Source organism: Enterococcus hulanensis, from assembly GCF_005405485.1.
GTDB lineage: Bacteria > Bacillota > Bacilli > Lactobacillales > Enterococcaceae > Enterococcus_A > Enterococcus_A hulanensis.
The window spans coordinates 1-57,671 of record NZ_BJED01000008.1 but is presented as its reverse complement, the minus strand read 5'-3'; the positions used below and the strand labels follow the sequence as shown (position 1 = coordinate 57,671).

51 protein-coding genes and 1 tRNA gene (1 of these 52 running past the window's edge) are annotated in these 57,671 nt (G+C 38.5%); 40 read left to right on the top strand and 12 right to left on the bottom strand.

Annotated features, from left to right (window positions below; genetic code table 11):
* The 7 genes from topA to FFR60_RS10195 form a co-directional block, all read left to right on the top strand.
* Positions 1-525, top strand: the end of a protein-coding gene (gene topA / locus FFR60_RS10225; protein ID WP_137664076.1) for a type I DNA topoisomerase. Its footprint begins 1,554 nt before the window's first position; 525 of the gene's 2,079 nt are visible here — the last part of the coding sequence; its start codon lies off the left edge, out of view; it ends in the stop codon at positions 523-525.
* A gap of 20 nt (positions 526-545) precedes the next feature.
* On the top strand, positions 546-1,844 hold the full coding sequence (trmFO, locus tag FFR60_RS10220) for an FADH(2)-oxidizing methylenetetrahydrofolate--tRNA-(uracil(54)-C(5))-methyltransferase TrmFO (RefSeq protein WP_137664075.1): 1,299 nt from the start codon (positions 546-548) through the stop codon (positions 1,842-1,844).
* A 202-nt stretch (positions 1,845-2,046) separates the two neighbouring features.
* Positions 2,047-2,946: a tyrosine recombinase XerC gene (gene xerC / locus FFR60_RS10215; RefSeq protein ID WP_137664074.1), complete on the top strand. Its 900-nt coding sequence runs from the start codon at positions 2,047-2,049 to the stop codon at positions 2,944-2,946.
* A gap of 31 nt (positions 2,947-2,977) precedes the next feature.
* Complete coding sequence (gene hslV, locus FFR60_RS10210; protein WP_088932391.1) at positions 2,978-3,523, top strand: ATP-dependent protease subunit HslV; 546 nt, start codon at positions 2,978-2,980, stop codon at positions 3,521-3,523.
* A gap of 73 nt (positions 3,524-3,596) precedes the next feature.
* Positions 3,597-4,988: an ATP-dependent protease ATPase subunit HslU gene (hslU, locus tag FFR60_RS10205; protein ID WP_137664073.1), complete on the top strand. Its 1,392-nt coding sequence runs from the start codon at positions 3,597-3,599 to the stop codon at positions 4,986-4,988.
* Positions 4,989-5,005: 17 nt separating this feature from the next.
* Positions 5,006-5,794: a GTP-sensing pleiotropic transcriptional regulator CodY gene (gene codY, locus FFR60_RS10200; protein ID WP_088932393.1), complete on the top strand. Its 789-nt coding sequence runs from the start codon at positions 5,006-5,008 to the stop codon at positions 5,792-5,794.
* A 126-nt stretch (positions 5,795-5,920) separates the two neighbouring features.
* Positions 5,921-6,790, top strand: a complete 870-nt coding sequence (locus FFR60_RS10195) for an aldose 1-epimerase family protein (protein ID WP_088932394.1) — start codon at positions 5,921-5,923, stop codon at positions 6,788-6,790.
* Positions 6,791-6,865: 75 nt separating this feature from the next.
* On the opposite strand, the gene FFR60_RS10190 is transcribed toward FFR60_RS10195, so the two are convergent.
* The gene (locus tag FFR60_RS10190; RefSeq protein WP_137664072.1) at positions 6,866-7,480 is read right to left on the bottom strand and encodes an NUDIX hydrolase N-terminal domain-containing protein; all 615 of its coding nucleotides are present in this window, start codon (positions 7,478-7,480) and stop codon (positions 6,866-6,868) included.
* Positions 7,481-8,110, bottom strand: coding sequence for a glycerol-3-phosphate 1-O-acyltransferase PlsY (gene plsY / locus FFR60_RS10185; protein ID WP_137664071.1), 630 nt, complete (start codon positions 8,108-8,110; stop codon positions 7,481-7,483).
* A 126-nt stretch (positions 8,111-8,236) separates the two neighbouring features.
* Between plsY and FFR60_RS10180 the strand changes: the two genes are divergently transcribed.
* The 8 genes from FFR60_RS10180 (at position 8,237) to FFR60_RS10145 (ending at position 19,862) form a co-directional block, all read left to right on the top strand.
* Entirely contained in the window at positions 8,237-8,659 is a 423-nt protein-coding gene (locus FFR60_RS10180) for a CoA-binding protein (protein ID WP_137664070.1), read from the top strand.
* A 271-nt stretch (positions 8,660-8,930) separates the two neighbouring features.
* Positions 8,931-10,961: a DNA topoisomerase IV subunit B gene (gene parE / locus FFR60_RS10175; RefSeq protein ID WP_137664200.1), complete on the top strand. Its 2,031-nt coding sequence runs from the start codon at positions 8,931-8,933 to the stop codon at positions 10,959-10,961.
* Between the two features lie 14 nt (positions 10,962-10,975).
* A complete protein-coding gene (parC, locus tag FFR60_RS10170; protein WP_137664069.1) occupies positions 10,976-13,426 on the top strand; it encodes a DNA topoisomerase IV subunit A in 2,451 nt (816 codons plus the stop codon).
* A 285-nt stretch (positions 13,427-13,711) separates the two neighbouring features.
* Positions 13,712-16,003 (top strand): formate C-acetyltransferase, encoded by a 2,292-nt coding sequence (gene pflB, locus FFR60_RS10165; protein ID WP_137664068.1) that lies wholly within the window; start codon positions 13,712-13,714, stop codon positions 16,001-16,003.
* A 136-nt stretch (positions 16,004-16,139) separates the two neighbouring features.
* Positions 16,140-16,925 carry a pyruvate formate-lyase-activating protein gene (pflA, locus tag FFR60_RS10160; protein ID WP_137664067.1) on the top strand — a complete coding sequence of 262 codons (786 nt, stop codon included), beginning with the start codon at positions 16,140-16,142 and terminating at the stop codon, positions 16,923-16,925.
* A gap of 175 nt (positions 16,926-17,100) precedes the next feature.
* Positions 17,101-18,030, top strand: coding sequence for a manganese-dependent inorganic pyrophosphatase (locus FFR60_RS10155; RefSeq protein ID WP_137664066.1), 930 nt, complete (start codon positions 17,101-17,103; stop codon positions 18,028-18,030).
* Positions 18,031-18,205: 175 nt separating this feature from the next.
* Positions 18,206-19,006, top strand: a complete 801-nt coding sequence (locus FFR60_RS10150; RefSeq protein WP_137664065.1) for a DUF1803 domain-containing protein — start codon at positions 18,206-18,208, stop codon at positions 19,004-19,006.
* 4 nt (positions 19,007-19,010) lie between these two features.
* Positions 19,011-19,862 (top strand): alpha/beta hydrolase, encoded by an 852-nt coding sequence (locus FFR60_RS10145; RefSeq protein WP_137664064.1) that lies wholly within the window; start codon positions 19,011-19,013, stop codon positions 19,860-19,862.
* 13 nt (positions 19,863-19,875) lie between these two features.
* On the opposite strand, the gene FFR60_RS10140 is transcribed toward FFR60_RS10145, so the two are convergent.
* Positions 19,876-20,430: a DUF2179 domain-containing protein gene (locus FFR60_RS10140; protein ID WP_088932401.1), complete on the bottom strand. Its 555-nt coding sequence runs from the start codon at positions 20,428-20,430 to the stop codon at positions 19,876-19,878.
* Positions 20,431-20,854: 424 nt separating this feature from the next.
* Between FFR60_RS10140 and glgB the strand changes: the two genes are divergently transcribed.
* The 12 genes from glgB (at position 20,855) to FFR60_RS10080 (ending at position 34,782) form a co-directional block, all read left to right on the top strand.
* Positions 20,855-22,756, top strand: coding sequence for a 1,4-alpha-glucan branching protein GlgB (glgB, locus tag FFR60_RS10135; RefSeq protein WP_137664063.1), 1,902 nt, complete (start codon positions 20,855-20,857; stop codon positions 22,754-22,756).
* 38 nt (positions 22,757-22,794) lie between these two features.
* Complete coding sequence (locus tag FFR60_RS10130; RefSeq protein ID WP_088934626.1) at positions 22,795-23,940, top strand: glucose-1-phosphate adenylyltransferase; 1,146 nt, start codon at positions 22,795-22,797, stop codon at positions 23,938-23,940.
* The gene (glgD, locus tag FFR60_RS10125) at positions 23,927-25,075 is read left to right on the top strand and encodes a glucose-1-phosphate adenylyltransferase subunit GlgD (RefSeq protein ID WP_137664062.1); all 1,149 of its coding nucleotides are present in this window, start codon (positions 23,927-23,929) and stop codon (positions 25,073-25,075) included. Before FFR60_RS10130 ends, glgD begins: the two co-directional genes overlap by 14 nt.
* Positions 25,076-25,077: 2 nt before the next feature.
* Complete coding sequence (glgA, locus tag FFR60_RS10120; RefSeq protein WP_137664061.1) at positions 25,078-26,505, top strand: glycogen synthase GlgA; 1,428 nt, start codon at positions 25,078-25,080, stop codon at positions 26,503-26,505.
* Between the two features lie 118 nt (positions 26,506-26,623).
* On the top strand, positions 26,624-29,062 hold the full coding sequence (locus FFR60_RS10115; RefSeq protein ID WP_137664060.1) for a glycogen/starch/alpha-glucan phosphorylase: 2,439 nt from the start codon (positions 26,624-26,626) through the stop codon (positions 29,060-29,062).
* A complete protein-coding gene (locus FFR60_RS10110; RefSeq protein ID WP_137664059.1) occupies positions 29,043-30,875 on the top strand; it encodes a glycoside hydrolase family 13 protein in 1,833 nt (610 codons plus the stop codon). The genes FFR60_RS10115 and FFR60_RS10110 overlap by 20 nt, the downstream gene beginning before the upstream one ends.
* Before the next feature lie 101 nt (positions 30,876-30,976).
* The gene (locus FFR60_RS10105) at positions 30,977-31,582 is read left to right on the top strand and encodes a hypothetical protein (RefSeq protein ID WP_088932407.1); all 606 of its coding nucleotides are present in this window, start codon (positions 30,977-30,979) and stop codon (positions 31,580-31,582) included.
* 60 nt (positions 31,583-31,642) lie between these two features.
* On the top strand, positions 31,643-31,828 hold the full coding sequence (gene ykzS / locus FFR60_RS10100; protein WP_088932408.1) for a protein YkzS: 186 nt from the start codon (positions 31,643-31,645) through the stop codon (positions 31,826-31,828).
* A 46-nt stretch (positions 31,829-31,874) separates the two neighbouring features.
* A tRNA-Leu gene (locus tag FFR60_RS10095) sits at positions 31,875-31,958 on the top strand.
* A 184-nt stretch (positions 31,959-32,142) separates the two neighbouring features.
* Positions 32,143-32,967, top strand: coding sequence for a helix-turn-helix domain-containing protein (locus tag FFR60_RS10090; protein ID WP_137664058.1), 825 nt, complete (start codon positions 32,143-32,145; stop codon positions 32,965-32,967).
* Between the two features lie 78 nt (positions 32,968-33,045).
* Positions 33,046-34,191 (top strand): N-acetylglucosamine-6-phosphate deacetylase, encoded by a 1,146-nt coding sequence (gene nagA / locus FFR60_RS10085; RefSeq protein WP_137664057.1) that lies wholly within the window; start codon positions 33,046-33,048, stop codon positions 34,189-34,191.
* Positions 34,192-34,266: 75 nt separating this feature from the next.
* The gene (locus tag FFR60_RS10080; protein WP_137664056.1) at positions 34,267-34,782 is read left to right on the top strand and encodes a nucleotidyltransferase domain-containing protein; all 516 of its coding nucleotides are present in this window, start codon (positions 34,267-34,269) and stop codon (positions 34,780-34,782) included.
* Between the two features lie 38 nt (positions 34,783-34,820).
* Here FFR60_RS10080 and FFR60_RS10075 read toward each other — a convergent pair whose 3' ends face one another.
* Positions 34,821-35,261, bottom strand: a complete 441-nt coding sequence (locus FFR60_RS10075; RefSeq protein ID WP_137664055.1) for a hypothetical protein — start codon at positions 35,259-35,261, stop codon at positions 34,821-34,823.
* Between the two features lie 162 nt (positions 35,262-35,423).
* Between FFR60_RS10075 and FFR60_RS10070 the strand changes: the two genes are divergently transcribed.
* Both FFR60_RS10070 and FFR60_RS10065 read left to right on the top strand, forming a co-directional pair.
* Positions 35,424-36,125: an ABC transporter ATP-binding protein gene (locus FFR60_RS10070; protein ID WP_137664054.1), complete on the top strand. Its 702-nt coding sequence runs from the start codon at positions 35,424-35,426 to the stop codon at positions 36,123-36,125.
* 12 nt (positions 36,126-36,137) lie between these two features.
* Positions 36,138-38,753, top strand: a complete 2,616-nt coding sequence (locus FFR60_RS10065) for an ABC transporter permease (RefSeq protein ID WP_137664053.1) — start codon at positions 36,138-36,140, stop codon at positions 38,751-38,753.
* 22 nt (positions 38,754-38,775) lie between these two features.
* Here FFR60_RS10065 and FFR60_RS10060 read toward each other — a convergent pair whose 3' ends face one another.
* On the bottom strand, positions 38,776-39,372 hold the full coding sequence (locus tag FFR60_RS10060; protein ID WP_088932415.1) for an FUSC family protein: 597 nt from the start codon (positions 39,370-39,372) through the stop codon (positions 38,776-38,778).
* Between the two features lie 98 nt (positions 39,373-39,470).
* Positions 39,471-40,427 (bottom strand): Gfo/Idh/MocA family protein, encoded by a 957-nt coding sequence (locus FFR60_RS10055; RefSeq protein WP_137664052.1) that lies wholly within the window; start codon positions 40,425-40,427, stop codon positions 39,471-39,473.
* Between the two features lie 202 nt (positions 40,428-40,629).
* Here FFR60_RS10055 and FFR60_RS10050 point away from each other — a divergent pair, with 202 nt between their 5' ends.
* The 5 genes from FFR60_RS10050 (at position 40,630) to FFR60_RS10030 (ending at position 44,174) form a co-directional block, all read left to right on the top strand.
* The gene (locus tag FFR60_RS10050) at positions 40,630-41,163 is read left to right on the top strand and encodes a hypothetical protein (RefSeq protein ID WP_088932417.1); all 534 of its coding nucleotides are present in this window, start codon (positions 40,630-40,632) and stop codon (positions 41,161-41,163) included.
* A 16-nt stretch (positions 41,164-41,179) separates the two neighbouring features.
* Complete coding sequence (locus FFR60_RS10045) at positions 41,180-41,965, top strand: M15 family metallopeptidase (RefSeq protein WP_137664051.1); 786 nt, start codon at positions 41,180-41,182, stop codon at positions 41,963-41,965.
* A 9-nt stretch (positions 41,966-41,974) separates the two neighbouring features.
* A complete protein-coding gene (locus tag FFR60_RS10040; protein WP_137664050.1) occupies positions 41,975-42,589 on the top strand; it encodes a glycoside hydrolase family 73 protein in 615 nt (204 codons plus the stop codon).
* Positions 42,590-42,628: 39 nt separating this feature from the next.
* Positions 42,629-43,315 (top strand): beta/alpha barrel domain-containing protein, encoded by a 687-nt coding sequence (locus FFR60_RS10035; protein WP_088932420.1) that lies wholly within the window; start codon positions 42,629-42,631, stop codon positions 43,313-43,315.
* Positions 43,316-43,505: 190 nt separating this feature from the next.
* Positions 43,506-44,174, top strand: coding sequence for a C39 family peptidase (locus FFR60_RS10030; RefSeq protein ID WP_249354983.1), 669 nt, complete (start codon positions 43,506-43,508; stop codon positions 44,172-44,174).
* Positions 44,175-44,208: 34 nt separating this feature from the next.
* On the opposite strand, the gene FFR60_RS10025 is transcribed toward FFR60_RS10030, so the two are convergent.
* Positions 44,209-44,940, bottom strand: a complete 732-nt coding sequence (locus FFR60_RS10025; protein WP_137664049.1) for an HAD family hydrolase — start codon at positions 44,938-44,940, stop codon at positions 44,209-44,211.
* 216 nt (positions 44,941-45,156) lie between these two features.
* On the opposite strand from FFR60_RS10025, the gene FFR60_RS10020 reads away from it, so the two are divergent.
* A complete protein-coding gene (locus tag FFR60_RS10020; RefSeq protein ID WP_137664048.1) occupies positions 45,157-45,648 on the top strand; it encodes a pyridoxamine 5'-phosphate oxidase family protein in 492 nt (163 codons plus the stop codon).
* A gap of 40 nt (positions 45,649-45,688) precedes the next feature.
* Here FFR60_RS10020 and FFR60_RS10015 read toward each other — a convergent pair whose 3' ends face one another.
* The 3 genes from FFR60_RS10015 to FFR60_RS10005 are packed head-to-tail and all read right to left on the bottom strand — an operon-like array spanning position 45,689 to position 48,054.
* On the bottom strand, positions 45,689-46,330 hold the full coding sequence (locus FFR60_RS10015; RefSeq protein ID WP_171004915.1) for a DUF2238 domain-containing protein: 642 nt from the start codon (positions 46,328-46,330) through the stop codon (positions 45,689-45,691).
* Between the two features lie 10 nt (positions 46,331-46,340).
* Positions 46,341-46,850 (bottom strand): nucleoside 2-deoxyribosyltransferase, encoded by a 510-nt coding sequence (locus FFR60_RS10010; RefSeq protein WP_137664047.1) that lies wholly within the window; start codon positions 46,848-46,850, stop codon positions 46,341-46,343.
* Positions 46,837-48,054: a GNAT family N-acetyltransferase gene (locus FFR60_RS10005; RefSeq protein ID WP_137664046.1), complete on the bottom strand. Its 1,218-nt coding sequence runs from the start codon at positions 48,052-48,054 to the stop codon at positions 46,837-46,839. Before FFR60_RS10005 ends, FFR60_RS10010 begins: the two co-directional genes overlap by 14 nt.
* Positions 48,055-48,294: 240 nt before the next feature.
* On the opposite strand from FFR60_RS10005, the gene lepA reads away from it, so the two are divergent.
* Complete coding sequence (gene lepA / locus FFR60_RS10000; RefSeq protein ID WP_137664045.1) at positions 48,295-50,130, top strand: translation elongation factor 4; 1,836 nt, start codon at positions 48,295-48,297, stop codon at positions 50,128-50,130.
* Between the two features lie 798 nt (positions 50,131-50,928).
* Here lepA and FFR60_RS23185 read toward each other — a convergent pair.
* Positions 50,929-51,252, bottom strand: coding sequence for a branched-chain amino acid transporter permease (locus tag FFR60_RS23185; protein ID WP_137664044.1), 324 nt, complete (start codon positions 51,250-51,252; stop codon positions 50,929-50,931).
* Positions 51,239-51,940: an AzlC family ABC transporter permease gene (locus FFR60_RS09990; RefSeq protein ID WP_137664043.1), complete on the bottom strand. Its 702-nt coding sequence runs from the start codon at positions 51,938-51,940 to the stop codon at positions 51,239-51,241. Before FFR60_RS09990 ends, FFR60_RS23185 begins: the two co-directional genes overlap by 14 nt.
* A gap of 129 nt (positions 51,941-52,069) precedes the next feature.
* On the opposite strand from FFR60_RS09990, the gene FFR60_RS09985 reads away from it, so the two are divergent.
* The 4 genes from FFR60_RS09985 to FFR60_RS09970 all read left to right on the top strand — a co-directional run bounded on the left by FFR60_RS09985 (position 52,070) and on the right by FFR60_RS09970 (position 57,321).
* On the top strand, positions 52,070-52,966 hold the full coding sequence (locus tag FFR60_RS09985; protein ID WP_137664042.1) for a LysR family transcriptional regulator: 897 nt from the start codon (positions 52,070-52,072) through the stop codon (positions 52,964-52,966).
* 175 nt (positions 52,967-53,141) lie between these two features.
* The gene (locus tag FFR60_RS09980) at positions 53,142-54,980 is read left to right on the top strand and encodes a beta-glucoside-specific PTS transporter subunit IIABC (protein WP_137664198.1); all 1,839 of its coding nucleotides are present in this window, start codon (positions 53,142-53,144) and stop codon (positions 54,978-54,980) included.
* Positions 54,980-56,434 (top strand): glycoside hydrolase family 1 protein, encoded by a 1,455-nt coding sequence (locus FFR60_RS09975; protein WP_137664041.1) that lies wholly within the window; start codon positions 54,980-54,982, stop codon positions 56,432-56,434. The genes FFR60_RS09980 and FFR60_RS09975 overlap by 1 nt, the downstream gene beginning before the upstream one ends.
* A gap of 11 nt (positions 56,435-56,445) precedes the next feature.
* Positions 56,446-57,321 carry a PRD domain-containing protein gene (locus tag FFR60_RS09970; RefSeq protein WP_137664040.1) on the top strand — a complete coding sequence of 292 codons (876 nt, stop codon included), beginning with the start codon at positions 56,446-56,448 and terminating at the stop codon, positions 57,319-57,321.
* Positions 57,322-57,671 lie beyond the last annotated feature (350 nt).

The following is a 57,671-nucleotide window of genomic DNA, read 5'->3' as shown; positions in this document are numbered from 1 at the left end:
CCACAAATAGTGGATGTCAACTTTACGGCCGAAATGGAAAATGATCTAGATAAGGTCGAAGAAGGCAAGGAAGAATGGACTAAGGTTGTAGACCGATTCTACAAGCCATTTGCAGTAGAGCTTGAAAAAGCTGAAGAAGGCATTGAAAAAATCCAAATCAAAGATGAACCAGCCGGCTTTGATTGTGATGTTTGCGGTCACCCTATGGTAATCAAATTAGGACGTTATGGTAAATTCTATGCATGTAGTAATTTTCCTGACTGTCGCAACACAAAACCGATTATTAAAGAAATTGGTGTTGAATGCCCAGTTTGTCATAAAGGACAAGTCGTGGAACGGAAATCAAAGAAAAATCGTTTATTCTATGGTTGTTCACGCTATCCAGACTGTGACTTTACTTCTTGGGATAAACCAGTCGGCCGCAGCTGTCCAAAATGTGATGGCTACCTAGTTGAGAAAAAAGTCAAAGGCGGCAAACAGGTTGTCTGTGTTAATGGAGATTACGAAGAAACAGTACAAAAATAATTTTTATAAGTGAGGAATAGATGGTAAAAACAGTTAATGTTATCGGGGCCGGTTTAGCCGGAAGCGAAGCTGCATGGCAGTTAGCAGAGGCAGGTGTTCCTGTAAATTTATATGAAATGCGGCCAATTAAATCTACTCCAGCACATCACACTGGAAATTTTGCAGAGCTCGTTTGCAGTAATTCATTACGCGGAAACGGCCTGACTAATGCAGTCGGTGTATTAAAAGAAGAAATGCGTCGATTAAATTCTGTTGTAATTACTTCGGCAGATGAGACGGCAGTGCCTGCGGGCGGCGCTCTTGCAGTTGATCGTAATAATTTTTCTGAATTAATTACGAAAAAAGTAAAAGAACACCCGCTGGTTACAGTTAACTCCGAAGAAGTCACTAAAATTCCAGAAGGGCTCACAGTTATCGCGACTGGTCCGCTGACTTCGGAAACTCTTGCTGAAGAAATCGCAAAATACAATGGCTCACATGGATTTTACTTTTACGATGCAGCAGCTCCAATTCTAGATGGTTCTACCATTGATCGTGAAAAGGTTTATTTGAAGTCTCGTTACGATAAAGGTGAGGCGGCATATCTGAACTGTCCAATGACGGAAGAAGAATTCATGCGGTTTTACGAAGCATTGATCGATGCAGAAGTTGCGCCGCAAAAAGAATTTGAGAAGGAAAAGTTTTTTGAGGGCTGTATGCCGATCGAAGTTATGGCTAAACGCGGGATTAAAACGATGCTATTTGGCCCAATGAAGCCTGTTGGTTTAGAAGATCCAAAGACTGGTAAACGTCCTTATGCTGTTATTCAGTTACGACAAGATAATGCGGCAGCTTCAATGTACAATATCGTCGGCTTTCAAACACATTTGAAGTGGGGCGAGCAGAAACGTGTCTTCCGATTGATTCCTGGTTTAGAAAATGCGGAGTTCTTACGTTATGGAGTTATGCATCGCAACAGTTTTATGAATTCACCAGAGCTTTTACGACCAACCTACCAAAGTAAAAAGCGCGCTGACTTATTCTTCGCTGGTCAAATGACGGGTGTTGAAGGATATGTAGAAAGTGCTAGTAGCGGGCTGGTAGCCGGTTTGAATGCTGCTAAGTTGGCGAAAGATGAAGAGTTGATTGAGTTCCCTCGTGAAACTGCGATTGGTTCAATGGCATATTATATCACTCATGCAGAAGGCAAACACTTTCAACCGATGAATGCCAATTTTGGCTTATTTCCAAGTTTACCAGAGCGAATTCGTGATAAGAAATTGAGGTATGAAGCGCTAGCTGAGAGAGCGTTGAACGCCCTAGCTGAAATGAACAATTAGAGAAAAATTCCGTTGCTTGAGCAATGGAATTTTTTATTTTGGACAAAATAAATCGGATTCATGTTTGATTTGACAGCAATTATGAAATATCTGTAAAGAATTGTTAGTATATTCGTGAAAAGTCAATAAATTCTGACAATTCAATTGTATTTAAAAAGCTCTTATGCTACATTTGTGATATGTTTGTGAGGTGAGAAAAAGTTTGGAAAATGAAGCAGCAATGCAAGAGTTTATGGGTTATTTAATAACCGAGAGAGGCTATTCAGAAAAAACAAAAGAAGCCTATCAGCGAGACCTAAATGACTTTTGTGACTTTTTACAGAATTCAGGAGAGCCTCTGCTGATGACCGTAAATCATTTGGACGTTCGTGTCTACTTAGCTTTTTTAAACGATCAAAAATATAGTCGTAATACGATCAGTCGAAAGATTGCTAGTTTACGATCTTTTTATCAATATCTTTTGAAACATGAAAAAATCAAGGAAAATCCTTTTTCTTATGTTCACCTCAAGAAAAAGCAAGCAAGGCTGCCACGCTTTTTTTATGAAAAAGAGATCGAGGTACTATTTAATAGTGTTGATGGGGCAGAACCATTGGATCAACGGAATCGCGCATTGTTAGAAGTACTTTATGGGTCAGGCCTTCGTGTCAGTGAATGTGCAAATCTCAGATTGTCTGTTATTGATTTTGATAATAGCGTTATGCTGATACATGGGAAAGGAAATAAAGATCGCTATGTTCCATTAGGTTCTTATGCAGCAGATGCGATCCAAGAACATATTCACGATGGACGTAAAAGATTGATGGAGCATTTCGGGAAAGAGCATGACTATCTATTCGTCAATCATCGTGGGGAGCAGATTACATCAACTGGCATTGAATATGTGCTCAATCAAATCATCAAAAAGAGCAGTTTAACTAGCGATATTCACCCCCACATGCTGCGGCATAGCTTTGCTACACATTTGTTGAATAATGGTGCTGACTTACGTACTGTACAAGAATTATTGGGGCATGCTAATTTATCAACCACCCAAATTTATACACATGTAACAAAGGAAAGCTTACAAAAAAGTTATCGCTCATTTCATCCAAGAGCTTAGAAGTTAAAACTTATACGAAGGAGAGAATAAAATGTCTGAATCACAATTTCATTCAACTACGATCTGCGCGATCGAAAAAGATGGAAAATTAGCTATGGCCGGTGATGGTCAAGTTACAATGGGAGAACAAGTTATCATGAAGGGTACGGCACGGAAAGTTCGTCGGATCTATAATGGAAAAGTTGTTGTGGGTTTTGCCGGAAGTGTAGCAGATGCTTTTACTCTAGAAGAGAAATTTGAAGGCAAGCTAAACGAATATAACGGAAATCTTCAACGAGCAGCTGTAGAGCTGGCACAAGAATGGCGTACACAACAAGCAATGAAAAATTTAGAAGCTTTATTGATCGTTATGAATGAGGACGAGATGCTGTTAGTTTCCGGTAATGGTGAAGTAATTGCACCAGATGATGGTATTTTAGCGATTGGTTCTGGTGGAAATTATGCATTAGCTGCGGCTCGGGCCATGAAAAAGCATAATTCTGAGATGAGTGCCAAGGAAATGGCAGAGAGTGCGTTAAATATCGCCGCAGATATTTGTGTCTTTACAAACCATAACATTATTGTTGAAGAAATGTAGTTTGATAAAACATTTTTTAAATCGACTTATTTGTCTAAGAATGAATCCATCATATTAAGTAAGGAGAATCAAGATGACTGAAGTTAATAAAACACCAAAAGAAATTGTAAGTGAATTAGATCAATACATCATCGGACAAGATGAAGCAAAGCGTTCAGTAGCGATTGCTTTACGTAATCGTTATCGCCGGATGCAGTTAGAAGAATCGATGCAGCAAGAAGTTACACCTAAGAATATTTTAATGATTGGACCAACTGGTGTTGGGAAAACAGAGATTGCTCGCCGTTTGGCACGAATTGTCAAAGCTCCTTTTGTGAAGGTGGAAGCTACGAAATTCACCGAAGTCGGTTATGTTGGTCGCGATGTAGAATCAATGGTTCGCGATTTGGTTGAAAACGCCATTACGATTGTTGAAAAAGAGCAATATTCAAAAGTTTATTCTCAAGCTTTAAAAAGAGCTAACAAGCGGTTGGTTAAAGTATTAGTTCCAGGGATTAAAAAAGAGCAAAAACAAAGCAACAATCCTTATGAACAGATGATGAACATCTTCAATCAAACGCAAACTGAATCTAAGGAAGAAGTTACTGAAGATATCAAAGTGAATCGTCAAACTGTGCTTGAGCAGTTGGAAAAGAGGTTGCTGGATCAAAGAGAAGTTACGATTGAAGTTGCTGAACCGAAAAAGGCGATGCCGATGAATAACGGCTTAGAACAGATGGGGATCGATCTGTCTGACACATTAGGCGCCTTAACACCAGAGAAAAAAGTTCAGCGGACAGTGACTGTTAAGGAAGCGCAAGAACTTTTAGTGAAAGAAGAACAAGCTAAATTAGTAAATGAGGGAGATATTTCTACTGCCGCAATCAAGTTGGCAGAAAGTTCCGGTATCATCTTTATTGATGAAATTGATAAAATCACTTCTAAATCGCAACAAAATTCTGGCGAAGTTTCTCGTGAAGGTGTTCAAAGAGATATTTTACCGATCGTTGAAGGTTCACAAGTAAATACTAAGTATGGTGCGATTCAGACAGATCATATTCTATTTATCGCAAGCGGGGCCTTTAGTCTATCAAAACCAAGCGACCTGATACCTGAATTACAAGGGCGTTTTCCAATCCGTGTTGAGTTGAGTGATTTATCAGCGGAAGATTTTGTCAAGATTTTGACAGAACCAAATAATGCGTTGATCAAGCAATACATCGCTCTTGTTGGTACTGAAAATGTCAAAATCGTCTTTACGCAAGAAGCGATTGAACGAATTGCTCAAATCGCCTTTGATGTAAATCGTGAGACTGATAACATTGGTGCTCGTCGTCTACACACGATTTTAGAAAAATTACTAGAAGATTTGTTGTTTGAAGCGCCTGATATGCAAATGGGTGAAATTAAAATTACAGAGGCATACGTGGATGAGAAATTGGTATCCATCGCTCAAAATAAAGATTTAAGTCGTTACATTCTTTAAAAAATGGAGGGGAAAAAGTGGAAACATTATTAGAGAAAACACGCCAAATAAATAAATTAATGCAGCAGAAAAATGCCTTTGAGCCAGCTGCAGAATTACCTTATAATAATATGGCGCGAATTTTAGGGGACATCCTTGGCTCATTGACCTACATCATTGGGGCGGAAGGAAAATTGTTGGGACTTAACGAAAAGATTGATATTAATACCGATCGTGTTCGTTCATTTTTAGTTGATCGCCAGTTTCCTGATAGCTATGTATCGGAAATGAAGGAAGTATTTAAAACAGAGGCCAATATTCCTGTGGCAAATGAGTTGACGGCATTTCCTACGGAGCGGGCAGAGCTCTATCCTAATGGTTTAACGACAGTTATTCCAATCTTCGGATCTGGGGAGCGCTTAGGTACGATCGTGCTAGCTCGAACAGAAGGCGCGTTTGATGATGATGATCTTGTTTTGGCAGAATATGGTGCTACAGTTATCGGGATGGAAGTTCTATATCAGCAATTTTTGAATGTGGAAGAAAAGATCCGCAGCCAAACAGCTGTGCAAATGGCGATTAGTACACTTTCATACAGTGAATTAAAAGCTGTTAAGGCGATTTTCGATGCTTTAGAAGGCGATGAAGGTCGTTTAACTGCTTCAAATATCGCAGATAAAATTGGCATTACGCGTTCAGTGATTGTTAATGCTTTGCGGAAGCTGGAATCTGCTGGGATTATTGAATCTCGTTCTCTTGGGATGAAGGGAACGTATTTAAAAGTTTTGAATCCATTGTTTAAGGATGAATTAGTACGTCATAAGTAAAGTTGCTAATCCAACTTCTTTAGTTCGATCAACCTCTAAAGTAATCAAAGGGACTTGAATTTGTCTAGTTGGATGATATATGGTATGAATAATTACAATTAAATAGAAGCAAGGAGTGGGGTATTTATGTCAGTGATAATCAGCAATGATTTCTTGCAAGCAACGATCAATGAAAAAGGCGCGGAACTTACAAGTTTACGAGCCAATGAGATCGAATATATTTGGCAGGCGGATCCGAAATACTGGAATCGTCATGCACCGTTTCTATTTCCATTTGTAGGTCGTCTAAAGGATAATCAATATACGTATAAAGGCCAAACTTATCCTATGGGTCAACATGGCTTTGCTCGTGATAAGAATTTTCAAGTTATCGAGCAAACAAAGGATAAGGCGACTTTCCTGTTAGAAAGCGACGAGGAAACAAAAAAGGTTTATCCGTTTGATTTCGCCTTAACTATCAGTTATGAAATCTGGGGTGAAGGTGTACGTATTCGTTTCAATGTAGAAAATACTGGGACGGAAGAAATGATTTTTGCTCTTGGCGGCCATCCTGCATTCAACATTCCATTAACCAATGATTTAAGTTTTGAAGATTACTTTATCGCTTTTTCTCCTCAAAAATCACGAGTGAAAATACCTTTAGAGGGGCCTTATGCAAATTTGGATCAAAAAACGATTGGTCAAACTAATACAAATATCCAATTAAGCCGTGAATTGTTTAAAGAAGACGCCTTAATTTTTGAAACACGTGGTCTAAATGCCTATACCTTAGGAAGTGAAGAGTCTTCACATAGTGTGACCTTAGCTTATAATAATATTCCTTATGTAGGCCTATGGTCTCCATATCCGACTGAAGCACCATTTGTTTGTATCGAGCCTTGGTGGGGCTTTGCGGACACAGTAGACAGCACTGGACGACTAGAGGATAAAGAAGGTATGAATCGTTTAGCTGTAAATGAAAACTTCAAAACAGAATTTTCAATTACTGTTAGCTAAAAAAGTTGATAAAATAAACCGCTCCGAAAATTATAAATTTCAGAGCGGTTTATTTTTCGTGAAAAACTAGCGATTTTAATCGAAGGGCACAGACCATTGATTCATTTTATGAGCTTCAAAGCATAGCTTTATTTGCTCTTTTGTAGTTTTTTCCTCAGCTAACTGAGGCAGAGTGTCTTCATCAAACCAGTCAATTTGGATTGTTTCAATATTCTCGACAAAGTCACCGCTAAGCACCCGACATTCAATAAAGATTTTACAAATATTATATGCATAGCGTGGTGGATTATGTTTGTTGCGGTCTTGAATAGCAATTACCTTCAACGCTTCGACGGTCAATCCTGTCTCTTCTAACGTTTCCTTAACAGCATTTTCTTTAATCGATTGATCGAAATCAACCCAGCCGCCAGGCAAGGACCAAAGTTCATTTTTTTCTTGTACTAACAAAATTTTATTATTTTCAAATATGGCTGCTCGTGTATCTAATTTTGGAGTTGGGTATCCGAAATCTTCAGCAAAGAGTTTTCTTAGTTTCGGAACAGGAATTGGAGATTGGACTGCTAACATCTCTGTAGCGATGGTGCGAATACGTTCGAATCGTTCTTGGTCAAAAGGATCCTTTGTATAAGCTAGTCCTGCTTGTGCCAAAGCTTGAAGTTCGATTGCCCAGTCTAAGAGTTGTTCTTCCATCTAATTCTCCTTCTTATTCAATCCAAAAGAAACCCGATTTTCTGTTCCAGCTTTGATCCGCTGAATATTTTCCTTGTGACGATAAACAATGTAGCAAGTTAAGACAAAACAGATTATCGTCAGCAGCCAGTTGTGTGTCGGTAGAATCGTTGGCCAGATGTAAGGCAGAATGATAGAAGATAGTGTGACAAAAATAGCCGAAGCAATACTTGCTGCACTGACCATACTAGTGATATAAAGAACAATCAGGAAAAAGATCAAAGAATAGAAAAAGAATAAAGGCGCAAATGCCAGCAGCATTCCTGCGCTAGTTGCAACGGCTTTTCCACCTTTAAAACCAGCAAAAACAGGTAATGTATGTCCGATGACTGCGACCAAACCAAACCACAATGGATTAATATCTACATGAAAAATTATAGGCAGAGCGGTTGCCAGAGAGCCTTTCAATAAATCCATAGCAAAAACAACAAATCCTGCTGTTCTTCCTAACACCCGAAATGTATTGGTAGTTCCTGAATTGCCGCTACCAAATTCACGAATGTCTTTCTTAAAAAAAAGTTTTCCAATCCAAATACCAGATGGAATAGAGCCTAGAAGATAAGCTAGGATCAAAAGTATAGCGGTTTTCATATGAATCCTCATTTCTTAGTTAGTAAGGCTATTTTATCAGATTTCAAAAGAGTGAACAAATTCTAATCACATGATATACTGAATATCGTGAATAATTAAAAATTTAAATTGAGCGAGGGAAATCATATGAGTTTTCAAAATCCTAGTCAAGAGAAAATTTTCCAGTATTTAACTGAAGCAAAAGTAATTGCCATCGTTGGTTTAAGTGATAAGCCAGAAAAAACTAGTTATCAAATTGCTGAGTTCTTAAAATCTCATGGGTATAAATTATATGGTGTAAATCCAAAACTAGCTGGTCAAAAAATTAATGAGATTCCAGTTGTCGAGAATTTAGCTGCAGTACCAGAAACAATTGATATCGTGGATATTTTCAGACGAAGTGAATTTTTACCGGCCATAGCAGAAGAGTTTTTAAAGACGGACGCGAAAGTTTTTTGGGCACAGCTTGGTTTAAGCAGCGAAGAAGCGGCTAAAACGTTGCAAAGTCAAGGACGCAACGATATTGTCATGGACCGCTGTGTGAAGATCGAATTGAACAAAAAAGTGTAATCTCTAAGTTGATTTTATTAAAAAAAAAGCTTAAAATGCCTTTTCAGAAACAGGATAGGCTTTTTTTTTGAGCTTTTTTAGCGTATCATACAAATGATGTACTTTAGAAAAGGAATCTAGCTAATTTTCACAACTGACTAATTTAAAAATACTTAAATTGATTCAGATAGGGGAATTGGAGGGTATCCAGTACGAACAAGAAATCTATTTTTTCCATTGGGAAAATAATTATGTTTAAAAGTAGAAGTAAGGAGTTGTAGGTTTGGCTAAGATGAACAACGAATACAATGACGCTTCGATCCAAGTTTTAGAGGGATTAGAGGCGGTTAGAAAACGACCAGGGATGTATATTGGCTCGACTGATAGTCGCGGTTTGCATCATTTGGTTTATGAGATCGTCGACAACGCTGTCGATGAAGCATTATCCGGCTATGGTAGTGAGATTGAAGTAACACTTCATCAGGATAATAGCGTAGAAGTGAGTGATAAAGGTCGTGGTATGCCAGTTGGTATGCATGCATCAGGAATTCCGACTGTAGAAGTAATTTTTACGATTCTTCATGCTGGCGGAAAATTCGGACAAGAGGGCGGCTATAAAACTTCTGGTGGTCTGCACGGTGTTGGTGCCAGTGTTGTAAATGCTTTATCAGAATGGTTGAATGTAACGATCGTTCGAGACGGTGTCGAATATCGTGAAGAGTTTAAGGATGGCGGAAAACCTCAAGGCACGCTGGAAAAAATCGGAAAGACTCGTAAACCAAACGGGACCTCTGTACACTTTTTACCTGATGCTCAAATTTTCTCCACGTTAAACTTCTCTTATGAAACCTTGTCAGAACGTTTACGAGAATCTGCTTTCCTATTACGCGGTGTCAAGATTACTTTGACTGATCTGCGTGGTGAAGAAAAAGTTACGGAAACGTTTCATTTTGAAGAAGGAATCAAAGAATTTGTTGAATACTTAAATGAAGATAAAGATACATTGACACCCGTTGTTTATTTTTCTGGTGAACGTGATGGGATTGAAGTTGAATTTTCTTATCAATACAATGATGGTTATTCAGAGAACCTGCTTTCCTTTGTCAACAATGTACGGACAAAAGATGGCGGTACGCATGAATCAGGAATGAAGACGTCAATGACGAAAGCATTCAATGAATATGCGAGAAAAACAGGTTTGTTAAAAGAAAAAGATAAAAATTTAGAAGGATCAGATTTCCGTGAAGGACTCTCTGCGGTATTATCTGTTCGAATTCCAGAAAACTTGCTGCAGTTTGAAGGACAAACTAAAGAAAAATTAGGAACACCAGCGGCTCGCGGTGCAGTCGATAGCGTTATTGGCGAACAAATGGGCTTTTACTTGCAAGAAAATAGTGAGAACAGCCAAATGCTGGTTCGTAAAGCGGTCAAAGCTCGTGAAGCTCGTGAAGCAGCACGCAAGGCTCGTGAAGAAAGCCGAAACGGCAAGAAACGTAAAAAAGGCGAGTCTTTGCTTTCAGGAAAACTAACTCCAGCACAATCGAAAAATGCAGCTAGAAATGAGCTGTTTTTAGTCGAAGGAGACTCTGCCGGCGGTTCTGCTAAACAAGGACGCGATCGGAAATTCCAAGCAATCCTGCCATTACGAGGAAAAGTAATTAATACCGAGAAAGCTAAGATGCAGGATATTTTAAAGAACGAAGAAATAAATACGATGATCTATACGATTGGTGCAGGTGTCGGACCTGAATTTTCTATTGAAGATTGTAATTACGATAAAGTAATTATCATGACCGATGCGGATACCGATGGTGCCCATATCCAAGTCTTGCTATTAACCTTCTTTTATCGCTATATGAAACCTTTAATTGAAAATGGAAAAATCTATATAGCTTTACCACCATTGTACAAGGTTTCAAAGGGTGCTGGGCGCAAGCAAGTCATTGAATATGCATGGACAGACGATGAGCTGCAGGACGTTACGAAAAAAGTGGGTAAAGGTTATATGCTGCAACGTTATAAAGGTCTTGGTGAAATGAACGCGGAGCAGTTATGGGAAACGACCATGGATCCTGAATACCGCACACTTGTCCGCGTACGGATCGATGATGCTGCGCAAGCTGAACGTCGTGTAACGACGTTAATGGGTGATAAAGTAGAACCTCGCCGTAAATGGATTGAAAATCACGTACAATTTACGTTGGAAGAAGATGGCAGTCTGCTAGATAATAAGGAAGATGTGCCAGTTGTACCAGTAGCGGAGCAACATGAATCAGAAGAAGCGACTGATGAAGTAAAAATAATCAGCTTGTTTGATGAGTAGGAGGTGGTCAAATAATGGAGACTAAACATTCAATTCAAGAATTAACATTAGAAGAAGTAATGGGTGACCGTTTTGGCCGCTATTCAAAATATATTATTCAAGAGCGGGCTTTGCCGGATATTCGTGATGGTTTGAAACCAGTACAGCGTCGGATTTTATTTGCTATGAATAAAGACGGCAATACTTACGATAAAGGCTTTCGAAAATCAGCCAAGTCTGTCGGAAATATCATGGGTAACTATCATCCTCACGGGGACAGCTCAATCTATGAAGCGATGGTCCGAATGAGCCAAGATTGGAAGCTGCGTCAAGTTTTAATCGAGATGCACGGAAACAATGGTTCGATGGATGGTGATCCGCCGGCTGCGATGCGTTATACTGAAGCCCGCTTGTCTCAACTGAGCGGTGAGCTATTGAAAGATATTGAAAAAGATACGGTTGATCTAGTTTGGAACTTTGATGATACAGAAAAAGAACCAACAGTATTGCCAGCAGCGTATCCAAATCTTTTAGTCAATGGTTCAACAGGTATTTCGGCTGGATATGCGACTGAAATCCCTACGCATAACTTATCTGAGGTAATTGATGGTGCGATTTATTTAATCGAACATCCGAATGCTTCATTAGAAAAAATAATGGAATATATTCCAGGACCTGATTTTCCGACTGGCGGTATTTTGCAAGGAAAAGCGGAAATCAAAAAGGCTTACGAAACTGGCCGAGGCAAAGTTATTCTTCGTTCGAAAACATCGATCGAGCCATTAAAAGGCGGTAAACAGCAAATTGTCATTCATGAGATACCTTATGAAGTGAATAAAGCTGTTTTAGTCAAAAAAATGGATGAAATCCGTTTGAATAAAAAGATCGATGGTATCGCGGAGGTTCGAGATGAATCAGACCGGACTGGGTTGCAGGTAGTAGTTGAGCTTAAAAAGGACGCTAATGCAGAAGGTATTCTAAATTACTTGTTTAAAAATACTGACCTGCAGATTAATTACAATTTCAATATGGTAGCAATTGATAATATGACCCCGCGGCAAGTGGGCTTGAAACATATTTTGGAAAGCTACATTGGACATCGTAAGTCTGTGATTACTAAGCGCAGTCAATATGAACTTAACAAAGCAGAAAAGCGCCAGCATATTGTTGAAGGCTTAAAGAAAGCTTTGTCGATTCTTGATGAAGTGATAGCTACGATCCGCGGCAGTAAAGATAAAAAAGATGCTAAAACTAATTTAGTTAAACGTTTTGAATTCAGCGAAGAGCAAGCAGAAGCGATCGTGACTCTGCAATTGTATCGTCTGACCAATACCGATATTACTCAATTAGAAAAAGAAGCAGCAGAATTAGCTGGTGAGATAAAAGAATTACACTTGATCTTAAATAGTGAAAAAGAATTGCATAAAGTTATGAAGCAAGAATTACGCCAAATCAAAAAGAACTACGGAAATGATCGTATGACGCAAATTGAGGATGAAATCAGTGAAATCAAGATCGAGACAGAAGTACTGATTGCTCAAGAAGACGTGATTGTAACCTTAACAAAAGAAGGGTACTTAAAACGCAGCAGCTTACGTTCATACAATGCGTCACGTCCTGATGAACATGGTATGAAAGATGGAGATTCAATTATTTTTATTGATAAGTTGAATACACTGGATCATTTGCTAATCTTGACGAACCATGGAAATATGATCTATCGACCAGTTCATGAAATCACTGAGCTAAAGTGGAAAGATGTCGGCGAGCACATCTCGCAAACGATCACTAATTTATCTATGACCGAAGAAATAATCGCAGCGTTTCCTTATAAAGAAATTGATGCGAATAAACTTTTTGTCTTCATGAGCAAAGAAGGTATGATCAAACAAACTCGAATGACAGAGTTTTCGCCTTGGCGTACCTATCGTAGTCGACCAACCACAGCTATGAAAATGAAAAGTGATACGGATCAAATCGTATCAGTCTTCCTAACCGATGAAGTTCGTGGCATGGATGTGTTCATTGCTTCACATCGATCTTTCGGACTGCGATATCCGTTAGAAGAAGTCCCAGTAGTGGGCTCAAAAGCAGCAGGAGTTAAGGCTATTAACCTTAAAGACGGTGATTTTGTAGTAGCGGGTGCTTTAGTTCCATCTGAAGGTGACTCACCAATTCTGTTACTAAGCCAGCGCGGAGCCGCCAAACGGATGCTTGCACAAGAATTGCCGCAATTAGGTCGAGCAAAACGCGGCTTGATGATTTTCCGTGAACTGAAGAAGAATCCGCATCGTCTGTCTTACATGACGACTGAAACAGAAGGAAAACTTATTTTAACGACTAGCAAAGGAATCGAAAAAGAGCTTGAGATTTCTAATGTTGCAATCAGTGATCGAATTTCAAATGGTACATTCGCGATTGATGAAAAGCAAGAAGGAGAGTTGTACTCAGTAGTTCAGACGCAAGAATTAACTGCTGATGATTAAACTCTGTATTATATAAAATTGTTACAGTTGGGTATCTGTATTAAAACAGATGCCCGTTTTTTTTATCACAAAATATCGAAATTTCTATCTTTTTGATAAAAATTTTGCATCTAATTTATCCTGAAAAACCTTTGAAAACAAAGCTTTGCTAACGATTACAAAATTTTCTTGTTTTCTAATTAATCTTTCACAAGGAAAGGCTTGCATAAAAGAATTTATGTGTTATACTTTGTTCGTAAAGCTGTAGCAATTAAGTTTTTATTATTCTAAGGAGGTCCTTTCGGAATGGGAACTGCAACAAATGAACTAGAAAAAATGAAAAACACTGAGAAGTCTGCATGGGAAGGCTTTAAGGGGCACTTATGGAAGAGTGAAATCAATACACGTGATTTCATCCAAGCTAACTACACGCCTTATGAAGGTGCTGCCGATTTCTTAGCTGAACCAACTGACGCAACAAATTCATTATGGGCAAAATTACAAGAACTTCAAAAACAAGAACGTGAAAACGGCGGCGTATTAGACATGGAGGCAGATATTGTATCTGCAGCTAATGCTTATGGTGCTGGCTATATTGACGAAAATTTGAAAGACAAAGAAACGATCGTCGGTATCCAAACAGATAAGCCGTTAAAACGTGCATTCATGCCTTACGGTGGTATTCGTATGGCAGAAGAATCTCTTGAACGCTATGGCTACACACCAAATCCTAAATTCACTGAAATCTTTAATGATTATCATAAAACGCATAACCAAGCAGTCTTTGATGTATATACACCGGAAATTCGTGCGGCTCGTCGTGCAAAGATCATCACTGGTCTTCCTGATACTTACGGACGTGGACGTATCGTTGGTGATTACCGTCGTGTAGCACTCTATGGTATTGACTACTTGATGCAAGAAAAACTAAAAGACCACGCAAACTGTGGTCACGGACAATTCACTGAAGAAGATCTTCGTCTACGTGAAGAAATCAGCGATCAATATAAAGCATTAAAACGCATTAAAGAAATGGCAGAAGCATACGGGTTCGATATTTCTCGTCCAGCTGAGAATGCTAAAGAAGCGGTTCAATGGACATACTTTGGTTACTTAGCAGCAATCAAAGAACAAAATGGTGCTGCGATGTCAATCGGCCGTGTATCTACATTCTTAGATATCTATATTCAACGTGATATTGAAAGAGGCATTTTGACAGAAGAACAAGCACAGGAATTGATTGACCATTTAGTAATGAAATTACGTATGGTTAAATTTGCTCGTATTCCTTCTTACAATGAATTGTTCTCAGGCGATCCAGTTTGGGCTACTTTATCAATTGCTGGTATGGGTATGGACGGTCGTACATTAGTTACTAAAAATGATTTCCGTTTCTTGCACACACTAGAAAACATGGGTCCATCTCCAGAACCAAACTTGACTGTATTGTACTCTTCTCGTTTACCAGAAGGATTCAAAGACTATGCAGCTAAGATTTCAATTGATACTTCTTCAATTCAATATGAAAATGACGATGTAATGCGTCCAGTATGGCTAGATGACTATGCGATCTGCTGCTGTGTATCTGCTACACAAACGGGTAAAGAAATGCAATTCTTCGGTGCTCGCGCAAACTTGGCGAAAGCATTGTTATATGCGATCAACGGTGGGGTTGATGAAAAATCTAAAGCACAAGTCGGACCTGATTTCCGTCCAATCGAATCAGACGAAGCTCTAGATTTCGATGATGTTATGGCTAAATATGACGACATGTTGGAATGGTTAGCTGGGATGTATGTAAATACTTTGAACGCGATCCACTTTATGCATGATAAATATTACTATGAAGCTGCTGAACTAGCGTTGATGGATACTGACTTGAAGCGTACTTTTGCGACAGGTATCGCAGGATTTTCTCACGTAGTTGATTCATTAGCTGCTATCAAATATGCAAAAGTTTTCCCAATTCGTGACGAAGATGGTATTGTTACTGACTTCAAGATCGATGGAAAATTCCCTAAATATGGTAACGATGACGCTCGTGCTGATGACTTAGCTGTTTGGGTATTAAAAACGTTCATGGAAAAATTAGAACATTACCATACTTACCGTAATTCAGAACCAACAACATCAATTTTGACAATTACTTCAAACGTTGTTTATGGTAAAGCAACTGGTACAATGCCTGATGGACGTAAAGCTGGTGAACCTTTGGCTCCGGGAGCAAACCCATCTTATGGTGCTGAACAAAATGGTTTGTTAGCTTCATTAAATTCATTAACAAAATTACCTTATGAATATGCGTTGGATGGTATTTCAAATACACAAAGTATCAATCCAGATGCATTAGGTCATGATGAAGATGAACGCATTGAAAACTTAACAAACGTTTTAGATGGCTACTTTGATCAAGGAGCACATCATCTAAACGTGAACGTCTTTGGTAAAGAAAAATTAATCGATGCTATGGAACATCCAGAAAAAGAAGAATATGCTAACTTTACAATTCGGGTTTCTGGCTATGCGGTTAAGTTTATCGACTTGACTCGTGAACAACAAGAAGATGTAATCAGTCGTACATTCCATGCTAAAATGTAAGAACTGATTTACAAGCGAATACTAAAATAGGGCGGATGGACGGTAGTCTATTCGCCTTACTTTTTAAAGGTAGTCATTGGTTATTCGTAAAAAAATTTTGCGAGAAATTTTTACATATAGAAGAGGGGGACTGTTTATGTCTGCTGTGACTGAACAACCTATTGTCGGAAATGTCCATTCAATCGAAAGTTTCGGATCTGTTGACGGACCCGGCGTACGATTTATCGTCTTCATGCAAGGCTGTCGGATGCGTTGCCAATTTTGTCATAATCCGGATACTTGGAAAATAAATGATCCTAAAGCAAAGAAAAGAACAGCTGATGATATTTTAAAGGAAGCGTTGAACTATAAGAGTTATTGGGGGAAAAAAGGCGGAATCACTGTTAGCGGCGGTGAACCTTTACTTCAAATCGACTTTTTGATCGATTTATTTAAGAAGGCTAAGGAAATGGGAATCAATACAACATTAGATAGTTGCGGAAAACCATTTACTTTTGAAGAACCATTTTTTTCTAAGTTTGAAGAATTAATGCAATACACTGATTTGATTTTATTTGATATTAAACAGATTGATAACCAAAAGCATAAAGAATTAACCGGTCATGGCAATGATAATATCTTGGAAATGGCGAAATATCTTTCGGATATTAACAAACCCGTTTGGATACGCCATGTGTTAGTACCTTTTAGAAGCGACTATGACGAATTTTTAATTCGATTAGATAAATTTATTAAGAGCTTGAATAATGTCGATAAAGTTGAGATTTTACCTTATCATACAATGGGCAAATACAAGTGGGAAGAAATGGGTCTGAAGTATCCGTTAGAAGGAATTGAACCTCCAACGGATGATCGAGTGGAGAATGCGAAAAAATTATTGCATACCGAAGATTATAAGGGCTATTTGAAACGTGGAAATTAAAAAGAACAGATAGATCGGGCGGAAGGTTCTTCGCCCGATTCTTTGCGTGGTATTTTATATATTTTGGATTTTAGAAAATACAAGAAATTTATAATCGAAAAGAGCAGCAGGTTGTTGCTCTTTTCCTTTTTTTTGATATGATAAAGAAGAACTAATTTAAAGGAGCGAATTAACTATGGCAAAAGTTTTAATTTTTGGGCACCAAAATCCTGATACAGATGCAATCGGAGCGGCGATTGCCTTTGCTAGCTTACAAAAAGAATTAGGTGTTGACGCAGAAGCAGTGGCACTTGGAACACCAAATGAAGAAACACAATTTGCATTGGATCATTTTGGGTTGACAGCTCCACGTGTAGTAGAAAAAATGGCAGCTGAAACGAATGATGTAATGTTAGTTGACCATAATGAATTCCAACAAAGTGCAGCGGATATTGAAGCGTTGAACATTCTGGCAGTGGTTGATCATCATCGAATCGCGAACTTCCAAACAGCAAACCCGCTTTATTATCGTGCAGAGCCAGTTGGTTGTACATCAACGATCGTATTAAAGCTTTATAAAGAAAACAATATTGCTGTTCCTGCGAAAATTGCAGGTATGATGTTATCGGCAATCATTTCTGATACCTTATTATTCAAATCACCGACTTGTACACAGGAAGATATCGATGCTGCTAATGAGTTAGCGAAGATTGCTGGTGTTGAACTAGACAACTATGGTTTGGATCTTTTGAAAGCCGGAACAAATTTAAGTGATAAGTCTGAAGCGGAATTATTGGACTTGGATGCCAAATCATTTCCGATGGCTGACAAAACTGTTCGAATCGCACAAGTCAACACAGTTGATTTAGATGAAGTTTTTGCTCGTCAAGATGCGTTACGTGACGCGATGCTAGCAGAAAACGTTAAGAATGGTTATGACTTATTCTTATTGCTTGTTACAAACGTACTAGATTCTGACTCAGAATTATTAGTCGCTGGTGAACCGAGAGAAAAGATTACGAAAGCATTCAATGTAAATCTTGAAAACGATCGAGCATTTTTACCGGGGGTTGTTTCACGTAAGAAACAAATCGTGCCTCAATTGACAGAAGCATTTGAAAAATAATTCGATTATTAGTGGACTTTTGAAAGTCCACTTTTTTGTGGATTTTTTTAAATAGGACTATAATGCTTTTGGATGCTTGGCTTTTTAAGTAGATTTTTTCCTTCTACAATAACAGAGGCCTGTAAACTATTTTTGTTTTTACGTAAAAAAATTACCAACGAGAGAGGAGCCTGAGATGCAAATCTATACTTATAATAAAAAACTTCAGCAATCTTTACAGCGTACTGAAATCCAAGAATTGTTGAATTACTTTCTAGAATTACAAGAGCCGGTGATCTTGCGTAAGATTCGAAAAAACTTTCCGAATCAAAAGCATCTAGATAAGAATTTAGATTTTTTGATTGATAATATTATTGTGTCCCGTCAAGATCGACGTTACCAGCTTTCTTTAACGATAGTAACAGAATATCCGACGACTAAATTAGTTGAGAAATTTATTCAAACAGCTAATAATAAGTACACAACTGAAGAATTACTAGTTTGGTTAGGGGAAGAACTGCGCCTTGCTGAGTTAAACGATACAATAGCGATTGATTTCATGTTACCGATATCTAATCGATTGGAAAATGCAAACTTTCAATTGGTGACGATTAATCGCGGAGAAAAACTCGCGGAAACTTTGCCAAATTATTTTGAGAATATAGATCAACCAAAGTTATTTCCGAATCTGGCAGCGTTGATCGGCGATGTGAATCCGGAATTTTTCAGCAATCAATTAAGTTTGATTCTTGATCAAGTGATTATTGGGAAGAAACCAAGAAGAGAATCGATCTTTTTGGATAGTCTGTTAACAACGCAGGTGATTACTTCTCAACCTGAATGGCAGTTGAACATACCGTTTTATACTAAGACCATTTCACCATATTTTGTTCAGAAAATGGATAAGAGAACACGCTTCTTTTTTATTCAGCAATTAACGGAAAGATTATTAGGCGAAAGGGAAAGTTTTACTTATTTAATGAAAAAGAAGGCATGAGTGAATGCAACGAATTATTAAGGGAATCATTTTGATTGTAAGTTTTTTATTAGTGTTTGGGGGGATTTATTATGCGAAGGTACGTTACTTTAGTCCCGGCACACTGGTAAAACAAAAAGATGTTCATTATTCAAATGTTCCGACCGTTTTTATTCATGGTTATGAAGGGAATTCTTTTTCTTTTGGTCCGCTCTTGCGGCGATTTGAACGAGAAAATGTTGCGAAGCGTGAAATGACCATTGTGGTTCAAGCAGATGGCAAGTTAAGTGTTGAAGGAGAGTTGAAAAATAGGAACGATAATCCAACTATCATGGTTCTTTTTGCAAAGGACGTGACTGATGAAATTACTCAGAGTAAATGGATCGATAAAGTCATGCGTTACTTGTACAAAAAGAAGGTTAGGCGCGTCAATCTTGTCAGTCATTCTATGGGGGGCGTTTCTTCGTTACGCTACTTATTAGAGTATGCTGGAGAGAAGACGCCGGTTACCGAGCATTTTGTTGCGATTGCGGCACCTTTCAATGATTTAGAGATCGCTGAGGATACTGAAGAGATTTTTGCCTATGAATTAACAGAAAAAGGACCAAGCGGGGAGACCCCGATCTATCAATATTTTGATCAGGCGATGAATCAATTGCCGACGGATCTGCATGTGCTTGATGTAGCTGGGGATTTGAAGGATGGGACAGAAAGCGACGGCTCAGTATCCACACACAGTGCCTTTGCTTTGCGCCTATTATTCCAAAAACATGCGAGAAGTTATCAGGAGCTGACGGTTACAGGAAAAAGCGGGGGGCACTCAGCAATAACTAAAAGCGCTAAGTTGGAAAAACAATTAATCAAATTTATCTGGTAAAAACAGCTTGAAGCTAGGGCTTCAAGCTGTTTTTTTGCCGTTTACGAACTTTTTTCGTCCAAAATCCGCCGGAAATATATTTTGGTTCATAAGAGATAATAAAAGCCCGTTCCTCAACTTCTTTGATCAAGGCATAGAGTGAGCGTTCATTTTTACGCGGTGATAAAATTTCTAAGACCATTCGTCCGCCTTCTAGTCCTTCACCGTAAGATTGCGTGACACCATAGCCGTTCTCCCTAAGAAAGCGCGGCAGGCTTGCTTCCTGATCCGTATTTGTCGGTAAAATGACTGTGACCATGATGTAGCCTAATGCTAACTTATCCTCGATTTTTATTCCAACACTGATACCGATGGCATAACCCAATGCGTAGGTCAGCAGGTTGAGGGGATTATCTAAGCGATCCAGAACGAGTGAAAGTCCGAGTATATAGATAGTAATCTCAACCATACTCATCAAAGGCGCTAATATGCGGTAGCCTTTCATTGTAAGCATAAAACGGAGTGTATTTAATGTGACGTATGCAAAATTGATAAAAAAGATCATCGCCAGCATTTTTATATCAATCATTATTCGACCTCCTAAAGCATGTGATTTTTTACTGTTTAAAGCCCATTGCTGTTCATTTTTCTTTACCACCATTAGCCTAACGATTATTTTGTCAAAAGGCAAACATAAGGAAAGAAGCATAAAAGAAATTCTTTATTATTTGTCAAAAAAACAGATTATGAAAATAATAAATGTTATTTATTGACGAAAAAATGAATTATTTTAAAGAATTGAAAATTTTATCTTCTATTTTAAATCTTATTATAATATAATGTTAGGTAGGGGCATTTAATAATGCAAAGGGAAATATGTAAAACGCTTGAGGCGTTATTTATTAAGCGTTTCTGTTATTATAATAGAACACTCGGTGTTTTTATTATTAAACTTTGCACATTGAAATGTAATATAAGAGCGCTTCGCCGTTCGCTCAAAAAAGGTGGTTCTCATGAAAAATACAAAACAAGAAAAAAAGCAACAAGTGGATGATGCTAAGAGAACATTTTTGTCTGGAGAAAATTTTTATGCACAACATTTACTAGGTGCTCACCAAGAACAAGATGGGTACATTTTTCGAGTATGGGCACCAAACGCACTAGCTGTTTCTTTAGTGGGTGATTTCAATGATTGGCAGGATCTGCCGATGGAAAAAGATGAGTCGAGCGGAATCTGGCAGGTCTATACAGATAAGGCAAATGAGGGAGAGCTCTATAAATTTAAAGTAAAGCAAGCAGATGGTCGAGAGATTTTGAAAATAGATCCTTTTGCCGTTCGTTTTGAAAAAAGACCGGGCGATGCAGCAGAACTATATAACTTTCCTGAGAAGAAATGGAAAGATGGCCTGTGGCGCGGACGGAGTAAACGGACGAATGCATTTAAACGGCCGTTGAATATTTATGAAATGCATGCGAGTTCATGGAAGCATCATGAAGATGGGACACCTTACAGCTTTGCTGATCTGAAGGATGAGTTAGTGCCATATTTAGCTGAAATGAATTATACCCATGTGGAGTTTATGCCGCTCATGGAACATCCATTAGGACGTTCGTGGGGATATCAATTGATTGGCTATTTTGCGATGAGCTCTTATTATGGAACACCAGCAGAATTTCAGGATTTTGTTGAGGCTTGTCACTTAAATAATATTGGCGTGCTGGTTGACTGGGTCCCTGGCCACTATTGTATCAATGATGATACCTTGCCTTATTATGATGGAACGCCGCAATTTGAATATACTGATCCAGATCGGGCTAAAAATAATCGCTGGGGCTCAATTAATTTTGATCTTGGAAAACCACAGGTTCAAAGCTTTTTGATTTCCAGTGCCATGTACTGGATCGAGATGTTCCATATTGACGGTATACGCGTTGACGCCGTTTCAAGCATGATTTATCGGGATTATGACGATGGTCCTTGGACACCAAACCATGAAGGCGGAAATCGTAATTTTGAAGGATATTACTTTTTGCAAAAGCTGAATGCCGTTATCAAATTAGCGCATCCTAATATTTTAATGATCGCTGAAGAAAGTTCTTCTGAGACGCCTGTGACAGGTATGATTGAAAGTGGCTCTTTAGGTTTTGATTTTAAGTGGAATATGGGCTGGATGAATGATGTTTTACGCTTTTATGAGATGGACCCGCTTTACCGGAAGGACAATTTCAACTTAATCACTTTTTCATTTATGTACATGATGCAAGAGAATTTTATTTTACCATTGTCACACGATGAAGTTGTTCATGGCAAGAAGAGTTTGATGCATAAAATGTGGGGAGATCGCTACAAACAATTTGCACAGTTGCGGAATCTATACACCTATTTCATGACACATCCGGGTAAAAAATTATTGTTTATGGGAAGTGAATGGGGCCAATTTCTGGAATGGAAGTTTGACAAAGGACTTGAATGGGTCGATTTGGATGATCCATTGAATCATTCCATGCAGCATTTTACTGCGGAACTGAATGATTTCTATAAAAATCAAACAGCTTTATGGGAGGTGGAAGACTCATACGACACAATCGAAATTATTGATGCTGATAATACTGAAGAGTCGATTCTTACCTTCATGCGAAAAGGCAAACGCAAGAAAGATTTCTTAATCATCGTTTTAAATATGACACCGATCGAACGTCGGGAGTTCCACATTGGCGTTCCATATCAGGGAACATACAAAGAAATTTGGAATACTGAAATGAAAGAATTTGGTGGTACTTGGACAAAACATAACGAGGATTGTCAAAGTGAACCAATCAAATTTAAGGAGTACGGTCAGTTGATCAAGACGACTGTCCCAGCTCTAGGCGCCATCATTTTAAAACCGGAAACAATCAATACACGCAAGAAATAGAGGGGAGGTCGATGAAGGAAAGTCCTTCATCAAATAAAATGAAAACAGAAATTTTAGCAATGATACTAGCTGGCGGGAAAGGTTCTCGTCTCGGTAAACTAACACAAAAAATTGCAAAACCTGCTGTCCCTTTTGGCGGTCGCTATCGAATTATTGATTTCACTTTGAGCAATTGTATCAACTCTGGTATCAACAACGTTGGTGTGGTGACACAATATCAACCATTAGCATTGAACAATCACATTGGAAATGGTTCTAGCTGGGGCTTTGATGGGTTAAATTCGGGAGTAACAATTTTACAGCCTTATTCTAGCAATGATGGAAGTAAATGGTTTGAAGGAACCGCTCATGCAATCTATCAAAATATGGATTACATTGACCAAATGGACCCGCAATACGTCTTAGTATTATCAGGTGATCACATTTATAAGATGGATTATGAAGCGATGCTGGAAGATCATAAAGCTAATAATGCTTCATTGACAGTCGCAGTAATCGAAGTACCGATCGAAGAAGCCTCTCGCTTCGGAATCATGAATACTGATGAAAATGATCGAATCATCGAGTTTGAGGAAAAACCAGAAGAACCAAAAAGCAACTTAGCTTCAATGGGTATCTACATTTTCAACTGGAGTCGTTTACGCAGCGTATTGTTAAACAGCTATAAAAAAGATGATCAAATGTTGGACTTCGGGAAACATGTGATACCGGCATACTTGGAAAGCGGCGAGAATGTCTTTGCTTATCGCTTTGATGGTTATTGGAAAGATGTCGGTACGATTGACTCTCTTTGGGAAGCTAGCATGGAGTTTATCGATCCCGAGCATAGTTTGAACATTCGGGATAAAAATTGGCGGATTCTGGCAAAAAATACGATTTCACCACCACATTTCTTAACTGAAAATGCAGATGTAAAGAATTCATTAGTTGTTGATGGATGCTACGTCGCCGGACATGTAGAGCACAGTATTTTATCTGATGATGTTCAGGTTAAAGAAGGTGCGAAGGTGGTCGACAGCGTTATTATGCCAGGTGCGACGATTGGAAAAAATGTACAAATCACGAAAGCGATCATTGGGGAGAATGCGATTATCGGAGATGGTGCCGTAGTCGACGGATCAGAAGAAATCGCGGTCGTGGGTTATTCAGAAGTGATTGGAGTGTTGACAAGTGAGAGCGAATAAAATGTGTGCCATTATGGGCAATGTTTACGAATGTCCAGAATTATTACCGTTAACTGAAAAAAGACCATTAGCTACATTGCCTTTCGACTGCAAGTATCGTCTGATTGACTTCAATTTGTCGAATGCTATCAATGCTAACATTAAGTCTGTCTACATGGTGTTCAATCAGGGAACGACCAAGTCAGTTTTTGACCATATCGGCGGTGGACGTGAATGGCATCTAGACAGCGTGGATAGCCGCTATTTTGTCCATTTCTATCAAGATTTCTTGAAAAAGAAAGCAGAAGGACGACCTTATTTCGAATCTGTGATCGATTATTTGAATAAATCAAAATCAGAATATACGGTTTTCATGGGCAATCGGATGTTGTGCAACATTGATTTAGAGGCTGTTCTAAAAATCCATTTACAGAGCGATAGTGTGATGACCGTCGTTTATAAGAAAATGCCAAGAGAACAAATTTATCGTCAGGATGAAATCTTAGAAGTGGATGAACACGGTCTGATTAAAGGACATCATAACTTCTTAGAAGATAAAACAAATGATGATGTGCTAAATCTTGGTATGAAAATCTTTATCTGCCGTACTGATTGGCTGATCAATGCATTGCAAGAGGGACAAAATCTAGGTGGTCCGGTGGCATTAGTCGACTTCTTGACGCTAGCGATGAATCAAGTGAAGACTTCTGCGTATGAATACACAGGCTTCTTAAGTAATATTTTTGATATTAAATCTTATTATGATGCCAACATGGCAATGCTTGACCCTAAAAAATTCACATCTTTATTGTACTCTAAACAAAAGATCTACACGAAATTGAAAAATGAAGTGGCTACGTACTATTCTCCGACCTCGGAGGTGAAAAATAGTCAATTCGCCACAGGCTGTCTTGTTGATGGTAAGGTTCATGGTTCGCTTATTTCTCGGAGTATCGTGATTGAAAAGGGTGCTGAGGTTGAGGATTCAATCATCATGGCAAGCTGCAGTATTCGTGAAAATGCGTTTATCAAGCATGCGATCTTAGATAAAAATGTTGTGGTTGAACCAGGTATCAAGATTATCGGTTCCGCAGAGCAGCCAGTAGTGATCAAGAAAAATACGCATGTATTAAGCGACGTTTACGGAGGCGAATAAAGGTGAAGACATTATTTGTAGCGGCGGAATGTGCACCCTTTTTTAAAACAGGAGGATTGGGTGATGTTGCGGGTGCTTTGCCAAAAGCGTTAAAGGAAAAAGGGACAGATATAAAAGTTGTTTTGCCGTATTTTACGAAAATGCCAGATCGTTATAAAGAACAATTAGAGGATTTATTCTCTTATGAGGTTTATGTTGGCTGGCGTAAACAATATTGCGGTGTAAAATATCTGGAAATGAACGGGATCGATTATTACTTTTTAGATAATCTTTACTACTTCAATCGTCCGGAATTGTATGGCTATTATGATGATGGGGAGCGATTCGCTTTTTATCAGCAAGCAGTCATCGAGTTAATGGAAAAAATCGACTTCATTCCTGATGTGATGCATCTGAATGATTATCATACGTCCTTCATACCATTTTTATTGAAGGAAAAATATCGTTGGATTAATAAATTCAGTCAGATTCGGACAGTCTTGACCATCCATAATATAGAATTTCAAGGACAATATGATCGAGAAGTTTTGTATGATCTTTTTGGCATGGGCAGTGAACGTTATGATGATGGCACGATTCGATTCAATGATTGTGTGAACTTTATGAAAGCCGGTATTCTTTATGCAGATCGTGTAACAACGGTCAGTCCATCTTACGCTGAGGAAATCAAAACCGCTGAATTTGGTGCAGGGTTAGATGTGATCTTGCGGATGGAGAGCGGAAAATTGCATGGAATACTCAATGGGATTGACTATGAAGCCTTTGATCCAGCGAAAGATCCAGCAATTTTCGCTAACTATGATATAAAGCATCTTGACAAAAAGACAGAAAATAAAGTTCAATTGCAAAAATTGTTGGATTTACCCGTAAGGCCAGATGTTCCTTTGATCGGAATTGTCAGTCGTTTAACGTATCAAAAAGGATTCCATTTATTATTGCAAGAGATGGAAAATTTGATGCAGTTTGATGTGCAATTAGTTTTAATCGGAACTGGTGATCCGAATTTTGAGAACCAATTCCATTATTTTGGAGGGAAATATCCAGATAGGACCAGCATCCATATTGCATTCGACGTAACCTTGGCGCAAAAAGTATATGCAGGTGTCGATATGTTCTTAATGCCTTCAGCGTTTGAACCATGCGGCTTGTCGCAAATGATCTCTATGCGTTATGGAACATTGCCGATCGTGCATGAAATCGGTGGTTTAAAAGATACAGTCCAACCATATAATCCGATTACGGATGAAGGAACTGGCTTTGGATTTAATATTTTTGAACCATTCTATTTGATGAATGCGCTAAAACAAGCAATTGAGCTTTATCAAGATCATCAAGATATTTGGCAAAAGATGATGGCAGAAGCGATGTCGCGTGACTTTAGCTGGGATGGGTCTAGTCAACAATATTTAGAACTATACAAACAAATGTAGGATTCGAAAAGCCAGAATCTAAGCCTCGAGCTGTGGATTTTGGCTTTTTCTATCATAGATTAATGCTATGATGAGTAGTGTAAGTTGAATTTATAAAGTATGGGTTGGAGATGAAAAAATGAACAAAACAGAATTTAAACAATCATTCAGTCGCCGTTTGGCTGAAAAATTCGCTATGAGTGTTACAGATGCTTCGCCAAACGAGCTTTATCAAACGTTAGGTTCATTGATGACTTCGGCATATTCACAAAACTGGCAGCAAACATGGAAAGACTATCGAGAGGCAGAGCAAAAACAATCCTATTACTTCTCTATCGAATTTCTACCAGGGAAAATGCTGAAGAGCAATCTTCTGAACATGGGCTGGTTAGACATGGTGACAGAAGGTTTAACGGAGTTAGGTATCAATTTAGAGGATTTAGCAGAAGTCGAGCCTGACATGGCTTTAGGAAATGGCGGCTTGGGCCGTTTAGCTTCTTGTTTCATGGATTCGATAGCGTCAATGGGATTGCCAGGAAATGGTAATGGGATTCGATACAAGTATGGACTTTTCAAACAACGCTTCGTTGATAACTATCAGGTAGAGTTGCCCGATGAGTGGCTTCAAAATGGAAATCTGTGGGAAGTTCGCAAGGAAAGTAAAGCTGTCGATGTACGAATTGGCGGAGATGTTTACATGAGTCATGATGAGTTTGGCAATCTCAAGCCGAATTATCATGGCGGAATGATGTTGCGAGCTGTTCCGTATGATACCGGAATGGTCGGCTATCAAAATGGTACGGTTAATACTATGCGACTGTGGTCAGTAGAGATTTCTCCAGAGGAAGAAGACCGCTATCGCAGCATTGAGGATCGACGAGCAGTAGAAGATATGACTTCAGTACTTTATCCAGATGATTCTAATGAGGCTGGTAGGAAATTACGTTTATCACAGGAATACTTTTTTGTTTCGGCTGGTGTTCAAAGTATCTTGCGTTATTACAAGCAGCTTAAGAAGCCCATCGATGATATCAATCAATATGTTGCAATTCATATTAACGACACTCACCCGGCGATGTGCGTTGCTGAATTTATGCGCCTTTTAGTTGATGAAGAAGAAATGGGTTGGGAACGTGCCTGGAATTTGACTCAGGAAGTGATGAGTTATACCAATCACACCATCATGGCTGAAGCTTTAGAAAAATGGTCGATTAATATGATGAGAAGTGTTTGTCCTAGGATCTATCAAATTATCGAAGAAATCGATAGGCGTTTCGTTGAGGAAATGACTGGCGTTCATGATTTTGATTTGATCCAACGAACTAGAATTATTCAAAATGATCAAGTGCACATGGCTCATCTTGCGATTATCGGTTCTCATTCGACAAATGGTGTAGCAAAATTGCATTCAGATCTTTTAAAATCAGTCGTTCTGCATGACTTTTATCTGATTTATCCAGCGCGCTTCAATAATAAGACCAATGGTATTGCGATGCGTCGCTGGACCCAGTTAGCTAACCCTGCGATGAGCAAGGTGTTGGATGAGACGATTGGAAATTCTTGGCGAAAACAACCAAGCGATCTACGATTATTGCTGAATTATGAGGATGATGATCAAGTTCTTGCTATGCTGACAGAGGCAAAGCTGAAGAATAAAAAACGTTTGTCTGCTTATATTCAAGATCATTATGGAATTGAAGTGAATCCTCAGGCGATTTTTGATGTTCAAATCAAACGATTGCATGCCTATAAACGCCAATTATTGAATTTGCTGCATATAATCAAGTTGTATTTAGATTTGAAAGAAAATCCTGATCTGCCTATCGAACCGCGGGTATTCATTTTTGGAGCAAAAGCGGCGCCGAGTTATCATTATGCCAAATCAATTATTAAAGTAATTAATGAAACAGCCGATTTAATTAATCAAGACACTACAATCAATGATAAGTTAAAGGTCGTCTTTTTAGAGAACTATAATGTAAGTTTGGCGGAACGAATCATTCCTGCTGCTGATGTTAGTGAACAGATTTCTTTAGCATCAAAAGAAGCATCCGGCACATCTAATATGAAATTAATGTTAAATGGAGCCGTGACGATAGCAACTTTAGATGGAGCGAATGTTGAAATTCGTGATACTGTTGGTGATGAGAACATTGCGATTTTCGGATTAACTGAATCTGAAGTTTACCAATACTATGAGAATAAAAATTATTCTTCGACAGATATTTATCGGGAGAATGCCGTTATACACAAAGTGGTTAAGACATTGATTGATGGGACGATCCCGAATATTATTGCTGAGGGGCAAGAAATATTTGATTCATTAATCAAGTACAATGATGAATTCTTTGTTTTACGTGATTTTGAAGATTATTGCTTGGCGCAAGAATCAATCAATCAAGCCTATCAAGATAAACGTCGTTGGCAGCAAATAAGTTTACGAAATATTGCTAATGCAGGGCGCTTTTCTTCAGACAATACGGTTCAGCGTTATGCAGACGATATTTGGCAAATAGAACCTGTCTACGCCCATGAGGATGATCGAGGTGTATCACAACATGACTCATATTTACTTTAATCCATGGCTGGAACGCTATAAACAACCATTTGGTGCTGTTCAAGAAGGAACGATGGTCAAGATTTGGCTATCGGTTCCAGAACAGCAAAATACCAAAGTTCAATTGATCGTACGTAAAGAAGGAAGTTCCGTCGGTCAAAAGATATTTATGATGGAACCAGCATCAGAAGATCGTTTTCACTTTCAGTCGATCATGGATCAAGGCTGGGGCCTTTACTTTTACTATTTTAAAGTGATCCATGAATCAGAAGGCTACGAAACGATCCAATACTATGGCTTCAATGGACAAGGTGGCGAAGGGAAAATATATGGTTCCGAACGAGAAGTGGTTCCCTATCAATTGACCTGCTATCAAAAACCTGAGATCGCCCCTAAATGGTATCGGAATGCTGTCTTTTATCAAATTTTTCCTGATCGTTTTGCTAACGGGAATTCTGATAAGAGAATCAATCAGCCTAAAAAGAATTCATTTATTTATGCAACAGAGGAAGACGAACCATTTTATATTAAGGATCAGAATGGTGAAATCGCTCGTTGGGATTTTTTTGGCGGGAATTTTAAAGGAATTGAAGAAAAGATTCCTTATTTGCAAGAACTGGGAATCACCGCTTTATATCTAAATCCGATTTTTGAAGCCAGCTCCAATCATCGCTATGATACGAATGATTATTTTATGGTGGATAGTGTTTTAGGAACCGAAGAGGATTTTAGAAGTTTGATTGCTGCTTTGCATACAGCTGGGATCGCTGTCGTGTTAGATGGAGTATTCTCACATGTGGGAAAGAATAGCCGCTATTTTAATATTTCCGGATTTTATGGAGAAGATTCAGGCGCTGCTCGTGATCCGCAAAGTGAATATCGCGACTGGTTCACCTTCAATCACTATCCGGATGACTATAAATCATGGTGGGGAGTAGCCGATCTGCCTGAGGTGCGTAAAGAAAATCCTTCCTATCAAGAATTTATCTACGGCGATTTAGACAGTGTCTTGTCGAAATGGACCTCAATGGGAGTCGATGGTTGGCGTTTAGATGTGGCCGATGAATTGACCGATGATTTTATTGCCGGTATTCGAAAAAATCTTCTGTCTTATCAAGAAAAAATCCTGATTGGTGAAGTTTGGGAAGATGCGTCAAACAAAATTGCTTACGATACACGGCGCAAATATGTTTTCGGTGATCATTTACAAGGGGTCATGAATTATCCGTTACGTCAGCAGATTTTAGATCTTTTAAATCAATCACGTTCATTGCAAGATATTTGCGAAGAAATGATTCGTTATCAGGAAAATTATCCAGCAGATTTTTATTATAATCAATTAAATAATATTGGTACTCATGATACTGAGCGTATCCTGACGATGCTGGATGGTTCTCTCGAGGCTTTGGATCAGGCATGGGGATTAATGTTCATGATGCCGGGGATTCCTTGTGTTTATTATGGGGATGAAGCTGGTTTAACGGGCGGTAAAGATCCGGACAATCGAAAGTTTTTCCCTTGGCAATCAATTGATCAAAGACTTTTCAAAAATTGTCAGAAATGGATCGAACGGAGAAAAAAATACAATGTGTTGAAGCATGGACACTTTTTCCCATTTTACTCTCAAACACAACAAATTTTTGGGATCATTCGCTATACAGAAGAGGCGTATGTGATCTATGCACTTAATTTATCCGATCAAGAGCAATGTCTGAATGTTGGCGAGCTGTCTAGTCCTCGTGCTTACAAAGGGGATTATGATGTCTTGGAGCGTATTTTAGATGATGAGGTACTTGCTCCAAAGGGCAGTTTGTTCATGTCTGAATCAAATTAATCGGTTGATTCTTATCTGTCTGCCTGTTGTTTGGGAATTTAAAAGCATTTTTTCAGCATTTATGCTAAACTATGCTATATCAGAACGATGAGGATGATGTTATGCAAACCTATAGCAGAAAAAAGAGCCGTTTTCCTGCTTTTGATGATGAAGCAGGTGTTAAATTAGTACAAACCAATCAGCGTGTCTTGTTTGATGGACAGGATGACTTGATCACAAGTTATCGCTTGGAAGCCAAAGATATTTTTGAACGACCAATGCCAAAAACAAAACGGACGCGGCGTGTTAACTTAGATGAAGAACCACGTAGAGAATTAGATCATCATAAGGCCAATTTGCCGATGTATCAAGGTGAACGAAAAGAATCTAAAAAAGTAAAATTATTTGAAGAACACAAACCAAAAGAGTCTGCAAAACCTAAGTCGACGTTTAATACGCGAAATGGCCGCAGCGCAACACCGTTTTCACCAAAATTTGTGCCTTCTTCATTGATTCCTGATGAACCGGCTGATGCGATCTCGCCGAGAGAATTGATGCAGCGAATGGAAAAATCACGTCAATCCTATATTTTGTTTGCACCAGAGAATGAACAGAAGCAACCGGCGATCGAAAGAAAGAATTCACGTCAACGTTTGGATCGTTCATTACGAGGTATTATGCAAGAAGAGAATTCGAGTATCGAAAATAGTAAATATTTTCATGACTAATGCAGAAGGTGCCAATAGGCGGCCTTCTGTTGCTTTATGATGATAGGAGAGAAAAGAAACATGAATCCATTTGAAGAAAAAATCAGTCAATTACGAGCAGGAGAAATTGATAAAATTGAAGTAACCAAGGATGACTTTTTCTTGTTTCGCGAAGCGTGGATCAAACAAGAAGACAAGAAATTTTTCCGCGGTATTGCAGGATTGAAGGGCAATATTACTTACGTCTACGATACAACGATCGTTTAGACTATTGACTTTTTCATTTTAGCCCGCTATCATGAAAAAGGATTCTGCGGTGGTGTTGGAATTGGCAGACAAGCATGACTAAGGATCATGTGAGAGCAATCTCGTGTGGGTTCGAGTCCCATTCGCCGCACTTGGATGTACCATTTTTGGTACATTCTTTTTTTTGGACAAAAAAAGTTGAAATTGCGGTTGCATCTTTTCATTTTTATTCAATCCTTTTAGATGTTTCAATCACAAGAGTTGCTTGTCCATCAGTCATCAGCTAAAATTAAAGTATTAAAATGTGAATTTGCATATTTTGGAGGAAACGGTAAATGGAAGCAATTGGTCAAGTCTTAAAAGAGTTCAGGAAAGAACATGGCATGACACAAAAAGATCTTTCTAAAGGGATTTGTTCTCAAAGTGTCTTAAGTCGTATCGAAAACAATGAAGAAATCCCTAATATCATTGTGATTCAGCAGTTATGTCATCGACTGGGAATCACGATTGACCAATTGATGCTGGACTTTTTGCCGGAAGAATTATTTTTGCGCAAATATTTCAATAAAATGTTTATGTATTTACGAATCGGAAAATATTTAGAGATTCGAGCTACATTAGATTATTTAGATGAACGGCAGATCACGCACCTTGATAAGGATCGTCAGCTGGCTTGTTTCTTTAAAGGTGTCTGTGCCTACTTTATCGATAAAGATCCAGAATCAGCCTTGGAACAGATTGTTCAAGGTCTTTCAATCTGTGTATCGAAAAAATATACAGGGTACTTTGACAGTCGAATATTGCTGCTAAATTTTGCTGGTAAAATGAGCGCGATCTTGGGCAGGATGAATGATGCTCAAAATTACTACAATCAAAGTTTTGAACTGTTTCAAACGATGATGGCGGATTATTCGGAACGCAGTGAATTAAGCAATCTTTTTGTTAATTATGGGACTTTTCTGGTGAAACAAGAGCGTTTGGATCTAGCCGAGAAGGTCGTTGATATGGGCTTGAAGTGGAATAGACAGCAATGCAGCTACTATAAACTAAGAGAGCTTTTGGAATTGAAGATTCTTATGTTAGAAGCTCGAGATGAGATTCATTCGATAATTAATTATCGAAAAATGCTACGTGCTATTGAAAAGATAAAAGATTTATAGAATGGTCTACACCATTCTTGACTTATTGTGGATTCAGGAGTAACTTTAAAGTACTAAGAAAAAAAGGGAGAGCTCACGATGAAAACTTTTATTTATGCTGACAAATTCTTTTTAAACTCTGGTGTTAAAGGCGCAGGCTATCTAGATGTCACTGATGGCATTTTTGGAACATATACGAAAGAAAAGCCAGAAGGTGCAGAGATCATTGACCAAACTGGAAAATGGATCGCTCCTGGCTTAGTTGACACTCATATCCATGGGTATAAAAACCATGATGTTATGGACAACGATGCTGATGGAATCAAAGTTATGTCTGAAGCATTGTTATCTTGTGGTGTTACAAGCTTCTTACCAACAACATTGACTTCTTCAAAGGAACGCTTGAAAGATGTTGCTGAAACGATTGGTAAAGTATACCAAGATGTTGACGGCGCGAAAATTCAAGGAATCTATTTCGAAGGACCTTTCTTCACTGAAGAACATAAGGGAGCACAAAATCCTAGCTACTTTGGCGATCCTGATTTGGATACTTTTCATGAATGGCAGGAAGCTTCAGGCGGCTTGATCAAAAAAATCGCATTGGCTCCTGAACGTAAAGGCGTAAAAGAATTTGTTAAAACAGTGACTGATGAAGGTGTGGTTGTTTCATTAGGGCATTCAAATGGTACTTTAGAAGAAGCACAAGAAGCGGTCGAAGCAGGTGCGAGTGTCTTCGTTCATGCCTACAACGGAATGCGTGGATTGAATCACCGTGAACCTGGAATGGTCGGTGCGTTATTAACATTGCAGCACGTCTTTTCTGAATTGATCTGCGATGGTCATCATGTACATCCGCAAGCTGCTGAAGTACTAATGGAAAAAGCTGGACATGATCATGTAGCATTGATTACTGACTGTATGATGGCTGGCGGCATGCCTGATGGTAATTACAATTTAGGTGAATTCCCGGTAGTCGTGAAAGAAGGAACTGCACGTCTGGACTCTGGTAACTTAGCCGGCAGTATTTTGAAATTGAAAGAAGCAATCAAAAATGTGGTTGATTGGGATATTGCAACACCTGAACAAGCAATCATGATGGCATCATACGTACCAGCTGTCAGCTGTAAAATTGATGACAAATGCGGTATGATCGCTGAAGGCCGTGCGGCTGATTTCATCGTCCTAGAACCTAATATGGATCTAGTGGCTACTTATCTTGATGGTGTTGAACGTTATCACGCTTAATTAATTTTATCTATTCAAAGCTCGGTCAACTTGGCCGAGCTATTTTTTTAATGATATATATGAGGAGTGTTTTGCATGGAATCGAATTCTGAGAAAGTCACCATAGCGAGTAAGAAAAGTTTTTTAATGATTATCGATTTGTTGAATGAGTTGAATATCCGATATTGGATCGAGGGAGGTTGGGGGATCGATGCTCTGATTGGAAGACAAACACGGTTGCATCGAGATATTGACCTTGATTTTGATGCCGCCGTTGAGGAAGTATTACTTGAAAAGCTAATGGGGTTGGGCTATCAGTTTACACTAGATCAGCGGCCAACGCGTGCAGAACTGTACCATCCTGAGCATGGATATATTGATATTCATCCATTTATCATCAATGACTCGGGGAATATTCGACAAGCGAATCCTGAGGGCGGCTGGTTTGAGTTAGAGGCAAAATGGTTTTCACAAAGTCTATTTGAAGATCGGGTCATCCCGTGTGTGTCTGTTGAAGGACAGAAAATTTTTCATAGCGGCTATGAGTTACGGGCAGTGGATCATGCCGATTTGAAAAATTTGAATGCTGCTTTCCCGCAAGAGATAGAATAGCAGCAAAAATAGCTGTAATGGATTTTGATATAAATGACTTAACTTTTTAAATAAGCTTCTATTTCTTGCGAATGTAATTTTCTTACTTCTGTTTTTGAAAATTCTTGAAAGTCTGTGCGACTATATAGTGCTTGATGCATCTCGGCGTACTTATTTTTGTTTTTTGCTAAATATTCAGTGAAGCTCGCATTATCAGGAAAAATTTTATAAGACTTTCGATTTGAGTGACTGATGATTTCATAAATTCCGCAGGTTTCTTGATGAAGATGGTCAGCAACACGTAAGTATAGTTGTGCAATCTCTAAGCTTTTAAAAGGAAAATCAATTCGGCGTAATTGCCGTTTATTATCTTTTTGGCTGCAAATACATCTGCCGCAGGTTCCGCAAATGTACTGTTCATGATTTTCTAAGCACGCTCGTTTACCGAGTATTGGTGTCGCGCGATTATTAGCTGCATAGCATTCGATACATTCTGTCATAATGAATCCTCCTTTGTCATCTATTATCTATTCAAAAACTGCTATTTTCAATCTTAAAAAAGAATTATTTTCATGGCCGACGACATCTCTCGTTGGCTTTTTTTTAAGCTATGTTAAACTAAAAAGAGCATAAAATAGTTTATGGAAATTGGGGGATTTAGTATGGCTTATATTGATGTGATTGATGAGAGCAAGCATTATAAAATGGGTGAAACGGTCATCAAAGCGAATGAAAAAATTAATTTTTCAATCGAAAAAGGAGAAGTTGCGGTGATTCTTGGTCCCAGCGGCGCCGGAAAATCAACCGTGTTAAATATTTTAGGGGGCATGGACAGTTGCGATGAAGGAAAAGTAGTGGTGGACGGCACAGATATCGCGACCTTTTCTGATAAAGAATTAACCACCTATCGTCGAAATGATGTTGGCTTTGTCTTTCAATTTTATAATTTGGTACCGAATTTGACGGCAAAAGAAAATGTTGAACTGGCTTCGCAAATCGTTACAGATGCGCTGGAACCTGAAGCGGTCTTGCGATCGGTAGGTTTAGGAGAGCGCATGGATAATTTTCCTGCTCAATTATCTGGTGGAGAACAACAACGGGTAACGATTGCCCGGGCTTTAGCGAAAAGACCAAAGTTGCTGCTGTGTGATGAGCCGACAGGTGCGCTGGATTTTGAGACAGGCAAACAAATTTTGAAAATACTGCAAGACACGGCGCGAGAAAATGGCACAACAGTCGTGATCATTACGCATAACTCAGCCATTGCACCGATGGCGGATCGGGTCATTCGAATCAATGATGCCCGTGTTCGCAACGAAGAGTTGAATGACCAACCTCAATCAATTGAAGATATTCAATGGTAAGAGGTGATGAGCATGAAAAAAGCGATGAGGCGTTCCAATTGGCGTGAGATTTGGCAATCAAAAACGCGATTTTTTTCAATTTTAAGCATTATTTTCTTAGGCGTCGCTTTTTATGTTGGACTGCGTGCTACGGGACCAGATATGCTGGAAACTGCGGCAAGCTATTATCGGAAGCAGAATTTAGCGGATACGCGTGTCGTCTCTACGTTGGGATTGACAGATAAAGATATTGACATTATTAAACAAACTGAAGGTGTAAAGGTAGAAGGACGCTACTTTCAAGACATCAACCTGAGCCAAGAAAATCAGGTTTTTCGAATATTGAGTTATAACTCAAAACAAACGCTAAATAGAGTCGTGGTTACCAAGGGGCGTTTGCCGAGTAAGCCAAATGAAATTGTTTTAGATGATTTTGCTAGGCAAAAGGGCTACAAATTAAACCAAGCTTTTGATTTTTCCGTAGATGATTCCGCAAAAGCGTTTAAGCGCCAGACCTTCAAAATAGTTGGTTTTGTTAAGAGTCCTGAGTTTATCGAAAATATTTCTCGTGGGAATACGACTATTGGAAAAGGCTCAATTGATTGTTTCGCTTTAGTTTTGTCAGAAAATTTTACTCAGCCAGCTTATTCGGAGGCATTAGTGAAATATGCTGATTTAGCAAATAGCGATGCTTATTCAACGCAATATGAAAATCGACTCAAAAAAGATGAGAAGAAATTGAAGAAGTATTTGAAACAAAATGCTGCTGTTAGTTTAGACGATAGAAAAAAAGAGCAGCAAAAACTGCTTGATCAAGAAAAAGCCAAATTTCAGCAGCGGACATCTCTCAATCTAGACGAGCTTTCTTCTGAACAGCTCGCAGAACTAACTGCTCTCAATCCTGAATTGCCGAAGCAACTAGAAACCTTGAAAGTACAGCAACAGCGAATAGATTCTTTAGCTGCACCAGAGTATCATCTTTTTGCTCGTTCCGATAATCCGGGCTACAGCGAGTATAAGGATAATGCGGAACGCATCTCATCATTGGCCTCTGTATTTCCATGGATTTTCTTTTTGATCGCTGCTTTGGTAACCTTGACGACCATGACTCGAATGGTAGAGGAAAAACGAAGTGAGCTTGGTACGTTTAAAGCATTGGGCTATCGCAATGGAGAAATTGCTGAAAAGTATTTACTTTACGCGACCTTGGCAGGCGGGAGTGGAACACTGCTGGGACTTGCAGTTGGCTTCTATTTGCTGCCGATCATCATATTTAATGCCTATGGACAGCTGTATAATTTAGAAAATGTTGTGACACCGTGGTATTTGTCTTATAGTTTAATTGCTTTAGTAGTCGCATTAACTTGTTCGGCAGGTTCTGCATGGTTTGTTTTGCGCTATGATTTGAAAGCTGCACCTGCGATTTTAATGCAGCCAAAGGCACCTAAAAAAGGGAAACGAATCTTCTTAGAACGCATGACATTTATCTGGCGGCGGCTTTCTTTTAGCCAAAAGGTGACTTTGCGTAATTTATTCCGCTATAAGCAGCGCATGTTGATGACCGTAATAGGAATCGCCGGCTGCATGTCGATGATCATAACGGGATTTGGATTGCGGGATTCGATTGGAGATATTGTTACGCTGCAATTTGATAAGCTTTGGCATTATCAGGGAACTACAGTTTTCAAAGCTGCGCCTTCTGCTGAAGAAGAACAAAGATATGTCGATGAATTAAAAACTTTCTCAAACTATCAAGACCACTTGTTTGTTTCTTTAGAAACCTTTACCGCACAAAAGGAAGGTGTTTCAAAACAAGAAATTAGTTTGTCTGTTCCTAAAAAGAAGGACCAGCTGGCTGAATTTTTGTCTTTCAGAGATCGTAAAACAGATCAACATTATTCTCTGACTGACGAGGGTGTGATCATAAATGAAAAACTTGCCAAGCTATTCGACTTGAAAAAGGGCAGCAGATTAGAAATCAAATCTATTTCTGGTGAAGTGTATTCGGTAAAAGTCGCGGCTGTTGCGGAAAACTATGTGAGACACTTTATTTATATGACGCCGTCTTATTATCAAAAGACCTTTGATAAGCAGCCGGAGTACAACACGGATCTTTTGCTTTTCAGCAAAGAGCCGAGCAAGCGGACAGAAGACCGGATGGCCAAACAGCTAATGGAAAATTCGGAAATTGCCAATGTCAGTTTTATGTCGAAGTCCCGTGATGCGTTGAAGGATACCGTTCAAAGTCTCAATATCATTATGTGGGTGCTGATTGTATCAGCAGGTCTATTGGCCTTTATCGTGCTGTATAATCTGACGAATATCAATATCTCGGAGCGAATTCGCGAATTATCCACTATCAAGGTATTAGGCTTTTATGATAATGAAGTGGTTCGTTATGTTTATCGCGAGAACATCCTGCTGACGTTGATGGGAATCTTCTTTGGACTATTCCTCGGAAAAATCGAGCACGGCTATATTTTACAGACAGTTGAATTAGATATGACGATGTTTTCACCAGATATTCAACCATTGAGCTATATTTACGCTAGTCTGATTACTTTATTTTTCACGTTGATCGTGGGAATTATTATGTATTTCCGATTGAAAAAGATCGATATGATTGAAGCGCTGAAAGCGAATGATTAAAAATATGAAAAAAGGATCAGCCTCATTTTTGTTGAGACTGATCCTTTATTTGTTTGCGCACATCATAAAGCATTTTATTTAGATCCGCTTCTTTTTTGCGCAGTTCAACTAGATCTTCTTTGATTTGCTTTTCTTTTTCATCCGTTTGCGGAGAAATAACTCCGTTTAAGGAAATCCCGATGATCGTTCCGATAAAGGTATCTAGCACTCGATTTAGTGCGTAGAGGAAGGATTCACCTTGAGGGATACTTAAAGCGATCAAAAGCATCGTAGCAATAGCTGAAATGATCCCTGAATTGTTATTGAGTCCATCGGAGACCACGATTACCAAAACAACGAATAAAGGTAAAACAAATAATTCTACAAAAAAATCATTATTGAAAAATGCCTGAACGTAGTAAAAAATTAATGCCAACAATCCGCCGAGAGAGTTACCTAAGACTCGTGAACGACCGAAAGAAATACTCGTAGTCAAGTCCTGCCGCAATGAAAAGACAGCGGCTAGTGCAGCAATTAAAGGTGATCCGCGGTCGGTCACATGGAACAGGAGAATACACAGCATGACAGCTAATGCCGTTTTCATCGTCCGCATGCCCAAACGAAAGCGACCAATTTGCAATTTTATCCCTCTTTCTTTTCTTTATATATAATAGTTTAGCGGAAGTTTGACAAAAAAACAAAAGGCATCGCCTAAGCCATGCCTTTTGCTAGAATTTTTTATTGCTGCTGCCAAATTTGCTGCATTTGGTCTAAAATTTCGATGACATCTTTTGTAAAGAAGAGGGATTTATTAGGAAGCGTACCATGGATCATTTTCACCATGTTTTCGATCTCATAGTTCATCGCGTTTCCTCTGAAGCCAGATTCGATCAATTCTGTCGTCCCATCGTTGAAAAACAGCTCCGCTTTATCAGCTCTCGGATAGTTATCAATAGTCAGGTAGCCATTCTCAAAAGCGACGATGCCTTTTTTCGGCATTTTAGCTTGGAAAGTTAGGCTGACGGTTGCCAATTCATTTTTTTTATTTTGCAAAATAGTCACGGATTGCTCATCCACCCCAGTTGAAAAGGGAATCATTGTTGAAGCAATGACTTCTGGTTGTTCGGTTAAGAACCAACGAGCAAAGGAAACAGCATAGGTTCCGATATCTAGCAAGGCGCCTCCGGCCAATTCAGGATTAAAGAAGCGATTGGTTGGATCAGGATCTTTAAAACTGCCGAAAGGAGCCTGAATCATTTTTAATTTACCCAGTCGTCCGCTATCCATTAACGCATGCAGTTCGTGGTACAAAGGCATATTGAAGATCGTCATAGCTTCTGCTAGGATCAAGTGCTTTTGCTCAGCTAATTCGACAGCTTCTTGTAATTCTGTTACATTCATCGTAATGGCTTTTTCACACAAAACATGTTTACCTGCTGCTAGTGCGGCCATAATGTGCTGATGATGTTGACGGTTGGGAACTGCAATATAGATAATAGAAATATCTTCGTCAGCCAGCAACTCTTCGTAGCTGCCGTACGCTTTTGGTAAATCGTATTGTTGGGCGAATTTTTCAGCTTTTTCTATGGTGCGTGACGCACAAGCGGTCAGTTTGCTGGTGGTTTGGTCAAAATTTTCGGCAAAATCATGGGCGATCCCGCCTAATCCGACGATGCCCCATTGTAAGTCAGTCATAATGCTCCTCCTATTTCGTGTGGATGTATTTGTTTTTCAAGTTTTACAGTTAATTTTTCAGCTGCTCACTATACTTAAAAGTATAAGTAAAACAGCAGGTTTGTTCAAAGTATAGCAGTAAATATTAAAATATTTCAATCCATTTGCCAAAGGACTGTTTTTTTTCTAAAAATTCAGTAGAATAGGAGAGGAGGGATTTTTCGTGAATCAAATTTATTTAGATTTAGTAATGAGTGCAATTTTTGAACAATTTCATACCGAACAAGATTTTTATCAAGATTATTTAGGCGTCAACGAAATTCAATGGCAGCAGTGGAAAGCAGGCCAAAACAATTTATCACCCGAAGCGAATCAAAAAATCAAGAATTTATTTAGCGACTATGAATGGATGCTGAGTCAAAAAGTCATTCGCCAAACCTTTTTGTTCCCGGAAAAGCGTCCGACGGCAGTTGCTGAATATCGCGAAATGAAGACAATTGTGGCACAGAAATGGATCGCCAGCGGCTTAGCTCAAGTCGAGATGATTCCTTTTAAAAATAAAAATGAAGAAGAGAATCATGACTTTATCGATCTGCGCGTAACCATCGATTATAATAGTTGGGGCTATAGTGATATACTAAGCTTTCGCTTGCCGGCCCATATCCAAAATCAAATCGCCAGTGCCCATAAAAAGACGGCGCTTCTTGATTGGGTAAACGAGAACCTAACGGAAACCTATACGTCATTAGACGATTAACGAGAGGATTTTTAATTTGAAAAAAACTGTAGGACTACTTTCAGTCATTATCATGTTTGGAATGACCGCCTATTCGCTTTTTTACAGCGCACCTGCAGAATCAGATGCGAAAAAAGCAACAGCTACGACTTATTCATTTGAAAATAAGACGACTACTTCTAAGAAGAAAAATGCTGTCCAAAAGGCATTGCCGGATTCTAATGCGAAGGATTGGAACCTTGTATTGGTTGGACCTAAAAATAAAATTGAAAATGAAGTCGCTGAAAGTCAGTTATCTACGCTGTCAGATAATAGCCATCAAGTCGACAGCCGAATAGCTGCAGACTATGAAGCTTTTTCTGAAGCAGCAACCAAGGCTGGTTTTCCTTTAGTAGTTATTTCAGCTTTTCGTTCAGTAGAATCACAAAATGAAGTATTTAACACGAATGTGAGCGGATTGGTCAATGGAAACGGTATGTCAGAAGAGGACGCGATCGCAAAAACTAAAGAAACCATCACCGAACCTGGATATAGCGAGCACCATACGGGACTTGCGATTGATGTCGTTGACCAAGAGTGGTATAACACTTATTCATCACAAGTATTGGATGCTTCTTATGGTGATCAACCGGGGGCAAAATGGATCGCGGAGAATGCACCGAAATATGGCTTTATCATCCGCTATCTAAAAGATCGCCAAGATATTACCGGTATCACTTATGAACCATGGCATATTCGCTATGTTGGTAAAGAAAATGCCGAGTATATTACCAAACACGATCTGACACTAGAAGAGTTTTTAAAAGAGTTGTCAGCTAAGTAAGGAGTTACTATGCCTAAAAAAACCTATCAAAAACGAAAGTCCAAAACTTCGATCCCGCTTATTTTTGCGGGGATCTTAGTGATTGGGTTGGCTTTCGTTTTTTCTTTACATACATTATCGGATTTTGGCGTTGAAACTGAACAAAAAGAGGAAACTGTTTCTCGTCAGGAATTTATTGATACTTTGGCTCCCCATGCAAAGGAACTGCAGCAAGGATATGGCGTTTTGCCTAGTATCATTTTAGGCCAAGCCATCTTGGAATCTAATTGGGGACAATCTCAGCTTGCCAGTCAGTATAAAAACCTTTTTGGTATTAAAGCTTCTGGGAATCAGCCAAAGGTGACTCTCGAGACGAAGGAATATGTGAACGAGCAATGGGTCACCATTCAAGGTGATTTCAAAGTATATAATTCTTGGAATGAGTCATTAGACGATCATACGATGCTTTTCGTCAATGGAACGAACTGGGATTCCAAACTCTATGCCGGTGTTCTAACTGCTACCGACTATCGACAAGCTGCTCAAGCACTGCAGACAGCCGGATATGCGACTGATCCGGATTATGCGAATAAGATCATCAGTGTGATCGAAACATATAACTTGGAGCAATACGATCATTCATAGTAAAATCGACATAAGAAGTTGATAAGGAGATGAGTTTGAATGGCAGAGAAATATGTACCTGAAATTATGACTGAATTGCGACAAGATATTGTACGTGTACCAAAAGTAATCCAAGAAGCATCAGGAATCAGCATTTTTGGTAAAAAAATTCGTTCGATAATCTTTACGACCGACATCGCAATTATCCGAAACACAGATGCGGATGCAGTAATAGCTGTATATCCTTTTACGCCACATCCGGCAATTACCAAAAGTATTATCGAAGCCGCAGATATTCCGGTGTTTTCCGGTGTTGCAGGCGGTCTTACTCATGGAGCACGTTCGGCCTATATGGGGATGTTTGCGGAATCTCAAGGTAGTTTAGGGGTAGTAGTAAACGGACCGACCCCAGTAGAAACGATCCAAGCAATCTATGACGTTGTGGATGTTCCGGTAATTGCGACAGTTACATCGAAGTATTCAAAAATCGAAGAAAAACTGGCGGCTGGTGTGGATATAATCAATATCAGTGCTGGAAAAGATACGGTTGAAGCCGTTAAGCACTTTAGAAAAGTATATCCAGAGCTGCCGATTATCGCGACTGGCGGACCAGATGAAGAGACGATTGAGCAAACGATCGAAGCGGGAGCCAATGCCATCACTTATACACCGCCTTCAAATGGTGTGTTGTTCAGCAAGAAGATGGAAAAATACCGCAAAATGGAATACGATGAAGATCATCAATAAAAAAGATGTCGAGAATCTTAATGATTTTCGACATCTTTTTTAGGTTCATTTAAGCTAGCTTTGAGAAACTTACCTTGGAATACAACAAAACGAGGTGATTAAAATCAAACGCTTAATAAAATGGACGAGTTTTATTTGTATCCTTTGTGGCGGCTGCTTAATCTTTTTTTATCAAAATAAGCAATCGGAAGTGGATAGCAGCGAAGTAAATGCAGCTAATCAGACAGAAATCGTACTTGCCGATAAAGAGAGCACAGAAACACAATTAATAGACGTTCCGATAGAAAACCAAAATACTGGCTCTGTTCCTCTTGAAAACGGCTGTGAGATCACAGCGTTATCAATGCTGTTAAACTATTATGATTATGACACGAATAAGAATGATTTAGCCGAGCTGTTGAATTATGTTCCGGTTTACGAAAATGAAGCTGAGGGTATTCGCGGAAATCCTCATGACGGCTTTGTGGGAAATATCTATGAAGGCTATGACGCAATGGGAGTCGCTGTTGAGCCGATTGCGGAGGTGGCTGAGGAAGTAGTTCAGGAAGGGCAGGAGGTCGTTGCCAGCAGTGATACGCCATTCTCTGAGCTAGCAGATTTGGTTCAGACTGGAACACCTGTCTGGGTGATCACAACTGTTAACTATGAAATTCCCACAAACAGTGATTATATGATTTGGGAAACGACGAGCGGAGAAGTCACCGTCTCACCATTGTGTCATGCGGTAGTTATCACCGGTGTAGATGATGAAAATGTTTATGTGAATGATCCTTACGGTTATAAAAATCGAATTGTAAAGCGCAGTGATTTTGAAAAGACCTATAAGAAAATGGGCAGTCAATCGCTTTATCTAGCCTAATAAAAAGACCCGGAATGTTCTCCGGGTCTTTAGTTTATGCAAAAATATGTTGGAAAGTCGGTAATAATTGATCGAAAGAAGTTAATTCGATATCGTGAATTTGCGAGGTTCCTTTTGGTAACTGGCGATTGCGATGGTTTAGCCAAAGAGATTGCCACCCCGCTCGTTTAGAACCAATCACATCGTTATTAAAGTTGTCGCCGACATATAAAGAACACTCAGGATTTAAGTCAAACTGCTTCTTGCCTAGGTCAAAAATTTCTACATCAGGTTTTTCATAACCGGTTGCCTGGGAAATAATGATGTTGTCCTCATCGACCCAGTTCAATAGACCTAACTGCAAAATCTTTTTATACTGATGATCTGTTGGACCGTTGGTGATGATGCTGATGGGAACTTTTTTGTTTTTCAAAAATTCTAGTGTTTTTTCAACTTCACAGTGCATGGTGATCGCATCAAGTTCTGCTTCGTAAACATCTTGGAAGGTTAGGGATTCTTCATCAGTGATATGAGGATAATCCAAATCCTTCAGAGATTGGCTGATGCGATGAGAACGCATATACTCCAAAGTCCATTCTTGGGTGATTACTTTGTTGAAGTTCGCATCACTGTGAACACGAAAACGAGTATAAAGTGGAAGCATATCTTCTTCACTTACTAAAGGAAATAATTTTTGGACCGCCTTGCGAAATGGTTCTTGTTGATCGTAAATAGTATCATCGATATCAAATACGACAGTTTCAATCAAAATCGACACGCCTTTCATTTTTCAGCAAATTTTCATTTTAATTACAGTAGCTATTTTAGTACAAAAAATCACACAAAAAAAGAGGAAAATCGTTGATTAGAAAAGGTTTTTACTACTAAAAAAGACAAACCGCAGTCTATCAATTTTCAGTTTTTTTAACTAAAAAAAAGATTTCTTTTTGAATTCTAATCTATTATGATTAGAAGAAGGAATCGGATAGATGGAGGTAAGGGTATGCGTAGAAAAAAAAGACAGGTAACAGATCTAGCAGCAATCAAAAATTTAGTAGAGAAATCGCAAGTAGTACGAATCGCATTGAACGGGGAGGACTATCCTTATGTTGTGCCTGTAAATTTTGGGTATGAGTGGGAGGAAGAAAAATTAACCCTTTTTGTTCATGGAGCCAGTGAAGGAAAAAAAGTATCCATGATCAAAAACGACTCTAAAGTAGCCATCGAGATGGATGGCAATCACAAGCTAGTTCAAGGAACATTGAACGCGTCGAGTTATTCTTATGCCTATCAAAGTTTGATCGGGTTTGGCGAAGCCGAAATAATTGAGGAACTAGAAGAGAAAAGACGAGCATTGCATATTTTGATGGACCATGCGGCTAAGGGAGCATCTTTTGATGAAATACCTGAAGGCATGTTAAAACGGACAGGGATCATCAAAATAACTTTAGCTTCTTATACGATGAAGGAAAACGTACATCCTGATGACAAATAAAAAAAAGATTCAAAACCGAAATTTCGGTTTTGAATCTTTTTTACTTTTTGACTTTCTTTAAGCGATACTCTTCAAAATAAGCAGCATTTCCGCGGCTTTGAACTCGCGCGTAAATTCCCATTAAGACTGCACCGATCGTATTGGTCAAAAGATCGCCCATCGTGTCCATCAATGCAGCTCGTCCGACTAACAATTCACCCGCTGATGTCGCATAGCGTTGAAGGTTCATATCTGCTACAGTATCGCATAGAAACTCCCAAAACTCCCAGAAGACACCGCAAACGCCAGCAAAAGCAAAACCGAAAAGCAAGAATAACCATGGAGATGTTTTGCTGATATCGGCATCCTTCATCAAGAAGCCGATCAAGCCATAACCTAATGCGGTCAGGACCATTGGGCTAACGGTATGCAGAATTTTATCCCAAAAAGAAATGATCGAGATCATGTGCAGAGAAGTTCCTAAAAAGACCGAGATGACCAAAAAGAACCAATAGAAATAAACGATTTTTTCCGGTAAAACAATTTTGAATAACTTTTCTATTATTTCTGGTAAAAAAATCAGTGCAATCCCTGCTAAACACTCGATTACAAAAATCACACCTTGTTTAGTTGAATATTTACCAGTTGCAAATTCAAAAATATTATACAGTAGACAAAGAGCGCCGAAAATGAGTAACGCCATTCGATATTTTTTATAAGTCACGGAAATCACTACCTTCTAAGAAAGATTTGATTTGATCCACTAATGCTTCTTCATCGCTGACGATCGTACCATTCAGCTTTATCAGTCCAACAGTATAAAGATTTAAATAATGAAATTGGTTTTCAGCTGGTGTCTGTAATGCAGCAATTTTCTGTTGATTGTCCGCACCTTGCTGGCGAGAGTCGGTATATAAAGCGATGACCGGGATTCCCTTGGCGTACGCCACGCCGATTTCAGAAGCGACACCGGCGTCGATCGTCAAACCATCCAGCAGGGCCACCATCAGATCACTCTTCAAGACCTCCTCAGTATCAGCCAGAGCGATCATTTTACTGTCAGCGTAGGCTGATTTGTCATTGATACCCGCATTTTCTTGTGGTAGATAAATCGTCAGATCCGCATCAATTTCACGAATTTTTTTTACTAAGTGTTGATTATACAATAGGTCGCTTTGTGCAAATAACGGTGCAGCAAAATAAATATGTTTAGAAGTAGTCACTAAAATAAGCCTCCATGTCAGGTATTGTTGTTTCTAATAGTTCAATTGCTTTTTTATCGGCGTCCAGCCGTTCAATCCGAGCAAGATAAGCAGCCCGGCGATAATTCATCAGCATGCAAGTCAAGGTTTGAATGTTAAGTTTAATACGTCTGCCTTTCGGTTGATCAGAGATAGTCAACTCACCATCAGTATTCCAACTGAGTGCAAAAATTCCATTATTCCAATCAGCGATCGGATCATCGACTTCAAAATAGAAAGGCTCGACAGTTTTTTCAAAGGGATATTCCAATAAAAATTCTTTTACGTCGACAATCCGCGCCATGAAAAACGGCGCAATTGTTTCTGTGATCTCACTATCATCAAGCAGGAAGGACAGCGGTTCATTTTTGAAAATATCGCCTTTGACCCAATAAACCATTGAAAAGTGAGCACTGATAAAATTCCATAAACCGTTTCGCGCTTCCTGATTTAAATAAAACATTTCTTTAATATGGAAAACCTCGTCAGAGATCCAATAAAAAAGTACACCAGTCGGCCGCTTATCCGCATCATAGTAGATTGCGGCGATGCGTTCTTCCTCATTTTCAAACCGCCAATATTCTTCCCAATTCAACTCCTTGCGGATCATCGCCCCATGATTATTCAAGGCGAACTCATGATAGACTTGATAAACATCCGGATCGTCAACTTCTTTGCGTTCCACGATACCAGGCACCTCAACTTGCTTAGGCAACTGCGTATCTTTGATTTTGAAGCTGAGCTTGTCAGACATGATTTCCCAGCCCTTGCGCCGATAATAGGGAATATTGTAAGGATATAGGTAGGAAATCCATTGCTGGTCTTCACGCATCTGGATCAAGGCCTTCTCGATCAAATCCTTCATTAATCCATGATTGGCATACTCTGGATAAGTACCGACACCAGTTACACCGCCCATTTGAAAAAGTTTCCCATGAATATTCACTTCGCAAGGATAAATAGCAATTTGAGAAATCAAGTTCTCATCGTGAAACCAGCCAAAAACCTTTGATTGCTCCAAAACAGGTTTCTTCGCGCGGACCATTTCACGCTTGTTTTCGTATCCGCTATTTTCAATATCGCTTTCTGTTACTTGAAAAACATAGCTGAGCAGTTCATCATACTGAGCCAAATGTTCTTCACCAACGGGCTTCAAGACTAATTGTTTCTTAAAGTCACTATCCATTCTTTCATCTCCTAGATATTGTTGCTGAATTTAATCACAGATGCCCTCTAATAGAGAAAACCCTTTTAACGCAAGAGTAAAGAGGGCAATCTGATCTCTTTTTCTCGTTTATATTCTAAGTATAGCAAAAGCAGGATTATTTTTCTCTTACCGACTTTGGGAAATAGGTGAAAAGACTTTTTTTCTATTAGAAACGTTGGTATAATTGACAGTGCTGATTAAAAGAAATGAGGAACTTTGATGAATATAGAAGAAATGCAGAAACGCCAAAAAATGATTCGAAACTTTTCGATCATCGCGCATATCGATCACGGCAAGTCGACACTGGCTGACCGGATCTTAGAACAAACTAATACCGTAAGTTCCCGTGAAATGCAAGAGCAGTTGTTAGATTCAATGGATCTTGAACGTGAACGCGGAATTACAATTAAATTAAATGCGGTAGAACTACATTACACTGCAAAAGATGGACAGAATTATATTTTTCATCTGATCGATACTCCTGGACACGTCGATTTCACTTATGAGGTTTCACGGAGCTTGGCTGCCTGCGAAGGTGCAGTCTTGGTCGTAGATGCAGCCCAAGGGATTGAAGCTCAAACATTAGCCAATGTTTATTTAGCTTTAGATAATGATTTGGAAATCCTGCCGGTCATCAATAAAATCGATTTACCGGCTGCTGATCCAGAGCGAGTCCGTAAAGAAATTGAAGACGTAATCGGGATCGACGCAGAAGATGCTGTCCTAGCCAGTGCAAAAACAGGGATTGGTATCAGTGAGATTTTAGAACAAATCGTCACAAATGTTCCGGCTCCAAGCGGGGATTTAGAAGCACCGTTAAAGGCTTTGATCTTTGACTCGATTTATGACAGCTATCGCGGTGTTGTATTGAATGTCCGCATCACTGATGGAATTGTTCGCCCAGGCGATAAAATCCAACTAATGAGTAATGGGAAAACCTTTGATGTAACAGAGGTTGGTGTCTTCTCACCAAAAGCTGTTCAACGGGATTACTTAATGGTAGGCGATGTTGGTTATATTACTGCCAGTATCAAATCTGTTCAGGAAACGCGTGTCGGGGATACCGTTACACTTGCTAATAATCCAGCAGAAAAAGCGTTGGACGGTTATCGCAAAATGAATCCAATGGTATTCTGCGGCTTGTATCCGATCGATACGTCTCGGTACAATGATTTGCGTGAAGCCTTAGAAAAATTACAGCTGAACGATGCGGCATTACAGTTTGAACCAGAAACTTCCCAAGCGTTGGGCTTCGGATTCCGTTGCGGATTCTTAGGCTTGCTGCACATGGATGTGGTTCAAGAGCGTTTGGAACGTGAATTCAATTTGGAACTGATCACGACTGCGCCATCAGTTATTTATCATGTGAACCTGACCGATGGCACTCAATTAGTGGTAGACAATCCATCTGATTTTCCTGATCCATCAAAAATCCAAAACGTTGAAGAACCATTTGTGAAGGCCAATATCATGGTCCCAAATGAATACGTAGGTGCTGTCATGGAACTTTCACAGCGTAAACGTGGTGAATTTATCACCATGGATTATTTAGATGATTATCGTGTGAATGTTGTCTACAATATCCCATTATCGGAAATCGTGTTTGACTTCTTTGATAAATTAAAATCCAGCACGAAAGGCTATGCATCATTAGATTACGAAATGGCTGATTATCGTGAAAGCCGTCTAGTGAAAATGGATATCTTGCTGAATGCGGAAAAAGTCGATGCCCTGAGCTTTATTGTTCACCGTGAGTTCGCTCAAGAGCGCGGTCGCGCAATCGTTGATAAATTGAAGACGTTAATCCCACGACAACAATTTGAAGTGCCGATCCAAGCAACGATTGGTACGAAGATCGTTGCCCGTACTGATATTAAGGCTTTGCGCAAAAATGTATTAGCTAAATGTTACGGCGGGGATGTTTCTCGTAAACGTAAATTGTTAGAGAAGCAAAAAGAAGGTAAGAAACGCATGAAACAAATCGGTTCTGTTGAAGTCCCACAGGAAGCATTTATGGCTGTGCTGAAAATGGATGAACAAGATGGTGGGAAATAGCTTGTTATAACGATAAAACCTTATCATATCAATCTTTTCGAGTGGTGAAAAAGTGTGATTTAACCGTTTGGAATAGTTTAAACTGTAATACAGTTGTCACAGCTTAATAAAAAAGGGCAAAAAAGGAATCTTTTTCTTGAAGATTTTTAAGTGTCTGCGTATGAAGAAAGCATCTCATAAGGAGATGCTTTTTTCATGTCTGATCGCGGAGCTTTGTTAAAATCGAACACAAACTATCTCAATATGAGGAACTTTGTAAAGGAGATACTACTATTACTCTGACGCAGCGAAATAGAAAAACGAAAGGCCAAGTTATTGTTGGAAAAGTTGGTGTAAGAGGTAACCACGATATGTGAAACGAAAATTACACTCTTGTAGAAAATGTTTTTGAAATTATGATCGAGAAACCAACATCGGTCTATCAATTTTAGTTTTTTATACTACGATGGGAACACTACAAAACCACTTGCGTAGTAATTGGTTTTCGAAATGTACAATATTTAAAAAATTGATCTAGAGGATTAGTGATCGGTCTTTTTTCAAGTGCAACTGTGGACGGAATGTTTTGATCTTCATCATTCCCTGAATCCAAAAAGGTTAGTTAATTGACAGTAGTTGGGTCCGCGAATGTCACAGGAACTGATTGTGTGACGATTATTGAAATAGTTCTATACCCTGTGTATATAAAGAATGATTACTTTTCCTCTGGGCGCTATTTTATTTGTGCGTTTTGAACACAACATGATGCACACTAGACATAAGTTATATTGACTAAAAGAATGAGACAGTACTTTACATTTACAGAAAATTCACTATTACAATATAAACAGCTGTACCAAATAGAATTGACATCAGCATGTTTCTTTTCCATATATGAATAACAACGGTAATAATACTTGCAAGAAAATAAGGCCAATTATCTAAAAATGTAGCGAAGGTAATGTCTCTAAAACAATATATTACCAGCATTGCTATGATCGCTGATGGTAAGAATTCCCCTAATTCAAGGATGAAGTGAGGAGTTTCATTGCTATTTGAGAAAATTACAAATGGAAGAAATCGTGTAAAAAAAGTTGCTGCAGATACGATAAAAATGGTGACTATTTGCTCAGTCAGACTCATTATATGAAACACTCCTTCTAAAAATTATGGAAAATTGGATCACCAAAATAATGAGAGTAGCAATCAAGAAAAAATCTTTTCCAAATAGTAACAAAGATGTTAACGCGATAATTAGCCCGCTAATAGAACTAACATGATGATCTTCGTCCATAAATTGTGTTGCAAACATAACAGGAAATAGAGCGGTCATGACAAAATCCAGCCCTTTAATTTCAACTTTAAAAAACGAACCGATAAGTCCTCCTATAGTTGCGCCACCTACCCAATATACGTGAGTCAATAGAGTAACATACAGCATGAATTTTTCTTTAATAACATCTGGAGAGAGGCGGGCGTTGTAGTTAATGACAAAAGTTTGATCACATAGCCCAAAGATCAAGTAGTACTTCCACAAACTTCTGACTTCAAAATTCTTTAACATAGAGTTCCCATAAAATATATGACGGAAGTTGATGATCAAGGTCAAGATTAATACAGCTAATGGATTAAAAGATTGAGACAATAATGAAACTGTTAAGAATTCCATTGATCCAGAAAAAATAGTAGAACTCATAAGAAAAGCGAATATAAAATTAAAACCGGCGCTATTTAAATACACACCGTACGCTACCCCCATGAATGAGAATCCCGCCAATAACGGCATCGTTGAGATAAAAGCTTGCTTTAGACTTTCCTTATGAAAACTCATGAAATTCCACCTTTGACCATAGTTTTAATAGCTTCTTTAATTCAAAAATTATACTTTGAGAAATGAATGTAAACAATAATCGATATGCTATGATGGTGATAGCAAAAGGCTATCAAAGGAGAATTTGATATGAAAATCAATCATTTGGAATCGTTTTTGATATTGAGTGAAGAGATGAATTACCGGAAAGCTGCAGAGAGACTCTATATTTCTCAGCCTTCGTTGAGCAATCAAATTCGTGCATTGGAAATAGAGGTAGGTTGTCAGCTTTTTGAAAGAGAGAAGCGAGGAATCAAACTGACTTCTGGAGGTAAATTATTAGTTTCAAAATCAAAAGAGATTCTTTTAAAAGTTAGAGAAACTGAGATGCACTTAGCAATTATTGGGGGAAATGAACGATCAACTATTAAGCTGGGAGTTTCTGGGTACCATTTCATATATCCAATTTTAAAGGAATTTAAGAACAATCATCCTCAGGTAAAAATATCTTTAGAAGAATATAGTTCTTTAGAAACGAAGGAAAAGTTATTACGAGGTGAAATAGATTTAGGTATAGTTTATTTGCCAATTGGAGAGTTTGATTTATCATACAAGTTTCTTATTGACGAAGAAATTATTGCAGTCATAAAGGAGTCAGGCGAATTTTCAAAATTGACCACGATTTCTCTTGAAGAATTGTCAAACGTACCTTTAGTTGTTCTTAACTCCCAATACTTTGTTAGAAATATATTGGATACGGCTTTACAAAAAAAGCTACTATTATCAAATTTCATGTATGAAGTCAGTTCCTATCAAAGCTGTTTAGATATTGTAAAAATTACAGATAGTGTTGGCATAGTGTCCAAATCATTTTTCGAAGAGCTTGACTCAATAGGAATGACAAAAGAGTTAAAGCAAATCAAAATTGAGGATGACTTGAGTAAACAGAAGTTAGGATTAGCTTATCGTGGTGATATTCCTTTCGATCCAGTTTTGCAAGATTTTGTTGAAATGCTGAGTCATCATTATTCTGAATCACTGACCTAAAAAATATTTGATAAAAATTCATGTTGACGTTTTCATTTTTTTGTGTTTATAATTAGTCAACTTAATAAAAGGCATGTAACTGTATTTAATTACAGGCATAACCGAATTGGATTTCCAAAAATTTTTGGAAGTCTAGTTCGGTTTTTTTTATTAGAAAAAACAGGAGGTTGTAATGATGGATGAAAAAAAGATAGCTAGTGAGATTTTGGAAGCGGTGGGTGGACCTTCAAATATTTCACATTTGGAACATTGTTCTACTCGTTTAAGATTTACGCTAGTTAAGGATGAAATTGTTGATGTTGAAAAAATCAAAAAGATTCCCGGTGTTCTTGGAGTTAATCAAACGGCTCAAACACAAATCATTATCGGAAATGCAGTCATCGAAGTTTATAATGAGCTGCAAGAAATGATAAAAGGTAAAACTGCGAAATCTGAGGAAAAGAAGAATCAAAAGCTTACAGCAGTTGTTCTTGACTTTGTGATTAGCATTTTCCAGCCCTTAATTCCGGCTATTGCTGGTGGAGGAATTCTAAAATCTGTTTTAATGCTGTTAAATTTAGTAGGGGTGTTGGATAAGACTACTTCGACCTACCAAATTCTAACTTTTGTAGGCGATGCACCGCTTTATTTCTTACCAATGTTGGTTGCTATTACAACTGCTAACAAAATGAAGGTGAATAATTTGGTGGCAGTTTCAGCAATTGGCGGATTATTGATTCCTGGATTAACAACCATGTTGGCTGAAGGAACTAGTTTGTTTGGACTGTCTCTTCAAAACATTAATTATGCTTATCAAGTATTTCCAGCAATTTTATGTACTATTTCTTATGCTTATCTTGAGAGATTCTTCACTAAAATTAGTCCAAAAGTCATTCGAAGCTTCTTTGTTCCAATGATGTCTTTACTAATTGTTGTGCCACTGACATTACTTGTGTTAGGACCAATCGGCTTTACTTTTGGGCAAGGCTTTGCAAGTGTCATCATGGCAATTTTTGCAAGATTTGGCTGGATTGCAGTCGCGTTATTAGCAGCATTTTTGCCATTTATGGTTGTCACGGGAATGCATAAAGCGATGATTCCTTATGTCATTACTTCTTTGGGAGAAACTGGTAAGGAACTCATTTACAACGCGGCTTCTTTAGCACATAATATTGCAGAATCAGGAGCATGCTTTGCGGTTACTCTTCGATCTAAAGATAAAGAAATGAAGGCTACGGCAGTATCAGCAGCTATTTCAGCATTGTTTGGAATTACTGAACCGGCTCTATATGGTGTGACTATTCTTCACAAGCGAGTATTGTACAGCGTGATGTTGGGAAGTCTCATCGGAGGAGCAACAGTTGGTCTGTTAGGCGTAGAAGCTTATGTAGCAGTAGGTCCCGGACTTGCTAGTTTATCTATGTTCATTTCAGATGAATTGCCTAGAAATTTGATGAACGCGGTTATCGGATTGGTTGTTTCATTTGCTGCATCATTTATTGCCGCGTTTATTTTATGGAAAGAACCAGTAGATGAGATGGAAAAATCGGAATCTACCAAAAACGAAAATGAGCTAGTATTTAATGCCCCTTTAGAAGGAAAAGTATTACCCTTAACCGAAGTAAAGGACGATGTCTTTTCTAGTAAAATGTTGGGAGATGGAGTGGCGATTGTTCCTACAAAAGGAGAACTATTTTCTCCAATCGATGGTGTAATTGAAATGGTTTACAGTACAAAACATGCACTAGGACTGAAAACCGCTGATGGAGTAGAAATTCTGTTTCATATTGGCATCGATACTGTAAATTTAGAGGGTAAGTACTTTAACAGCTTTGTAACAGAGGGTCAGAAAGTCAGTCAAGGCGAGTTGTTACTTTCGTTTGATCTAGAAAAGATTATTGCAGAAGGTTTTGATCCAACAACGATGATTATTGTGACAAATCCTAAAAATGTCAAATTAACAGTTGGAAAACAGGAAGAAGTAAACAAAGAATTGCCTTTATTTGCTATTGATAGATTGGGGATGGAAAACTAATGAGTTTGAAAGAAGAATTTTTGTGGGGCGGAGCGATTGCAGCTAATCAAGTAGAGGGCGCTTGGGATATTGATGGAAAAGGAATGTCTGTTGCTGATGTCGCAAGCTACAAACCTAAGGTAGATGTGAAAGATTATGAAGCACATAACACCATCACGAGTGAGATGATTGAAAAAGCGAAAGCGGATAGAACAACTGAATTTTATCCTAAAAGAAGAGGAATTGATTTTTATCACAGATATGAAGAGGATATCCAGCTCTTTGCAGAAATGGGTTTTAAAACACTTAGGTTGTCGATTGCCTGGACAAGAATATTTCCTAATGGAGAAGAAAAGGAACCCAATCAGCTTGGAATTAACTATTACAAAAAAGTATTTGAACAACTAAAACGTCATAACATCGAACCTATTGTGACGCTCTCGCATTATGAAATGCCTTTAGAGCTGTCAGATAAATATAATGGGTGGGTTGATCGAAAGTTGATTGATTTATTCGTCAAGTTTTCTGAGGTATGTTTCAAAGAATTTGGCAGTTATGTGAAATACTGGTTGACGTTTAATGAAGTCGATAGTGTAGGCAGACATCCATTTACCACAGCAGGTATCGTAGAAGACAAATGTATTGAATATTCATATGAAGAAGCTATTTATCAAGCATTACATCATCAATATGTTGCCGCAGCAATTGCTACAAAAAAATGTCATGAATTGATTCCCGAAAGTCAGATGGGGTGCATGTTGACTAAGTTAACAACCTATCCCAATACTTGTAATCCAAACGATGTTCTGTTGTCTCTAGATAGTAATTTAAATAATTACTCTCATGCAGACATTCAAGTTCTAGGTGCATACCCGCCGCTTTATAAAAAGTATTTGGAGAATAAGGGGATAAGCATAAAAAAAGAAGTTGACGACGATAAAATTTTAAAAGAGAATAAGGCTGACTACTTAGCATTTAGTTACTATATGTCTCGCACAGAATCTGCAGATCCAACGAAAGAGCGAGCAGCTGGAAATACTGTTATGGGTGTGAAAAATCCATATCTTCCTTCGACAGATTGGGGCTGGCAAATTGATCCAATCGGACTGAAGATATCCTTATTAGAACTATATGATCGCTATCAAGTTCCGTTGATCATTGTTGAAAATGGGATGGGGGCCAAAGATGAGGTTGATGAAGCCAATAAAATCCATGATGATTATCGTATTAGTTATCTCAAACAACATATTCATCAAATGAAGGAAGCCGTTGATTTAGGGGTTGATCTGTTTGGGTATACTAGCTGGGCACCAATCGATTTAATCAGTGCTTCTACTTCTCAAATAAGCAAAAGATACGGCTATATTTATGTTGATCAAGATGATTTAGGTAATGGAACCCAAGAACGTCTAAAAAAGGATTCATTTTATTGGTATAAAAAAGTTATTGAAACGAATGGTGAAGAGTTAGGATAGGAGCTTTCAATATGCGAATTAAGAAAGTTTTGAACGCGAATACTATTTTGGCTGAAGATGAAGAACATCAAGAATATGTCTTTTTTGGAAAAGGAATCGGGTACGGAAGAAAGACAGGTCAGAATGTAGAAAAAGATGAGATAAATAAGGTATTCATTCCTGTTGAGAATTCTCAAATACAGGAGTATATAAAACTGTTGGAATCTATTCCAGCAGTATTTCTTGAAATTACTCAAAGTATTGTTGAAAAGGCAGAGGAAGAATTGGGCAGCACGCTGAATTCCAGTGTATATTTTACACTAAGTGATCATTTGAATTTTGCCATAGAGCGTCAAAAAAATGATGTTCAAATTATGAATCGTGTCTTTTGGGAAATCAAAAACTACTATCCTAAAGAGTTTGCTGTGGGAGTTTTTGCTTTGAAGATTCTAAAAAAGAAGTTGGGTGTTGTTCTACCAGAAGAGGAAGCTGCAAACATTGCCTTTCATATTATCAATGCTCAAAGTAGTGATTATTCTAATCGAAAAGGGATGGAATACGCTAAACTGGTATCTGGTATCTCTGATATTGTGAGATACCAACTAGGAATAGAATTTGATAAAAGTGATATTCATTATCAAAGATTCCTAACGCACTTAAAATTTTTTGTTGAACGATTTTTTGAAGGAAAAATGATTGTTGAGGAAGATCGAGCCTTCTTTGAGCAAATTGCGACCTTATATCCGAAAGCTCTAACAATCGCTTTTAATGTTAAGGATTATGTAGAGTTGTTGCATAAAACGGCCATAACTAAAGAAGAAGTCGCCTATTTGACGGTCCATATCAACCGCTTGATGAACAGTGAAGTGATTGATAAATCCAAAATTGATAATAAGGATATAGATTAATCATGAATTATTAATTCGAAAAGCTGATTTTTATATAATTTGTGAACTAAAAATTTGAATCAATAGTTTGATATAAGGCAAGGGAAATAGAAAGAAGCGAGAACGTAGTATTAACTGTGTAAGTAACCGATAAACCTAAACAGGTGGTTACTTACACAGTTTTTCTTTCCCTTAAATGAGATTAGGAGGTGATTTTAGTACGATTAGAGAGAAAATAAATCTAGAGGTTGAAAAAGTCTGTTTTTTTGCTAGGTAAAAAGATAGACAATATTTCGAGAGTGTAATATTAACTGTGTAAGTAACCGCTAATCCTAGGTAGGTGGTGGCTTCACAGTTTTTATTTTTCTAAA

Coding starts and splice junctions, on each gene's coding strand:
- FFR60_RS10145 (WP_137664064.1), top strand. CDS start 19,011: ATGCAACGAATTATTAAGGGAATCATTTTGATTGTAAGTTTTTTATTA.
- FFR60_RS10090 (WP_137664058.1), top strand. CDS start 32,143: ATGGAAGCAATTGGTCAAGTCTTAAAAGAGTTCAGGAAAGAACATGGC.
- FFR60_RS10040 (WP_137664050.1), top strand. CDS start 41,975: ATGCCTAAAAAAACCTATCAAAAACGAAAGTCCAAAACTTCGATCCCG.
- FFR60_RS09975 (WP_137664041.1), top strand. CDS start 54,980: ATGAGTTTGAAAGAAGAATTTTTGTGGGGCGGAGCGATTGCAGCTAAT.
- FFR60_RS10015 (WP_171004915.1), bottom strand. CDS start 46,330: ATGGCGTTACTCATTTTCGGCGCTCTTTGTCTACTGTATAATATTTTT.
- FFR60_RS10155 (WP_137664066.1), top strand. CDS start 17,101: ATGGCAAAAGTTTTAATTTTTGGGCACCAAAATCCTGATACAGATGCA.
- FFR60_RS10055 (WP_137664052.1), bottom strand. CDS start 40,427: ATGACTGACTTACAATGGGGCATCGTCGGATTAGGCGGGATCGCCCAT.
- plsY (WP_137664071.1), bottom strand. CDS start 8,110: ATGAAAACCGCTATACTTTTGATCCTAGCTTATCTTCTAGGCTCTATT.
- FFR60_RS10180 (WP_137664070.1), top strand. CDS start 8,237: ATGAGTTTTCAAAATCCTAGTCAAGAGAAAATTTTCCAGTATTTAACT.
- ykzS (WP_088932408.1), top strand. CDS start 31,643: ATGAATCCATTTGAAGAAAAAATCAGTCAATTACGAGCAGGAGAAATT.
- FFR60_RS10150 (WP_137664065.1), top strand. CDS start 18,206: ATGCAAATCTATACTTATAATAAAAAACTTCAGCAATCTTTACAGCGT.
- trmFO (WP_137664075.1), top strand. CDS start 546: ATGGTAAAAACAGTTAATGTTATCGGGGCCGGTTTAGCCGGAAGCGAA.
- lepA (WP_137664045.1), top strand. CDS start 48,295: ATGAATATAGAAGAAATGCAGAAACGCCAAAAAATGATTCGAAACTTT.
- hslV (WP_088932391.1), top strand. CDS start 2,978: ATGTCTGAATCACAATTTCATTCAACTACGATCTGCGCGATCGAAAAA.
- FFR60_RS10190 (WP_137664072.1), bottom strand. CDS start 7,480: ATGGAAGAACAACTCTTAGACTGGGCAATCGAACTTCAAGCTTTGGCA.
- FFR60_RS09990 (WP_137664043.1), bottom strand. CDS start 51,940: ATGAGTTTTCATAAGGAAAGTCTAAAGCAAGCTTTTATCTCAACGATG.
- FFR60_RS10035 (WP_088932420.1), top strand. CDS start 42,629: ATGGCAGAGAAATATGTACCTGAAATTATGACTGAATTGCGACAAGAT.
- FFR60_RS10005 (WP_137664046.1), bottom strand. CDS start 48,054: ATGGATAGTGACTTTAAGAAACAATTAGTCTTGAAGCCCGTTGGTGAA.
- FFR60_RS10140 (WP_088932401.1), bottom strand. CDS start 20,430: ATGATTGATATAAAAATGCTGGCGATGATCTTTTTTATCAATTTTGCA.
- nagA (WP_137664057.1), top strand. CDS start 33,046: ATGAAAACTTTTATTTATGCTGACAAATTCTTTTTAAACTCTGGTGTT.
- FFR60_RS10195 (WP_088932394.1), top strand. CDS start 5,921: ATGTCAGTGATAATCAGCAATGATTTCTTGCAAGCAACGATCAATGAA.
- FFR60_RS10025 (WP_137664049.1), bottom strand. CDS start 44,940: ATGAAAGGCGTGTCGATTTTGATTGAAACTGTCGTATTTGATATCGAT.
- FFR60_RS10070 (WP_137664054.1), top strand. CDS start 35,424: ATGGCTTATATTGATGTGATTGATGAGAGCAAGCATTATAAAATGGGT.
- pflA (WP_137664067.1), top strand. CDS start 16,140: ATGTCTGCTGTGACTGAACAACCTATTGTCGGAAATGTCCATTCAATC.
- FFR60_RS23185 (WP_137664044.1), bottom strand. CDS start 51,252: ATGAGTCTGACTGAGCAAATAGTCACCATTTTTATCGTATCTGCAGCA.
- FFR60_RS09970 (WP_137664040.1), top strand. CDS start 56,446: ATGCGAATTAAGAAAGTTTTGAACGCGAATACTATTTTGGCTGAAGAT.
- FFR60_RS10110 (WP_137664059.1), top strand. CDS start 29,043: ATGACTCATATTTACTTTAATCCATGGCTGGAACGCTATAAACAACCA.
- FFR60_RS10065 (WP_137664053.1), top strand. CDS start 36,138: ATGAAAAAAGCGATGAGGCGTTCCAATTGGCGTGAGATTTGGCAATCA.
- pflB (WP_137664068.1), top strand. CDS start 13,712: ATGGGAACTGCAACAAATGAACTAGAAAAAATGAAAAACACTGAGAAG.
- FFR60_RS10130 (WP_088934626.1), top strand. CDS start 22,795: ATGAAAACAGAAATTTTAGCAATGATACTAGCTGGCGGGAAAGGTTCT.
- FFR60_RS10115 (WP_137664060.1), top strand. CDS start 26,624: ATGAACAAAACAGAATTTAAACAATCATTCAGTCGCCGTTTGGCTGAA.
- glgB (WP_137664063.1), top strand. CDS start 20,855: ATGAAAAATACAAAACAAGAAAAAAAGCAACAAGTGGATGATGCTAAG.
- parC (WP_137664069.1), top strand. CDS start 10,976: ATGGAGACTAAACATTCAATTCAAGAATTAACATTAGAAGAAGTAATG.
- FFR60_RS10075 (WP_137664055.1), bottom strand. CDS start 35,261: ATGACAGAATGTATCGAATGCTATGCAGCTAATAATCGCGCGACACCA.
- FFR60_RS09985 (WP_137664042.1), top strand. CDS start 52,070: ATGAAAATCAATCATTTGGAATCGTTTTTGATATTGAGTGAAGAGATG.
- FFR60_RS10080 (WP_137664056.1), top strand. CDS start 34,267: ATGGAATCGAATTCTGAGAAAGTCACCATAGCGAGTAAGAAAAGTTTT.
- FFR60_RS10020 (WP_137664048.1), top strand. CDS start 45,157: ATGCGTAGAAAAAAAAGACAGGTAACAGATCTAGCAGCAATCAAAAAT.
- FFR60_RS10105 (WP_088932407.1), top strand. CDS start 30,977: ATGCAAACCTATAGCAGAAAAAAGAGCCGTTTTCCTGCTTTTGATGAT.
- FFR60_RS09980 (WP_137664198.1), top strand. CDS start 53,142: ATGGATGAAAAAAAGATAGCTAGTGAGATTTTGGAAGCGGTGGGTGGA.
- parE (WP_137664200.1), top strand. CDS start 8,931: ATGAACAACGAATACAATGACGCTTCGATCCAAGTTTTAGAGGGATTA.
- hslU (WP_137664073.1), top strand. CDS start 3,597: ATGACTGAAGTTAATAAAACACCAAAAGAAATTGTAAGTGAATTAGAT.